At 62.5% G+C, this 57,671-nt stretch carries 51 protein-coding genes and 1 pseudogene (1 of these 52 running past the window's edge); 21 read left to right on the top strand and 31 right to left on the bottom strand.

Going from position 1 to position 57,671, the window contains the following annotated elements:
• The 3 genes from NCR40_RS29750 to NCR40_RS29740 form a co-directional block, all read right to left on the bottom strand.
• Positions 1-875, bottom strand: partial view of a sugar ABC transporter substrate-binding protein gene (locus NCR40_RS29750; protein WP_250511633.1) — the 5' portion only. Its footprint begins 205 nt before the window's first position; 875 of the gene's 1,080 nt are visible here — the first part of the coding sequence; its start codon is at positions 873-875; its stop codon lies off the left edge, out of view.
• Between the two features lie 81 nt (positions 876-956).
• Complete coding sequence (locus NCR40_RS29745; protein ID WP_250511632.1) at positions 957-2,630, bottom strand: GMC family oxidoreductase; 1,674 nt, start codon at positions 2,628-2,630, stop codon at positions 957-959.
• A gap of 84 nt (positions 2,631-2,714) precedes the next feature.
• On the bottom strand, positions 2,715-4,223 hold the full coding sequence (locus NCR40_RS29740; RefSeq protein ID WP_250511631.1) for an aldehyde dehydrogenase family protein: 1,509 nt from the start codon (positions 4,221-4,223) through the stop codon (positions 2,715-2,717).
• A gap of 193 nt (positions 4,224-4,416) precedes the next feature.
• On the opposite strand from NCR40_RS29740, the gene NCR40_RS29735 reads away from it, so the two are divergent.
• Positions 4,417-5,100 (top strand): TetR/AcrR family transcriptional regulator, encoded by a 684-nt coding sequence (locus tag NCR40_RS29735; protein WP_250511630.1) that lies wholly within the window; start codon positions 4,417-4,419, stop codon positions 5,098-5,100.
• A 40-nt stretch (positions 5,101-5,140) separates the two neighbouring features.
• Here NCR40_RS29735 and NCR40_RS29730 read toward each other — a convergent pair whose 3' ends face one another.
• Positions 5,141-6,673 (bottom strand): acyl CoA:acetate/3-ketoacid CoA transferase, encoded by a 1,533-nt coding sequence (locus NCR40_RS29730; protein WP_502801048.1) that lies wholly within the window; start codon positions 6,671-6,673, stop codon positions 5,141-5,143.
• Between the two features lie 202 nt (positions 6,674-6,875).
• On the opposite strand from NCR40_RS29730, the gene NCR40_RS29725 reads away from it, so the two are divergent.
• The 7 genes from NCR40_RS29725 to NCR40_RS29695 are packed head-to-tail and all read left to right on the top strand — an operon-like array spanning position 6,876 to position 12,591.
• Positions 6,876-8,021: an acyl-CoA dehydrogenase family protein gene (locus NCR40_RS29725; protein WP_244830549.1), complete on the top strand. Its 1,146-nt coding sequence runs from the start codon at positions 6,876-6,878 to the stop codon at positions 8,019-8,021.
• Positions 8,018-8,797 carry a 3-ketoacyl-ACP reductase gene (locus tag NCR40_RS29720; RefSeq protein WP_250511628.1) on the top strand — a complete coding sequence of 260 codons (780 nt, stop codon included), beginning with the start codon at positions 8,018-8,020 and terminating at the stop codon, positions 8,795-8,797. Before NCR40_RS29725 ends, NCR40_RS29720 begins: the two co-directional genes overlap by 4 nt.
• Positions 8,798-8,804: 7 nt before the next feature.
• Positions 8,805-9,974, top strand: coding sequence for a dihydrodipicolinate synthase family protein (locus NCR40_RS29715; RefSeq protein ID WP_250511627.1), 1,170 nt, complete (start codon positions 8,805-8,807; stop codon positions 9,972-9,974).
• 37 nt (positions 9,975-10,011) lie between these two features.
• Entirely contained in the window at positions 10,012-10,863 is an 852-nt protein-coding gene (locus NCR40_RS29710; RefSeq protein ID WP_250511626.1) for a sugar phosphate isomerase/epimerase family protein, read from the top strand.
• Between the two features lie 18 nt (positions 10,864-10,881).
• Positions 10,882-11,862, top strand: coding sequence for a Gfo/Idh/MocA family protein (locus NCR40_RS29705; protein WP_250511625.1), 981 nt, complete (start codon positions 10,882-10,884; stop codon positions 11,860-11,862).
• Positions 11,849-12,127, top strand: a complete 279-nt coding sequence (locus tag NCR40_RS29700; protein ID WP_250469713.1) for a hypothetical protein — start codon at positions 11,849-11,851, stop codon at positions 12,125-12,127. Before NCR40_RS29705 ends, NCR40_RS29700 begins: the two co-directional genes overlap by 14 nt.
• Before the next feature lie 38 nt (positions 12,128-12,165).
• Positions 12,166-12,591, top strand: coding sequence for an acyl-CoA thioesterase (locus NCR40_RS29695; protein ID WP_250511624.1), 426 nt, complete (start codon positions 12,166-12,168; stop codon positions 12,589-12,591).
• A gap of 75 nt (positions 12,592-12,666) precedes the next feature.
• Here the strand turns inward: NCR40_RS29695 and NCR40_RS29690 are convergent, their stop codons facing one another.
• The 9 genes from NCR40_RS29690 to NCR40_RS29650 all read right to left on the bottom strand — a co-directional run bounded on the left by NCR40_RS29690 (position 12,667) and on the right by NCR40_RS29650 (position 22,876).
• A complete protein-coding gene (locus NCR40_RS29690) occupies positions 12,667-13,440 on the bottom strand; it encodes an SDR family NAD(P)-dependent oxidoreductase (protein WP_250511623.1) in 774 nt (257 codons plus the stop codon).
• A 22-nt stretch (positions 13,441-13,462) separates the two neighbouring features.
• Positions 13,463-14,224 carry an SDR family NAD(P)-dependent oxidoreductase gene (locus NCR40_RS29685; RefSeq protein ID WP_244830562.1) on the bottom strand — a complete coding sequence of 254 codons (762 nt, stop codon included), beginning with the start codon at positions 14,222-14,224 and terminating at the stop codon, positions 13,463-13,465.
• Between the two features lie 49 nt (positions 14,225-14,273).
• A complete protein-coding gene (locus NCR40_RS29680) occupies positions 14,274-15,272 on the bottom strand; it encodes an ABC transporter permease (RefSeq protein WP_244830564.1) in 999 nt (332 codons plus the stop codon).
• 16 nt (positions 15,273-15,288) lie between these two features.
• The gene (locus NCR40_RS29675; RefSeq protein WP_250511622.1) at positions 15,289-16,806 is read right to left on the bottom strand and encodes a sugar ABC transporter ATP-binding protein; all 1,518 of its coding nucleotides are present in this window, start codon (positions 16,804-16,806) and stop codon (positions 15,289-15,291) included.
• Positions 16,807-16,864: 58 nt separating this feature from the next.
• Positions 16,865-17,974: a sugar ABC transporter substrate-binding protein gene (locus tag NCR40_RS29670; RefSeq protein ID WP_244830568.1), complete on the bottom strand. Its 1,110-nt coding sequence runs from the start codon at positions 17,972-17,974 to the stop codon at positions 16,865-16,867.
• 29 nt (positions 17,975-18,003) lie between these two features.
• On the bottom strand, positions 18,004-19,290 hold the full coding sequence (locus tag NCR40_RS29665) for an acetoin dehydrogenase dihydrolipoyllysine-residue acetyltransferase subunit (protein WP_250511621.1): 1,287 nt from the start codon (positions 19,288-19,290) through the stop codon (positions 18,004-18,006).
• Positions 19,287-20,273 carry an alpha-ketoacid dehydrogenase subunit beta gene (locus NCR40_RS29660; protein WP_250494654.1) on the bottom strand — a complete coding sequence of 329 codons (987 nt, stop codon included), beginning with the start codon at positions 20,271-20,273 and terminating at the stop codon, positions 19,287-19,289. The genes NCR40_RS29665 and NCR40_RS29660 overlap by 4 nt, the downstream gene beginning before the upstream one ends.
• Position 20,274: 1 nt before the next feature.
• Positions 20,275-21,297: a thiamine pyrophosphate-dependent dehydrogenase E1 component subunit alpha gene (locus NCR40_RS29655; protein ID WP_250511620.1), complete on the bottom strand. Its 1,023-nt coding sequence runs from the start codon at positions 21,295-21,297 to the stop codon at positions 20,275-20,277.
• Between the two features lie 76 nt (positions 21,298-21,373).
• Positions 21,374-22,876 carry an FGGY-family carbohydrate kinase gene (locus NCR40_RS29650; protein WP_250511619.1) on the bottom strand — a complete coding sequence of 501 codons (1,503 nt, stop codon included), beginning with the start codon at positions 22,874-22,876 and terminating at the stop codon, positions 21,374-21,376.
• A 124-nt stretch (positions 22,877-23,000) separates the two neighbouring features.
• Between NCR40_RS29650 and NCR40_RS29645 the strand changes: the two genes are divergently transcribed.
• From NCR40_RS29645 to NCR40_RS29635, 3 genes are all read left to right on the top strand, one after another.
• On the top strand, positions 23,001-24,017 hold the full coding sequence (locus NCR40_RS29645; protein WP_250511618.1) for a sugar-binding transcriptional regulator: 1,017 nt from the start codon (positions 23,001-23,003) through the stop codon (positions 24,015-24,017).
• Positions 24,018-24,130: 113 nt separating this feature from the next.
• Complete coding sequence (locus tag NCR40_RS29640) at positions 24,131-25,636, top strand: argininosuccinate lyase (RefSeq protein ID WP_250511617.1); 1,506 nt, start codon at positions 24,131-24,133, stop codon at positions 25,634-25,636.
• Between the two features lie 323 nt (positions 25,637-25,959).
• The gene (locus tag NCR40_RS29635) at positions 25,960-27,108 is read left to right on the top strand and encodes a porin (RefSeq protein ID WP_250511616.1); all 1,149 of its coding nucleotides are present in this window, start codon (positions 25,960-25,962) and stop codon (positions 27,106-27,108) included.
• 48 nt (positions 27,109-27,156) lie between these two features.
• On the opposite strand, the gene NCR40_RS29630 is transcribed toward NCR40_RS29635, so the two are convergent.
• From NCR40_RS29630 to NCR40_RS29610, 5 genes are all read right to left on the bottom strand, one after another.
• On the bottom strand, positions 27,157-28,323 hold the full coding sequence (locus tag NCR40_RS29630; protein WP_244830580.1) for an MFS transporter: 1,167 nt from the start codon (positions 28,321-28,323) through the stop codon (positions 27,157-27,159).
• Positions 28,320-29,138, bottom strand: coding sequence for a DeoR/GlpR family DNA-binding transcription regulator (locus NCR40_RS29625; protein ID WP_250469703.1), 819 nt, complete (start codon positions 29,136-29,138; stop codon positions 28,320-28,322). The genes NCR40_RS29630 and NCR40_RS29625 overlap by 4 nt, the downstream gene beginning before the upstream one ends.
• Before the next feature lie 21 nt (positions 29,139-29,159).
• Positions 29,160-30,515 carry an MFS transporter gene (locus tag NCR40_RS29620; protein ID WP_255784903.1) on the bottom strand — a complete coding sequence of 452 codons (1,356 nt, stop codon included), beginning with the start codon at positions 30,513-30,515 and terminating at the stop codon, positions 29,160-29,162.
• Between the two features lie 77 nt (positions 30,516-30,592).
• Positions 30,593-31,444: a sugar phosphate isomerase/epimerase family protein gene (locus NCR40_RS29615; protein ID WP_250469702.1), complete on the bottom strand. Its 852-nt coding sequence runs from the start codon at positions 31,442-31,444 to the stop codon at positions 30,593-30,595.
• Between the two features lie 23 nt (positions 31,445-31,467).
• Positions 31,468-32,436, bottom strand: coding sequence for a phytanoyl-CoA dioxygenase family protein (locus NCR40_RS29610; protein ID WP_250511615.1), 969 nt, complete (start codon positions 32,434-32,436; stop codon positions 31,468-31,470).
• A gap of 148 nt (positions 32,437-32,584) precedes the next feature.
• Here NCR40_RS29610 and NCR40_RS29605 point away from each other — a divergent pair, with 148 nt between their 5' ends.
• Positions 32,585-33,607 (top strand): LacI family DNA-binding transcriptional regulator, encoded by a 1,023-nt coding sequence (locus tag NCR40_RS29605; protein ID WP_250511614.1) that lies wholly within the window; start codon positions 32,585-32,587, stop codon positions 33,605-33,607.
• 25 nt (positions 33,608-33,632) lie between these two features.
• On the opposite strand, the gene NCR40_RS29600 is transcribed toward NCR40_RS29605, so the two are convergent.
• The 3 genes from NCR40_RS29600 to NCR40_RS29590 all read right to left on the bottom strand — a co-directional run bounded on the left by NCR40_RS29600 (position 33,633) and on the right by NCR40_RS29590 (position 36,893).
• Complete coding sequence (locus NCR40_RS29600; RefSeq protein WP_250511613.1) at positions 33,633-35,168, bottom strand: amino acid permease; 1,536 nt, start codon at positions 35,166-35,168, stop codon at positions 33,633-33,635.
• Between the two features lie 126 nt (positions 35,169-35,294).
• A complete protein-coding gene (locus NCR40_RS29595) occupies positions 35,295-36,074 on the bottom strand; it encodes an SDR family NAD(P)-dependent oxidoreductase (RefSeq protein ID WP_250511612.1) in 780 nt (259 codons plus the stop codon).
• Between the two features lie 177 nt (positions 36,075-36,251).
• The gene (locus tag NCR40_RS29590) at positions 36,252-36,893 is read right to left on the bottom strand and encodes a glutathione S-transferase family protein (RefSeq protein WP_250469697.1); all 642 of its coding nucleotides are present in this window, start codon (positions 36,891-36,893) and stop codon (positions 36,252-36,254) included.
• Positions 36,894-37,150: 257 nt separating this feature from the next.
• On the opposite strand from NCR40_RS29590, the gene NCR40_RS29585 reads away from it, so the two are divergent.
• Both NCR40_RS29585 and NCR40_RS29580 read left to right on the top strand, forming a co-directional pair.
• Positions 37,151-37,309: a hypothetical protein gene (locus NCR40_RS29585; RefSeq protein WP_244830596.1), complete on the top strand. Its 159-nt coding sequence runs from the start codon at positions 37,151-37,153 to the stop codon at positions 37,307-37,309.
• A gap of 33 nt (positions 37,310-37,342) precedes the next feature.
• Positions 37,343-39,616 carry a phosphocholine-specific phospholipase C gene (locus tag NCR40_RS29580; protein ID WP_244830598.1) on the top strand — a complete coding sequence of 758 codons (2,274 nt, stop codon included), beginning with the start codon at positions 37,343-37,345 and terminating at the stop codon, positions 39,614-39,616.
• Between the two features lie 54 nt (positions 39,617-39,670).
• Here the strand turns inward: NCR40_RS29580 and NCR40_RS29575 are convergent, their stop codons facing one another.
• The 4 genes from NCR40_RS29575 to NCR40_RS29560 all read right to left on the bottom strand — a co-directional run bounded on the left by NCR40_RS29575 (position 39,671) and on the right by NCR40_RS29560 (position 42,606).
• Positions 39,671-39,949: a DUF3253 domain-containing protein gene (locus tag NCR40_RS29575; protein WP_250511611.1), complete on the bottom strand. Its 279-nt coding sequence runs from the start codon at positions 39,947-39,949 to the stop codon at positions 39,671-39,673.
• Positions 39,949-40,920, bottom strand: a complete 972-nt coding sequence (locus NCR40_RS29570; RefSeq protein WP_250511610.1) for a shikimate dehydrogenase family protein — start codon at positions 40,918-40,920, stop codon at positions 39,949-39,951. The genes NCR40_RS29575 and NCR40_RS29570 overlap by 1 nt, the downstream gene beginning before the upstream one ends.
• Entirely contained in the window at positions 40,917-41,564 is a 648-nt protein-coding gene (locus tag NCR40_RS29565; RefSeq protein WP_250511609.1) for a glucose-6-phosphate isomerase, read from the bottom strand. Before NCR40_RS29565 ends, NCR40_RS29570 begins: the two co-directional genes overlap by 4 nt.
• Before the next feature lie 85 nt (positions 41,565-41,649).
• On the bottom strand, positions 41,650-42,606 hold the full coding sequence (locus NCR40_RS29560) for a helix-turn-helix domain-containing protein (RefSeq protein ID WP_250511608.1): 957 nt from the start codon (positions 42,604-42,606) through the stop codon (positions 41,650-41,652).
• Positions 42,607-42,701: 95 nt separating this feature from the next.
• Here NCR40_RS29560 and NCR40_RS29555 point away from each other — a divergent pair, with 95 nt between their 5' ends.
• Positions 42,702-43,946, top strand: a complete 1,245-nt coding sequence (locus NCR40_RS29555; protein ID WP_250511607.1) for a DUF1479 domain-containing protein — start codon at positions 42,702-42,704, stop codon at positions 43,944-43,946.
• Positions 43,947-44,007: 61 nt separating this feature from the next.
• Here the strand turns inward: NCR40_RS29555 and NCR40_RS29550 are convergent, their stop codons facing one another.
• Positions 44,008-45,129, bottom strand: coding sequence for a mandelate racemase/muconate lactonizing enzyme family protein (locus tag NCR40_RS29550; RefSeq protein ID WP_244830614.1), 1,122 nt, complete (start codon positions 45,127-45,129; stop codon positions 44,008-44,010).
• A 106-nt stretch (positions 45,130-45,235) separates the two neighbouring features.
• Here NCR40_RS29550 and NCR40_RS29545 point away from each other — a divergent pair, with 106 nt between their 5' ends.
• The 5 genes from NCR40_RS29545 (at position 45,236) to NCR40_RS29525 (ending at position 51,437) form a co-directional block, all read left to right on the top strand.
• Positions 45,236-46,138: a LysR family transcriptional regulator gene (locus NCR40_RS29545; protein WP_244830616.1), complete on the top strand. Its 903-nt coding sequence runs from the start codon at positions 45,236-45,238 to the stop codon at positions 46,136-46,138.
• Between the two features lie 108 nt (positions 46,139-46,246).
• Positions 46,247-48,007 (top strand): IlvD/Edd family dehydratase, encoded by a 1,761-nt coding sequence (locus tag NCR40_RS29540; protein WP_250511606.1) that lies wholly within the window; start codon positions 46,247-46,249, stop codon positions 48,005-48,007.
• 177 nt (positions 48,008-48,184) lie between these two features.
• The gene (locus tag NCR40_RS29535) at positions 48,185-49,132 is read left to right on the top strand and encodes a dihydrodipicolinate synthase family protein (protein ID WP_250511605.1); all 948 of its coding nucleotides are present in this window, start codon (positions 48,185-48,187) and stop codon (positions 49,130-49,132) included.
• A 39-nt stretch (positions 49,133-49,171) separates the two neighbouring features.
• Positions 49,172-50,479, top strand: coding sequence for an MFS transporter (locus NCR40_RS29530; RefSeq protein WP_250511604.1), 1,308 nt, complete (start codon positions 49,172-49,174; stop codon positions 50,477-50,479).
• Positions 50,480-50,489: 10 nt separating this feature from the next.
• A complete protein-coding gene (locus tag NCR40_RS29525) occupies positions 50,490-51,437 on the top strand; it encodes a 2-hydroxyacid dehydrogenase (protein WP_250511603.1) in 948 nt (315 codons plus the stop codon).
• On the opposite strand, the gene NCR40_RS29520 is transcribed toward NCR40_RS29525, so the two are convergent.
• From NCR40_RS29520 to NCR40_RS29505, 4 genes are all read right to left on the bottom strand, one after another.
• Positions 51,438-52,409: an amidohydrolase family protein gene (locus NCR40_RS29520; protein WP_250511602.1), complete on the bottom strand. Its 972-nt coding sequence runs from the start codon at positions 52,407-52,409 to the stop codon at positions 51,438-51,440.
• 37 nt (positions 52,410-52,446) lie between these two features.
• The gene (locus tag NCR40_RS29515) at positions 52,447-53,253 is read right to left on the bottom strand and encodes an NAD-dependent epimerase/dehydratase family protein (protein ID WP_250511601.1); all 807 of its coding nucleotides are present in this window, start codon (positions 53,251-53,253) and stop codon (positions 52,447-52,449) included.
• 17 nt (positions 53,254-53,270) lie between these two features.
• Positions 53,271-54,563, bottom strand: a complete 1,293-nt coding sequence (locus NCR40_RS29510; RefSeq protein ID WP_250511600.1) for an MFS transporter — start codon at positions 54,561-54,563, stop codon at positions 53,271-53,273.
• Positions 54,564-54,658: 95 nt separating this feature from the next.
• Positions 54,659-56,206, bottom strand: coding sequence for a UxaA family hydrolase (locus NCR40_RS29505; RefSeq protein ID WP_250469464.1), 1,548 nt, complete (start codon positions 56,204-56,206; stop codon positions 54,659-54,661).
• Positions 56,207-56,425: 219 nt separating this feature from the next.
• Here NCR40_RS29505 and NCR40_RS29500 point away from each other — a divergent pair, with 219 nt between their 5' ends.
• The gene (locus tag NCR40_RS29500; RefSeq protein WP_250469463.1) at positions 56,426-57,364 is read left to right on the top strand and encodes an SMP-30/gluconolactonase/LRE family protein; all 939 of its coding nucleotides are present in this window, start codon (positions 56,426-56,428) and stop codon (positions 57,362-57,364) included.
• Between the two features lie 22 nt (positions 57,365-57,386).
• Here the strand turns inward: NCR40_RS29500 and NCR40_RS29495 are convergent.
• Positions 57,387-57,671: pseudogene (locus NCR40_RS29495) on the bottom strand (methyl-accepting chemotaxis protein); the annotation flags it as partial.

The raw sequence follows: 57,671 nt of genomic DNA, 5'->3' as shown, positions 1-57,671 counted from the left end.
CCGAGCCAGTAAGGGTCCCAGTCCACCGACGCGATCAGTTCGCCCGCCTTGATCGCGGCGAGTCCGGGCGGCGTGCCGTCCATGCCCGTCACCGGCATCTGGCCCGCGAGCCCTTCGGCGCGCAACGCTTCGATGGCGCCGAGCGCCATGTCGTCGTTCGCGGCCCATACGCCCTTGATCTTCGAGTTGAAGCGCGTCATCCACGCCTGCATGATCGGAAACGCCTTTTGCGAGTTCCAGTCGGCCACCTGGAAGTCGAGCAACTGGATGTCGGGGAACTTCTTTAGCGCCGCTTCGAGACCGGCCTTGCGCTCGATTGCCGGCACATTGCTGAAGATGCCGCCGAGCGCGACGACGCCGCCCTTGCCGCCCATCGCCTTGAAAAGTTGCGTCGCCGCTTCCTCGCCGTACGCGACGCCATCGTAAGAAAGATGCGCCACGTAGTTCGGGTTGTTGTCCCACGGATGCAAGTCCTTCGGCTTGTTCCAGATCGTCGTCACGAACGCGCCCGCCTTCGAGCAGGCTTCGACGATCACGCGGGCATCGGCGGAGTCGTTGGGATCGACGTTGAGGACGAGGTTGCCGTTGGTACGTTGCAGGAGCGCGCGAATGTCGGCAATGCCTTTCTCGGAGCTGCCTTCGGTCGTCAGCGGTACATAAGGCAGGCCGGCGCTCGCGGCAAAGCCCTGCGCGCCCTTGTTGAATGCCGCGTGATAGGGATTGGTGAGCGAGCGGAACGAACAGGCGAGCGTCGTCTTGTCCGCGCCGAGCGACAGGCTCGAAAAGCCGCCGCCCGCCACCGCGAATGCGGCTCCGGCGCCCAGCCTCATGAAGTCCCGGCGCGAGAAAGCCGTGCGTTGATGTTGTTCAGACATGATGTCTCCCACGAATGTAATAAATAGACGGATAGTTATTTATGGCTCGAAGAATCCGATGCTGCCGAACCCTTCAGGCGCCTACGCCACGCTCACGGTGGCGTCGTGCAGCGAGCGGCCCGCGTGCGCCGCCAGTTGGCCCGTCGCGGGCGCCTTCGCCGCAACGAGTCCGCGAATCAGGTCCGAGGCTTTCTCCGCGATCATCAGCGTCGGCGCATTCGTGTTCGAACTGACGATACGCGGCATCACCGATGAATCCGCCACGCGCAGCCCTTCGATGCCATGCACGCGCAACTGCGGATCGACCACGGACATTTCGTCGATACCCATCTTGCAGGTGCCGACCGGGTGATAGCCCGTGCGTCCGTATTGCTTCGCGTATGCCTCGTATTGGGCCTGCGTGCGTACCGAGCCGCCCGGAAAGTGCTCGCTCTTGATGTACTTGGCGAGCGCGTTCTGACTCATGATTTCGCGGCTTTGGCGAATGCCCTCCACGGCCACCTTGAGATCGTGGGGGTCGCGAATGTAGGCAGGATCGATGACCGGTGCATCGGCGGGATCGGCGCTGTGAAGCGTGACGTTTCCACGGCTCCTCGGACGCAGGAAATACGAGTTCAGCGTGCAGCCCGAACCGGACGGCACCGGCGGCACGCCCGCTTCCACGCCCGCGCCCGGCAGAAAATGGAACTGCAGGTCGGGCGTCGGCACGTCGCTGGCCGAATACCAGAAGGCGCCGCCTTCCGCGATATTCGATGTCACCGGTCCCTTGTTGAAGATTTTGTATTCGAGACCGGCGAGCAGCATCATGTGCTTCTTCGCATACTTGTCGAGACTGTACGGACCGTTCAGCTCATAGACGATGTCGATGTCGAAGTGATCCTGCAGATTGGCGCCGACGCCGTCGAGCGCATGCAGCGGTTCGATGCCGACGCGTTCGAGATCCGCCGCGCGGCCGATGCCCGAGAGCATCAGGATCTTGGGCGAACCGATTGCACCCGCCGTCACGATCACCTCGCGCTCGGCGCGCGCCACGATCACATTCGAGCGCGCGTTTTGATCGGCATATTCGACGCCCACCGCGCGACCGTTTTCGATCACGATGCGCGACACGAGACAGTTCGTCTTCACGGTGAGGTTGCCGCGCGAGCGCGCCTGTTGCAGATAGCCGACCGCCGCGCTGCAACGCCTGCCGCCGCGCTGCGTGACCTGATACACGCCGACGCCTTCCTGCTGCGCGCCGTTGAAGTCGCTGTTGTACGGCAGGCCCGCTTCCTGACCCGCCAGCACGAAGGCCTTGGTCAGTTCGTTGACGCTGATGAGATCGGACACGCCGAGCGGCCCGCCCACGCCGTGATACTCGTTGCACAAGCGCTCGTTGTCTTCCATGCGCCGAAGGTAAGGCAGGACGCCATCGCGGAAACCCCAGCCCGTGCAGCCTTCGCGTTCCCATGCGTCGTAGTCGGCGGGTTGGCCGCGCGTGTAGACCATCGCGTTGATGGAACCGCCGCCGCCGAGCACGCGGCCTTGCGCGAACGGAATTTGCCGCCGTTGCGTTTCCGCCGCCGCGACCGTGCGATAGCCCCAGGTCAGCGGGCCGCTCGTCATCTTGAAGAAGCCGACCGGCATATGGATGTACGGGTCGGTATCGGCGGGACCGGCTTCGAGCAGCAGCACACGGCTGCTCGCGTCTTCGCTCAGACGCGCCGCGAGCGCACAACCCGCCGCGCCTCCGCCAACGATCACAAAGTCATACATTGCTGTCTCCGATTCTTTGTTCGCCACGAGTCGCGCGTGGCCGTCCGCGCGGCTCTCGAAGGCCGCTCTCGTGAACCACTCGCGCTATGCGATCCAGCGCGGCCGATTGCCAAGCTGCACATGCACGGACTTGATCTCCGTGTATTCCTCGACGCCGTAGCGTCCCGTCTCGCGGCCGATACCCGACTGCTTGAATCCGCCGATGGGCATTTCCGGTCCGCCGGTAATCGTGCAATTGACCCAGATGCGTCCGGCTTGCACATCGCGCAGACTCTTGAACGCGCCTTGCAGGTCGCGCGTCCAGATGCTCGCCGCGAGACCGTACGGCACGCCGTTCGCGAGTTGGATAGCCTCCTCGAAACCGTCGAACGGCGTCACTGAAAGAACCGGCCCGAAGATTTCGTCCTGCGCGAGCGAACTGCCCGGCTGTACGTTGCGAAACACCGTCGGCTGGATGAAGAAGCGCTCGCCATCGCTGCTGGCGTTACCGCCGCAAACGAGTTGCGCGCCGTCGTGCGTGCCTGCATCGATAAAGCCGCGAATCTTGTCGAACTGCCGCGCCTCGACGATTGCACCGACATGATTCGACGCGTCGAGCGGATCGCCCATGCGCACCTTGGCAAGCACCGCGCCGATACGTTCGACGAGCTCCGCTTCGACCGAGCGATGCACCACGAGCCGGCTGCCCGACACGCAGCACTGTCCTGCGTTGAACGCGATGCCGAAGGCGATGGCGTCGGCGGAGTCGTCGAGATCGGCATCGGCGAACACGATCTGCGGATTCTTGCCGCCGAGCTCAAGCCCGACCTTCTTCATGTTGCCGCCCGCCGCCGCGAGCACCGAACGGCCCACTTGCGTCGAACCGGTGAACGAGATCATGTCGACTTCCATGTGTTCGGCAAGCGCCTGCCCGACCACCGGACCGAGACCGGTCACGACGTTGACCACGCCGTCCGGCAGACCCGCTTCGGTGAGCAACGCGGCGAGCTTGAGCGTCGTGGTCGATGTCAGTTCGGACGGCTTGACGACCACCGTGCATCCCGCAGCCAGCGCGAAGGGCAGACGCTCCGAAAGAATGAAGAACGGAAAATTCCACGGCGTGACGATGCCGACGACTCCCACCGGCTGACGCATGACCAGCCCGAACATGTCGGCCCCGAGCGTGTCGTGCGAGTCGCCATGGACCACGCGTGCAAGGCCCGCCGCATATTCCCAGATGCCCGCGGCCGCCGTGACTTCGCCGCGCGACTGGCCGACAGGCTTGCCGCTTTCGAGCGTTTCGAGATACGCCAGCGTCTCGACGTTGTCGCGAATCAGGCGCGCGGCTTTCAAAAGGACCGTTGCGCGTTGCTCGCCGGATAAGCGCGACCAGCGGCCATCGTCGAAAGCGCGGCGGGCAGCGGCAACCGCTGTATCGAGATCGCCGGATGACGCACGCAGCGTCGCGGTGACGCCCACGCCGTGCCCCGGACTCTTGCGCGTCACCCATTCGGCGGATGAGCCCGCAAGACTTTTTCCGTCGATGTACATCGGCGTGCGCAGCGGCTCGTCGGGAAGATGCAGCGAGGCTGCGAGTTCGCTCAAATCACTCATATCCGTCTCCATTCAACATTTCCGCGGTGCGCCCGGCATTCGCTGCAAGCGTGAGAACAAGGTCACTGCCTCACGTCAACGGAACCCGTTCTGCACCATCCGGTTACTTCCGTACAAGCCGATTTTTGGTTTATAGTCGCTGACATACCGAGTGCCTTCCGGCATCCCGACCGCTCATCCTTCGACCACGCACATGACCCTCACCCCCGCTACGCCGAGAAGCGCATCCAAGTCCGCCGAAGCCGTCGCCACCCGTCAACCCAGACAGCGGGACCCCGAAGTAACGAAGGCCCGGATTCTCGATGCCGCGAAAAAAGAGTTCGCCAAGCTCGGCATGGCGGGCGCACGAGTGGAAGCCATCGCCACGCGCGCCAAGGCCAACAAGCGGATGATCTATCACTACTTCGGCAGCAAGGAGGAGTTGTTCGTCGCGGTGCTCGAAGACGTGTATGCCGACATCCGCTTCGCCGAACTCAAGCTCGACCTCGACCATCTCTCGCCCGAGGAAGCTATCGTCGCGCTCACCACGCATACCTGGAACTACTACCTGAAAAACCCGGAGTTCATGACGCTCGTGAACAGCGAGAACCTGCATCGCGCGCGGCACGTCAAGAAGTCGCAGCGCTTCAAGGAATTGCACCAGGGCTTCATTTCGATGCTGCAACGTATCCTCGATCGCGGCGTCGAAGCGGGCGTGTTTCGTAGTGGCGTCGATGCGCGGCAACTGCATATCACCATGGCCGCCATCGGCTATTACTACCTCACGAATCGCTTCACGAGCGGCGTGATCTTCGACATCGACTTCATGGACAAGGCGGCACTCAAGAGCCGTCTCGACTTCAATATCGACACCATCCTGAGGCTCGTGCGGCCTTGAAAACGGCACGGCGAGCATCTTGGGCAGCGGCGTTGCCATGTCACGCCACCTTCTCTTGCGCCGCCGACATACGCGCGAGCAACGCTGCATCGACGAGCGGACGAAACGCCATGCGCGCCAGCACGTCGCGCTCTATATCCACGCCGTCCGCAACCTCGATCAGCCGCACGCCTTCGGCTTCCAGCCGGAACACCGCCCGCTCGGTCACGTAAAGCACTTCCTGCGCGCTGCGCAATGCCTGCTCGCCGCTGAACGTGATGTGCTGCACGCGTTCGACGAGCTTCGGCACGCTGCCCGGCGACACGATCTTCAAGCGCGTTCCCGCCTGCTCGACATCCAGCCCTTTCGCCTCGAAACTCCCGCAAAACACGATTTTGCGTGCGCCTTGCGTGATGTCGATGAAGCCACCCGGTCCGACGACCGTCGACCCGAGCTTCGACACGTTGATGTTGCCTGCGCCATCCATTTCGCCCATGCCGAGAAAGGAGACATCGACGCCGCCGCCGCTGTAGAAATCGAATTGATCGACACTCGACAGAATGGCGTGCGCATTGCGCGCGGTGCCGAACATGGGGCCGTCGAGCATCGCGCCGTTGTGAATGCCCTGCTCGACCGATCCCCAGAACGTGCCGAGACGCCCTTGCTCCGCGAGCAGCGCGGGAATGCCGCCCGGAATGCCGAAGCCGAAGTTGGCCGATTGTCCTTCGTGCAGTTCGAGCGCCGCGCGTGCCGCGATGATGCGGCGAATGCCCGTCGGCACTTCGTAGAAGCCTTCGCCGATGGTACACAGCGCTTCACCGCTCAAGGCCGAGTCGTAGTCCGAAACCACGCATTGCACTTGCTCCGGTGTCTCCACGAGCGTGTCGACGAGAATGCCCGGAATGCGCACGAGCCGCGCCGGCACGTAGCCTTCCGGGGCGCGCTCCTTCACCTGCACGATCACGCGGCCGTCGCTGTTATGCGCGGCGAGCGCGGCGGCGTAGACATCGAGGTCGGCCGGTTCGCGGCGCAGCGTGACATTGCCGCTCTCATCCGCCGATGAACCGCGCACGATGGCGAAGTCCACCTTGAACGGCTTGTAGCGCAGGAATTCGCGGCCATCGAGTTCGATCAGCTCGACGAGGTCTTCGCTTGCGCGCTCGTTGATCTTCCCGCCATCGATACGCGGATCGACGAAGGTGCGCAGTCCCACATGCGTGACGAGTCCGGGCCGCCCCGCGCCAATCTCGCGCAGCAACGTGCTGATGGCGCCGGCGGGAAAGCTGTATGCCTCGAAGGCGTTGTCGCGAGCGAGCTTCTGCATGGCGGGCGCCCAGCTCCAGTGTCCGCCGATCACGCGTTTGACCATGCCCTCATGCGCAAATCGGCCGAGGCCGCTGCCCTTTGCGTCACCGATGCCGAGCGCGTGGACGATGGTCAGATCGCGCGGATGTCCCGTCTCGAGAAAGCGCTTTTCGAGTTGGGCAAGCACGGCGTCGGCTTCGAGCAGCCCGCCGCCGGAACCCGCGAGTGCGATGGTCGCGCCATCGAAAATCTGCCCGACCGCAGCGGCAGCATCCGTCCACTTGTTCACTGAAAGCTCCTTTGGGAAGCAGCCGCAAAAGCCATTGACAGCGGCCATTCGTTGGTCTTAAATAACCCACCAGATGGTTACTTGCTGCGAATGTTGGCACACGAAACCTCTGAATTCAAGCGGTATTTCGACTGGCTGCGGGTAAACCTTCAACGCAAGTCCTGCCGCAAATATCTGATCTGACGATATGCATGGAGACAACATGAGACTCTCGGAAACGCACGAGCAAATTCGCGACACGACGCGGCGGTTTGCGCAGGAAGTCATCCGGCCGCTGGCCGAGGAACTGGATCGCGAAGAGCGTTTTCCAGCGGAGATCTACAAGCAGATGGGCGAACTGGGACTCTTCGGCATCACCGTGCCGGAGCAGTTCGGCGGCGCGGGAATGGACGTCACGGCTTACGCGCTCGTGATGGAAGAGTTGTCGCGCGGCTATGCGTCGGTGGCGGATCAATGCGGCCTGCTCGAACTCGTCGGCACGTTGTTGAGCGCGCATGGCAGCGACGCGCAACGTGCGAAGTACCTGGAGTCTTTGCTGCGCGCCGAGTTGCGTCCGGCCTACTGCATTACCGAATCCGACGCGGGAACGGACGTTTCCGGCATCCGCACCACGGCCACGCGCACCGCCGACGGCTGGGAACTCAGCGGCGCGAAACTGTGGATTCATAACGCGCCCGTCGCCGACCTTGCCTTCGTGCTCGCGCGTACCGACCCGGCTGCGGGCAAGCGCGGCATGAGCATCTTTATCGTCGATTGCCACTTGGCGGGCGTATCGAAGGGGCCGAAGGAACACAAGATGGGACAGCGCGCATCGCAGGTGGGCGAGCTTCATTTCGACCGCGTGAAGCTTGCCGAAGACGCGCTCCTCGGACAAGAAGGACGCGGCTTTCACATGATGATGAGCGCACTCGACAAGGGCCGCGTGGGCATCGCCGCGCTCGCGGTCGGCATTGCGCAGGCGGGTCTCGAAGCGGCGCTCGAATACGCGCAGACGCGCAAGCAGTTCGGCACGCATATCGCCGAATTCCAGGGCATTCAGTGGATGCTCGCCGACATGGCGAAGGACATTCAGGCCGCGCGCCTGCTCGTGCACGATGCCGCCGCGCGCCTCGAGTCCGGCGAGCGCGCGAGCATCGCCTGCTCGATGGCCAAGTGCTTCGCGGGCGACACGGCCGTCAAGCACAGCGCCAACGCCGTGCAGATATTCGGCGGCAGCGGCTACATTCGCGGCTACGAAGTGGAGCGGCTTTATCGCGACGCGAAGATCACGCAGATCTACGAAGGCACGAACCAGATTCAGCGCACGATCATTGCGCGCGATCTGATTGCGAACGGAGCATCGTTATGAGCGCGCGTCCTGTTGCGCTCGTCACGGGCAGCCGGCGCGGCATCGGCCATGCGATTGCCGTCGAACTGGGCCGCGCGGGCTTCGATATCGCGCTGACCGACGCCGTGGCTTCCGACGAACTCGATCGAGCCGTCGCCGATGTCGAAGAGACCGGCGCGCGTGCCATTGCCGTCGTATCCGATCTGGCGGATATCGCCTCGCATCACGCCACGCTGCACGATATCGAAGCGCGGCTCGACGCTCCTATAGATTGCCTCGTGAACAACGCGGGCGTGTCGGTCATGTCGCGCGGCGATCTGCTCGATGTAACGCCCGAGAGCTTCGACCGGTGCATGGCCATCAACACACGCGGCACGTTCTTTCTCACGCAGGCTTTTGCGCGGCACTTTCTGTCTCGCATACGCAAGAGCATGGCGGCGCATCCGAGCGTCATCACGATCACCTCGTCGAATGCCGTCGCAGCGTCTCCCTTGCGCGGCGAATATTGCGTGTCGAAGGCGGGATCGTCGATGGCCACGACGTTGTTTTCCCTGCGCCTGGCCGAACACGGAATCGCCGTCTACGAAGTGCAGCCCGGCCTGATCGAGACCGAGATGACAGCGCCTTCCCGCGCGCGCTACGACGCGCAAATGGAGCAAGGGCTCACCGCCATCAAACGCTGGGGCACGCCGCGGGAAGTGGCGACGGCCGTGCGCTCGCTCGCGACCGGCGGCTTGCCGTACAGCGTCGGACAGGCCATCCGTGTCGATGGCGGCTTACTCGTCAACAAATACTGAACCGCATATGAACTCAACGCTCAAGCTGCCGACCTCGCTCGGCACGATAGAAAGCTACCGTCTGCAAGGCACACCGCTCGATGTGCGTACGCCCACGCGGCCGTTCAATCGCATCGCGTATTCGGCGGCGCATGTCGTGGCCGATCCGCTGCGCGCGGGTGAACTGAACGCGCCACCCGCCATCGACTGGGAACGCACGCTCGACTATCGGCGCTACCTCATCAAGCAAGGCCTTGGCATTGCCGAAGCAATGGACACCGCGCAACGCGGCATGGGCCTGACGTGGAACAGCGCCCTCGAACTCATCACGCGTACCGTGGAAGGCACGCGCGATATTCCCGGCGCGTCGATCGCATCGGGCTGCGGCACCGATCACGTCTCGCCCGGTTCGATCACCAACTGCGATCAGGTCATTCGCGCCTACGCCGAGCAACTCGAAGCCGTGCAGCGCGTCGGCGGACGCGTCATCCTCATGGCAAGCCGCGCGCTGGCGCGAGTCGCGCGCTCGACCGACGACTATCGGCGCGTCTATCGCGAAGTGCTCGCTATGTGTAACGAGCCCGTGATTCTGCACTGGCTCGGCGAGATGTTCGATCCGGAACTCGCCGGCTACTGGGGCGAATCGTCGTATGAGCGCGCGGCGCAAGTGTGCCTCGATGTGATCGGCGACAGCGTCGATCATGTCGATGGCATCAAGATTTCCCTGCTCGACGACGCCAAGGAAATTTCCTTCCGCCGCCAGTTGCCGCCCAAGGTGAAGATGTACACCGGCGACGACTTCAATTATCCAAGTCTGATTGCGGGCGATGAACGAGGCTTCTCGCATGCGCTGCTCGGCATCTTCGATGCGATTGCCCCAGCCGCTTCGCAGGCGCTCGCCGCGCTCGCCAACGACGACCTCCATACATTCCACACGCTGCTCGCGCCGACCGTGCCGCTGTCACGCCATATCTTTCGTGCGCCGACGCAGTATTACAAGACGGGCGTCGTATTCCTCGCGTATCTGAACGGCTTTCAGGACCACTTCTTCATGCTTGGCGGCCACCACGGCATGCGTCCGCCCGCCTATCTCGCCGAGGTCTTTCGTCTCGCCGATCAGGCCGGCCTGCTGCGCAATCCCGACGACGCCATCGGCCGACTGCGGAAGGTCATGGCAGCGCTCGGTTGCGCAGAGTAATCGCGGCGGATCGCCTTCGACATCACACGGGATCAACATGAGAAACCTGCAGGGAAGACTCGATCTGTGCTCGATCAACACGGCGACGCTTGGCCATCGCGAGGCGTTGAGCGTCACGATCGACCGCATCGCCGCAGCGGGATTTGGCGGCATTGCGCCGTGGCGTCACGAGGTGGAGAACGCGAACGTCGCCGACATCGCGCGGCAGATCAGGGCGCTCGGGTTGAGCGTCACGGGCTATTGCCGTTCGACATATGTGCCGGCGGCGAATCACGCGCAATTCAAGGCGAATATCGAAGCGAACAAGGCAGCCCTGCGCGATGCCGCGACACTCGGCGCACGCTGCTTCGTGATGGTCGTCGGTGGTTTGCCCGAGGGCAGTCGCGATCTGAATGGCGCACGCGCGCAGGTGATCGAAGGCATCGCCGAATTGCTGGATACGGCGCGCGAGTGCGGCGTGCCGCTCGCGCTCGAACCGCTTCATCCGATGTACGCGGCGGATCGCGCCGTGCTCAACACGCTCGCGCAGGCGCTCGATATCTGCGCTCAGGTCGATCCCGGACATGGCGGCTTTCTCGGCGTTGCCGTCGATGTCTATCACTGTTGGTGGGACCCGGCGCTTCAGGCATCGATCGGGCGGGCGGGACAAGACGATCGCCTGCTCGCGTTTCATGTATGCGACTGGTTGCGCGAGACACGCGATCTGTTGCTCGATCGCGGCATGATGGGCGATGGCGGCATCGACCTGGCGGCCGTGCGCAGTAACGTCGAGCAAGCCGGATATGACGGACTCGTCGAAGTCGAGATTTTCTCGAAAGAAAACTGGTGGCGGCGCGATCCGGACGAAGTGCTGCGCATCTGCGCGGATCGCCTGCAAACAGTGTGCTGACTGCGAGGGACAATCATCATGCAAGAGACAGTTCGTTGGGGCGTGCTCGGCGCCGCGAAAATCGCCGACAAGTTCGTGGTGCCCGCCATTCAGCGGTCGTCCAATGGCCGCGTGGTGTGCGTGGCGGCACGCGATCGCGAGCGCGCGGCCGCTTTCGCTGCACGACACGACATCGCAAACGCATATGCAAGTTACGACGAAGTTCTCGCCAGCGATCAGGTCGATGCCATCTACATTCCGCTGCCAACGGCGAGTCACTTCGAGTGGTGCAAAAAAGCGCTTCTCGCCGGCAAGCATGTGCTGTGCGAAAAGCCCATCGCCATGACGGCTTCGCAAGTTCGGGAGTTGATCGCGCTGCGCGATTCGACGGGTCTCGTCTGTGGCGAGGCGTTCATGGTGGCGCACCATCCGCAATGGGCGTTCGTGCAGGAGTGCATCGCGCGCGGGACGCTTGGCGAACTGCGGCTCGTGGAAGGCTCCTTCACGTATTTCAACGACGATCCCCATGCACTCAAAAACGATCTCGCATTGGGCGGCGGCGGTGTGCGTGATATCGGCGTCTATCCGGTCGTCACCACGCGCATGGCGACTGGTCTCGAGCCGCTTGCGATCGGCGCGGACATCACCATCGATCCGCGTTATGGCACCGACAAGCTCGCGGTCTGCGACCTCACGTTTTCTGGCTTCGATCTACACTTTTACTGCGGCACTCAACTCGCGCGCCGCCAGCATATGATCTTTCATGGATCGAAAGGCTGGCTCTCGCTCGATGCGCCGTTCAACCCTGGCGTGTACGACGATGCGAAGGTTCATATCCGTCTGGATGGAACGGGCAAAGCGGAGACCGTCGAGTTCGGCGATGTCGATCAATATCAGTCGATGGTCGAAAACTTCGGCGCGGCGGTGCTTCGGCCGGGCGAACCGCTTGCATTCACGCTCGAAAATTCGCTCGGCAACCAGCTTGTGATCGACGAGGTGCTGTCTCATGCCAACCGCTAGCACGACCATGACCAAGAAAGCGACGTCGATGATCGACGTTCAGCAACTTCGCGAAACGCGCGCGCTGGCGGCCGCGTGCGCCAATGCGGACGACGCTTCCCTGTGGCGCTGGTTTTCGGCGCTGATGGACAGCGGAAAGATTCGCTGGTGCCTTGCCTCGGAGGGCTGGCTCGTGAGTGTGAACCATCGGCACGTGGCGACGGCTGCATCGTTCGATGAAGCCATCCGCATTGCCAAGGATAGCTCCAGTTTTTCTCTCATGTGATGATGTCGCCGACATCTACTTTCGACCGGAGCCGCGACATGACGACAGACAGGACCTTTCATTGCGACAAGCTCGTGCGGTTTCAGCACTGCGATCCTGCCGGCATCGTGTTCTATCCGCAATACTTCGTCCTGTTCCATGAGGTGCTCGAGGACTGGTTCAATGACGGACTGGGCGTGGATTACGCGTATTTCATCGGCACGCAAAGACTCGGCATTCCCACGGTGCATATTCAGGCGGATTTCGTCGCGCCGAGCAAGCATGGACAGACGCTTCGGTGCTCCCTGAAGGTCCGCGATCTGGGCAGAACTTCGATCAAACTCAGTCTTGAAGCTGCGGTCGAAGATGAGTTGCGCGCGAAAATCGAGCAGACCGTCGTGCTGTTTTCGTTCGACGATCAGACTTCGGTCGCGCTGCCGGAAGACTTGAGGCAGCGCATGATGCAGTTCGCGGCGCAGGATTGACCTTGAAAATCCACGCCGCGCGCATCCGCCAAGGCTTGATGCGCCGGAGCGTTACCTGAAGACAGCGACCGCATCTCACCAGCAAAGATAACCGCCGTCCGCCACGACGATGGACCCAGTCATCAAACTCGCGGCGTCGCTGGCAAGGAACAGAATGACGGACGCGATTTCGTCCACGCGTCCGAGGCGGCCCATCGGTGTGCCGCCTACCCAATACTGTCGCAAGTTCGGGTCCATCGATACCTTCCTGACGAGATCGGTATCGATATACGTCGGCGCAACCGCGTTGACCCGCACACCGCGCGATGCCCATTCCACCGCGAGCGAGCGCGTCAGATGATGCACCGCCGCCTTCGACGCGTTGTAGTTCGCCTGCTCCTGCGGTCGCGTCGCGATGAACCCCGCCATCGAACCGACGTTCACGATTGCCCCGCTGCCGCGTTCGAGCATCGATCTACCGAACGCGCGGCAACAGCGAAACAAGCCATTCAGATTCACGTCGAGGACCTTGTTCCACACCTCATCCGACATCGTCTCCGCCGGCTCGTTTGAGATGGCGATGCCCGCGTTGTTGACGAGAATGTCGATCGCGCCGATACGCGCGGCAATGTCATCGTGAATGCGCTGCGGCGCGGCCGGATCGGTCACGTCGAAGGGCACGCCGTGAGCCGCGAAGCCCTTCGTGTTCAAAGCATCGACGGCGGCAGCGAGCGCGCCGGGATCGAGATCGGTGAGCACGACTTCGGCGCCTGCTTCGGCCAGCGCTTCGGCTGTCGCCTGGCCGATGCCGCGTGCCGCGCCCGTTACGACCGCGTGCTTGCCATCGAGTCTGAATTTGTCGAGATACATGGAATCTGCCTTGAGAAACGAGTCAACTCAGCACGATCCCGCCGCACACGTTGAGCGATTGTCCGGTCACGAAAGCGGAGGCATCGGAGGCAAAGAAGCACACCGGCCCGGCCACGTCTTCGGGTTGTCCGAGCCGCGCGAGCGCGGTCTTGTCGACCCACTGCTTCGCGATTGCAGGGTCCTCGAGATTCGTGCGCCCCATGTCCGTCACGATAATGCCCGGACACACCGCGTTGGCCGTGATGCCGAACGGGCCTATCTCCTGCGCGAGCACGCGTGTGAAGCCCATGACCGCCGCCTTCGATGCCGAGTAATGCGCTTGCAGCGGCGCGCCATGCTTGCCGCCAATCGACGCGATATTCACGATGCGTCCGTACCCGCGCGCCTTCATGTGCGGCAACAAGGCTTGCGTCACGAGGAACGTGCCTTTCGCGTTGACATCGAGCACCGCGTCCCATTCGTGCTCGGCGAGTTCATCCACCGACCGTGCGATCAGAATGCCCGCGTTATTGACGACGGCGTCGACCTGACCCGCCTGAGCGATGGCCGCCGCGATCATGTCCGTTACCTGCTGTTTGTCGCTGACATCGGCATAGAGCGCGAACGCGCGCCGCGACTTGCCGCGAATCTCTTTTGCCACGCCTTCGAGCGCATCGCGCTGCCGTTCGATATCGTTGACGACGACATCGAAGCCATCGTCGGCTAGTCCCAACGCCAGCGCCCGGCCAATGCCCCTGCTCGCGCCCGTCACCAGCGCCACCCGTCCATTCGATGCTTTGCTCATGATGATGTCCGACTCCTTGTTTCGTGAGGTATTCGTGCACGTGAGGCGATTAGCGGAAGAAGCGAATCTCGCCGCGTAAGACCGCCAGCCCGACAGCCGCGATCATCACGATGCCGCGCACGATGTTCTGCAAATAGAACGGCGCGCCGATCAGATTCAGGCCGTTATCCAGCATGCCGATGATGACGACGCCGACCAACGTGCCCTGAATGGTCGCGCGTCCCGGCTTGAATGCGGTCATGCCGAGGAACACGGCGGTGAGGCTGTCCATGAGGTAAGCATCGCCCGCACCGGATTGACCCGTGCCGAGTCGTGCGGTCAGCATCACGCCGCCGAGCGCCGCGCCCGCCGCCGACAGCACGAGCGCCGTGACACGCGCGCGGTTCACCTTGATGCCCGACAGACGCGCCGCCTGAATGTTCGCGCCCGTCGCGATGACGCTGCGCCCGAGCCGCGTTCGATTGAGCAGCACGTAAAAGACGAACACGGTAACGAGCGCAATGACGATAGGCATCGGGATCACGCCGAACACCGTGCCCTTGGCAATGGCGTAGAAGCTGTCGGGCATCTGCGCATAGATCGAATCGCCGCCCGTGTACGCGTAATTGACACCGAGCGCGATGGGTCCCATCGCGAGCGTCGCGATCAGCGAGGGAATGCGCAGCATGGTCACGAGCAGGCCGTTGACGAGCCCGATCACGACGCCCGAAACGATTGCCACCGCAATGGCAAGCGGCACTGGCAAGTGCGCCAGCACGAGCATGCCGGCGACGAGTACGCCCGCGAGACTCGCTGCCTGACCGATAGACAAGTCGAATTCGCCGCTTGCCACTGCCACGGTCAGCCCCGACGAGATGACCATCAGCACGGAGATCTGCACGAGCACATTGCTGATGTTGTCGATCGACACGAAGCGGTCGGTGCCGAGCGCGAACGCGATGAAAATGATCACCGCCGCCGCGACCGTGCCCCAGCGGCTCGCGAGATGACTGAAGTCGAAGCTGCGTGGCGCGTGAGCGGCGGGGTCTTCGGATCTTTTGGCGGCCAAGGTCTGTCCTTTCATTTCAGTTCACCTCGAGCAAGAGTCTTGCTTCGGAAAATTCGGTGCGGTCGAGACATTCGCCCACCACGCCATCGGCGATGCAGTAAATGCGGTCGCATAGCTTGAGCATTTCCTCGAACTCGGCGCTCGCAATCAGCACGCTCGCGCCCGCCTTGACCAGTTCGTGAATCAGCGCATAGATTTCCGCCTTGCTGCCGACATCCACGCCCTCGGTCGGATTGTCGAGCAGCAGCAGCGGCTGCTTCGCCGCGTGACTTCGGCCCATGCGAATCAGCCAGCGGCCGAACGCGACTTTCTGCTGATTGCCGCCGGATAGCTGAAGCACGTCCTGCCCGATGCCGCTGCACTTGATACCCAGTTGCTTCACGGTGTCGTGCGCGAGCCCGCGCATGAGCGTGTGCTGCATGAAGCCGCCGCGGCTCGTTTGTTCGAGCGTGCCGGTCATCAGATTCTCTTCGACGGTCAATCCCGGAAAGAGCGCCTTGCGCAAGCGCTCATCGGCGACCAGATACACGCCACGGCCGATCGCATCGGCGACATCGCGCGGCAATCCGCGTTTGCCATTGACGATGCATTCGCCCGTGACCTTCGCGCTCATCGATCCCGCGAGCGCTTCCAGCACGCCGGTCTGCCCGCCGCCCATCACGCCTGCAATGCCGACGATCTCGCCCGCATGCACGACGAGATCGGGCACATCGAGATTGCCGATGCGCGCGTCTTGAATGCGCGTCGTGACAGTGTCGCGAGACGCGGAAGACGACCAGTTCTGATCCTCGATCCTGCGTCCGACCATCAGATGCACCACTTCCTGCAGCGTCGTTTCGGCGACGACGCCATCGTGCACTTTTGCGCCGTCCTTGAGCACGGCCACGCGATCGCACTGCTCGAAAATCTCGTTCAGGTGATGCGAGATGAAAAGAATCGACAAGCCGTGCGACTTGAGATCGCGCAGAAAGCTGAAGAGCTTGCGGCTTTCGTTGAGCGTGAGCGAGGCGGTCGGTTCATCGAGAATCAGAATGGCGGGCTCGCTCACCAGCGCCTTCAGGATGTCGAGAATCTTGTTCTCGCCGAGCGTGAGATCGCCGCATTCCCGGTCGAGATCGATATCGATGCCAAAGCGCTGCGCGAAGCGGCTCGCTTCGACTCGCAAGGCGCGCGAGCGGATCAGGCCGCCGCTCAACGGTTCGCGTCCGAGCATGATGTTCTCGGCGGCGGTCAGCGTCGAGATGACCGCGATCTGCTGATGCGCCACCGCGATGCCCGAGGCGAGCGCGTCGCCGACGCTCTTCATCGAGACCGGCTTGCCGTCGATAGAGAGCGTGCCTGCATCGGCTTGCTGCGCGCCGCAAATGATCTTGACCAGCGTGGATTTGCCCGCGCCGTTCGCGCCGACGAGCGCGAGCATTTCGCCGCCCCACAAGTCGAGATCGACGCCGCGCAGCGCCGGATTGCCGTGGAAGCTCTTTTCCACGCCACGGGCGCTCAGGCGAGGGGTTCCCTTCGCCAGAATGTCATTCATGTGTCTGTCTCCTGACACGGCGGGCCGGCGTGGATACGCGCGGCCGTCCCGCCGCCCATCACATGCCGGCCACGGCGCGGTCGCGATAGATGTAGTACAGATCTTTCGCGTTATAGGTCGGCTCGTTCGGCCCGGGGATATTCACGCCGCGCACCAAGAGAGGCGCGGGGAATTCAACGGTTGGAACCGGCACGAGCTTCTTCGCGTCGCCACCCTTCGCCACGATCTCGTTGATGAGCCAGCCGGTGTAGGCGCCCCAGACTTCGAAGGCCTGCGCCGTCGTGCAGATCAACGGATAGTTCGGCTTGCGCATGCGGTCGAGTGCCGTGGGATGCCCGTCGTGGCCGATCACCATGATCTTGTCCTGCATGCCGCGCGACATGACGACTTCTGCCGCCGCCATGGCCGGTTCGTCCCACGGGCACCAGATCACATCGAGATCCTTGCCGTAGGTCGTGAGCCAGTCGTTGACGGTGTTCTGCGTCGCCTCGTAGAAACCGGAGTACTGGATCACGCGTTCGTTCTTGAGCGAAATCCATTCGTTTTCCGTGAGGGCCGTCTTCATCACCTTGCCGCGCTTGCGCGTGCCGTGGTGAAAGTTGGCAATGATCGCGCACATGTTGGCCTTGGTCTTGCCCTGGGCCAATAACGTATCGATCATGAACTGCGAGGTCTGCGCGCTCATTGCGTAGTTGTTGCTGGTGATGTCCGCAATGGCGGGCGCCTGCCATCCCGAGTCGAGACTGAAGAACGGAATCTTCGATGCCGTGAGGTGATCGAGCGCGCTCTTCGCCGCGGTCAACGTGCCGTACAGCACGAGAATGGCATCGGACTTCGCGGTGATCGCATCCTCGATCTGGCTCACGAGCTGACCCGGATCGCCCTTTGCATCGGTCTGCTTGATCTGCCAGGTCTTGTCGAGACCCGACTTCTTGAGCCACTGCTGCAGGCCGTTCCACGAGCGCTGGTCGGATTGCGCGGACATCTGCTGCGCCACCACCGCGATCTTCAGCGGCTTGCCGCCTTGCGGCGACGATGCCGGCGTTTGCGCGTGGGCGCTCGTCGCCCCGAACAGCATCTGGGCGAACTGCGTACCGCCGACGGCGGCCGCCATGCCGAGCAGACGGCGGCGCGAGAACTCCGGTTCCTGGCTGTTGCTGTCTTCCATGTTTGTCTCCTGTTCTATTCGACTGCGTGTTATATGAAGAGCGCCGCCACCTTCTGCGGTTGATCCCAATGCGGCATGTGACCCGCCTGGGGGATGAAGTGCACGGGAATGTCCGGCCCTGCGCGGCTCGCGTGCTGCCATGGGATGATCTGATCGTCGAGCCCCCAGATCACGCGGGAAGGCGCGGCGAGCGCGGACAGTTCGGAGCGGATATCGATCTGCTGACGCCCGCTGCTGACGAGATTGCCCGCGAGCGCCGCCAGCGCGCCGCGCTTGCTGATGGCGCCCGCCATCTGATCGAGTTGTTGCGCGGACAGAAGCGGCGGATTGAGCGCGGAGCGGCGCAGCAGATGCACGAGCCCGCCGCCTTTTTGCACGTGCGCCATGCCGTCGATGAAGTCGTCGTCGATCTCCGTGCCGAATCCGGCGGGCGCGATCAAGGTCAGGCGCCGCACTTTCGACTTGAGCGCCGTTGCGACTTTCGTGGCGACCGCCGCGCCCAGCGAATGCCCGGCGAGTTCGATGCCGCCGAGCCCCAAGTCCTCGATCAGCGCGACGATCGCGGCAGCCATGCCATCCACGTCGGCGCTGTCGAAATCGGTGGCGCCGTGAGAAGGCAAGTCCGGTGCGATGACGTGCTTGCCACGCCGCTGCAACTGGCTTGCGAGCGCGGACCATACTTGCGCGTCGCCGGAGAAACCGTGCAGCAGCACGAGCGGGGCGCCGCTCGCGTTCGGCGCGCGCCATTCGCGATACGCCACGCGACCGCGCGGCAGATTGCGATAGAGCACGCCTTCTGCCGAGACTTCGCGCGCCTGATTTGCGTCGCCGACGTAGCCCGTGCCGTTCACGCGCGCTTCGACATCGTGGCGTTCTATGCGCCCGCGTCGTCCCGTTCCGGCGATGTCGTCGAGCGCGATACCGCCTTGCCGCGCCACGCGTCGTGCGGCAGGCGTGGCGCGCAAGCCGGTCGTGACGTCCTGGCGGGTGCTCGCTGCCTGCGAACGCATTTCAGGCGCAGGGGCAGCGGCAGGCGCGGCGGCGGCGGCCTCCTCGGGCACGGCGCTGCTCTCTTCGCCGATCACGTCGTATTCGCCGAGCATGCCGCCGACATCGACGTCCTCGCCCACTTCGGCGACGATCTTGCGCAACACGCCATCGGCGAGCGCGGGCATCTCCACGACCGTCTTGTCCGTTTCGATTTCGACGAGCGTCTCGCCGCGCGTGAAAGACTCGCCCGGCTTCTTGAACCACTCGACCACGCGCCCCTGCTCCATCGTTTCGCCCAGGCGCGGCAGCAACAGGGACTTGCTCATGCCGGCACCATGTTCGAGATCATGTCGACGATGAGTTGCGCCGTCGGAATACTCGCGCTTTCGAGCGCGGGCGACACCGAGATCGGCACGTCTTCGCCCGCGAGCCTGAGCACCGGATCCTCGAGGAAGTCGAAGCACTCCTCCGAGATGCGCGCCGCGATCTCGGAGGCGACGCCGCACGTCGAAGCCGACTCGGTGACGACGACCGCGCGCCCCGTGCGATTCACCGACGCCACCACGGTTTCCATATCGAGCGGATTGAGCGTGCGCAAGTCGATCACTTCGACATCGACGCCATTGCGCGCCAGCGCCTCGGCGGCTTCGAGCGCGACATACACCATGCGCGAATAGGTGACGAGCGTGACGTCCTTGCCGTTGCGCCGCACCGCTGCCTTGCCCCATGGCGCGATGGGCGTGGTCAGGTCCGCGTCTTCCTTGCGTGCATAGAGCGCCTTGTGCTCGATGAACACGACGGGGTCCGGCAAGGTTAGGCTGTGACGCAACAGATGGTAGGCATCGGAAGCCGTGGCGGGCATGGCAAGGCGCAAGCCGGGCGTGTGCATGGCGAGCGCTTCGAGACTCTGCGAATGCTGCGCGCCTGCCGACCGGCCCGTGCCGCCTTGCGTGCGCAAGACCATCGGCACGCCGATCTGTCCGCCAAACATATAGCGGATTTTCGCGGCCTGATTGCCGACCTGATCCATCGTCATGCCGAGAAAGTCCACGTACATCAGTTCCGCGACCGGTCGCAGGCCGGTCATCGCCGCGCCCACGGCCGCACCGACGATGGCGGGCTCGCTGATCGGCGTATCGATCAAACGCGCGGCGCCGAATTCCTTGATGAGGTCTTTCGTGACGCCATACGCGCCGCCGTACACGCCGACTTCCTCGCCGATCACGACGACGGTGTCATCGGCCTGCATGGCGTCGCGCAGCGCCTGGCGCAGCGCGTCGCGGTAAGTGATTCTGGTCAGACTGGACATATCAGCTCCTTGCCAGCACGCGTTCCAGACGCGAGCGAACGGATTCCGGTTGCGGCTCGCCGACGCCGTAGACATCCTCGAACATGGTGTCGAGCGCGGGCGCGGCGGAGTTCGCGGTGAAGTCGATCGCGTCGCTCATCTCGCGGCTGATCTCGGCATCGAGTGCGTCGATCTCGGCGGCGGTCACCGCGTGGCGCTCGATCAGCGTGCCGCGCGCACGGACGATCGGGTCGCGCTTGCGTCCCACTTCTTCTTCATCGGGCGTGCGGTACGGACTCTTGTCCATGCGGCCATGACCGAAGAAGCGGAAGCACGAGATCGCCATGAAGCCGGGCTTGCCAGCGCGCGCGCCCGAGACCAGGTCTTCCGCCACCTCGAGCACGGCTTCGACATCCTCGCCATCCACCATGCCGGTGCGCAGGCCGAACGCCTCGGCGCGCTTGTCGAAGGCGGTGGAGCGTGTCGCCTTGTCGATCCGCGTGCCCATGCCATATTGATTGTTGATGCACACGAAAAGCACCGGCAGATCCCACAGCGCCGCCATGTTCATGCTCTCGTAGAGAATGCCTTGCTGCATGGCGCCATCGCCGAAAAACGCCACCGATATCGCGTCTTTCTTCAGGAGCTTGTAGCTCAGGCCCGCGCCGACCACATGCGAGATGCCGCCGCCGACGATCGCATTCGCGCCGAGGTGACCCAACGCCATGTCGGCGATATGCATCGAGCCGCCCTTTCCACGGCAGTACCCGGAAGCCTTGCCGCCGATTTCCGCCATCATCCGGTTGGGCTCGGCGCCGCGCGCGAGAAAGATGCCGTGGCCGCGATGGTGCGTCGTGAAGCTGTCCTGCGGCTGCAACGCGCCGACGACACCCGCCGCCGCGCCCTCTTCGCCGATGGACAGATGCAGCATCGACCCCGCCGACAGCTCGCGCGCATACAGCTCGGCGACATGTTCCTCGAAGGTTCTGATGCGGCGCATCGTGCGATAAAGGTCTAGCAATGGAGGCTTGGATTGCGAAAGCATGGTTTCGACTCTGATGGAGGGTTCTCGATGAATGCGCGGACCGGTATCTCGGCGTGCGGGCTTCGACCGGCCTCGCTTACGCGGAAGGTCGCTCGCTAAAGCCGCGCAGGGCCGGATAAAGCTTCTGATACCGTTCGTAAATCTCGTCGTAGCGGGCGGCTTCGGCTGCTCTCGGTTCTATGCGGCGGCCCGGTTTCACCATGGCCGAAATACCTTCGTCGATGGAGCCGAAATGGCCGACGCCCGTCGCGGCAAGAATGGCCGCGCCGAGCGACGGCGCTTCGCTCGCCTTGGGCACGCTCACCGGCAAGCCCGCGATATCGGCATGGAGTTGCAGCCACAGGTCGGACGCGACCACGCCACCGCCGATGGTGATTTCACTCGCGGGAAAGCCCGCCTGCGCCATGCGCTCGAAGATCAGGCGCGAGCCGAAGCAGATGCCTTCGATGGTCGCGCGAAACAGATGCGGCATGCCGTGCGCGAGCGTCAGTCCGACGAAGGCGCCGCGCGAGAGCGCATCGACATGAGGTGTGCGGTTGCCCTGAAAATGATCTAGCGCGAGCAGACCGTCGCAGCCCGGCGCGATCTCGCGGGCTTCGTCGTTGAGCGCCTTGAGATCGAGATTGCCGCCCGCGAGCCGCCGCAACCAGTTGACGATGGAGCCCGTCGATGTCTGTCCGCCTTCGATGATGTGCCGGCCGGGATAGACGGCATCGGCATACGTGCCCCACAGGCCCTTGGCGGCGGCCGAGCGGTCGGAGACGCCGAACATCAGATGCGACGACCCGGTGATGAGCGCCACTTGTCCCGGCTTCGCAACACCGATTCCGATCATGCCGATGAGCGCATCCGCGCCGCCTTGCACGACCTTGACGCCCTGCGGCAACTGCAAATGTTCGGCGGCACGCGCGCTCAACGTGCCGACCACTTCGCCTGGCGCAATAACGGCGTCGGGCCACTTGTCGAGCAGCGAATCGAGCTTCAGCGCCGCGAGCAGACTCTTCGCGTAACCTCCGCGCTCGGTCGAGTAATGCCAGCGGATCGACGCGTTATCGAGGCTCGCGCAACGCCGGCCCGTGAGCCGCAAGTTCATGAAGTCCTGATACTCGCAGATGGTCGCCGCACGCTCGTATAACTCGGGCTCGTGACGCGCGATCCACAATGCTTTCGGGATCATCCATTCCGCCGATACCGGACCTTCGCCCGCGCCGTTGACGACGAGCGCCGGATCGCCGGTGGCGAGCACGTCGGCGGCTTCGGCTTCGGCGCGTACATCCATCCAGATGATGGCCGGACGCAGCGCCGCGCCTTGCGCGTCGAGTGCGACGACGCTGCAACTCGTGGTGGCTAGCGCCATGGCATCGATGTCGGCGGGCGCGATACCCGCTTCCTTCACGGCCTGCCGAACCGCCGTGCCCATGGCATTCCACCAGTCTTCCGGATTCTGCTCGGCGCGCGCGCCCGCCGAAAACTGCGTGGCGTACGGCTGCGCGGCCGATCCAAGACAGGAGCCGGTCAAATCGAACACGCGTGCACGAATGCTTTCCGTTCCACCATCGACGCCGATTACGTGGCTCATGCTGTCTCCGTGTCTCCAGCCATCGTTTTGCACATTTGTCGTCATGCGCGACATTTGTGATGAGTTTGATTTTCGGGGTGGGCTTTGTCAAGATGGTGTGCATAAACAGAGGGGAAACACCTAAATGCTGGAGCTGAACCTTGCGCACGAGTCCGACGACGCGCTGATCGTCCGCGCTGCGTGGCTGTATTACGTCGGTGGTTTGAATCAGGAGCAGACGGCCTCGCGGCTCGGTCTGCATCGCAGCCGCGTGAATCGCCTGCTGTCCGAGGCGCGCGATCGCGGGCTCATCAACGTGACGATCAACCACGAATCCGCGCGCGATATCGAAGTCGAACAGGCCATTGCGCGTTGCTTCGGCCTCGACTTCTGCATTGCCACGCCAGCCTTGGGATTCGCCGACGGGCCCGCCGATCCCAAAGCGGATCGCATTCGCGCGGCCATCAGCCGGCGCGCGGTCGGCGCGGCGGGCGCGAGCTTTCTGAAGGGCAAGCTGCTGGACGGGCCCATTACCGTGGGCGTGAGCTGGGGACGCACGATAGAACAAGTGGCGACGCAGCTTGCGGGCGTGCGCAATCCGCAGGCGCGATTCGTCTCGCTGCTCGGGTCGCTCAAGCGGAACTCGACATCGAACCCGTTCGAAGTCGTGCAGTTCTTCGCGGCGCGGACCGGCGGCGAGGTGCACTTTTTGCCCGTTCCGTTCATCGCCAATTCGGTGGCGGACCGGAAGGTCTTTTTCGAGCAGCGCATCGTGCAGGACGCAATGCATCTCGCGCAGAATGCCGATCTTTATCTCATCAGCGTGGGCGAACTCGAGGAAACGTCGGTGCTGCGGACACAGGACATCATGACGGCGGACGAGCTGCGAAATATCCAGGAAAGCGGCGCCGTCTGCGATTCGCTCGGCAAGCTGTTCGATATCGACGGCCGCGAGATCAAGCATCCGCTCAGCGAACGGACGGTCGCCATCGCCACGGACGAATTACGCGGTCGCAATGTCGTGCTTCTGACGGGCGGTCTGGAAAAAGTACGCGCGACGATTGCGTTGTTGCGCAGTGGCATCGTCAAGGGGCTCGTTATCGACGGCGACACGGCGCTCGCGCTGGCGAAGTCGATGCAGTTGACTGACGGATTGGCATGACGCGTGAATTGGGCGCTCGGGGAAGGCAGAACAAATCCGTCCAGGCCGGGCGCCCAGCAGACAAAGCGGTTGCGCTCCTATAATCGCGACTTCTCAATCCGCGAATTCCTACCATGAGATTGCTTGGACGCGCATCGATTGCGGCTGTCGTGTTTGCCATGTTTGCCGTGTTGCCGGCGTTTGCGCAGCAGGTTCCACCTCACGATGAATTCTTCTGGCTCGGCGAGATCAACAAGGCGACCGTCGTCATCAACACGAGCGAAGGCTTGCTCGACAAATCGATGGCGCCGCGCCTGGCCGCTGGCGTCGCCAAGGTGATCGCCGACGGCGACCAGCCTGGCGCGAAGCGACCGCGAACCGTCATTACCTTCGAGCCGCTTCTGATCAAGGCAGCGGGCGAAGACATCACGCTACTGCACGCCGGACGTTCCAGTCAGGACATGCACGCGACTTACCGTTCCGCGATCCTGCGCGACGACCTGCTCAATCTCGCCGATCAGCTCAACACCACGACCGCCACCATCGTGCGCCTCGCCGACAAATACAAGAGCGTGGTCGTGCCGAACTACACGAACGGCGTGGCCGCGCAGCCCAACAGCTATGGCCATTACTTGCTAGGCTTTGCCGCCGGCCTCGACCGCGACGCGCAGCGAATTCGCGAGACATACAAGCGCGTGGACCGTTCGTCGATGGGAACGACAGTGCTGAACGGTACGAGTTGGCCGCTGGATCGCGAGCGCATGGCGCAGTATCTCGGCTTCAATGCGCTCGTCGACAACGCGTACGACGCGTCGCAGATTTCTTCCGTCGATGAACCCGTGGAGGCTGGTGCGGTCGTCACGAGCGTGGCGCTGCATACCGGCGCCTTCATTCAGGACGTGATGACGCAATACGCCGAATCGCGCCCTTGGATTCTCTTGCAGGAAGGCGGCGCCAATACGTACGTATCGAGCGCCATGCCGCAAAAGCGTAACCCGGGGCTTTTGATTCGCACGCGCTCGGACGCATCGACGGCAATCTCGCAGGCGGAAGGCGTCGTGATGCAAGCGCATAACCTGCCGCCGGGCATGAGCGATCCGAAGGACGTGAAGGCCAACAACGAGATGGTCGAAAGCGGCATTGCAGCGCTCAAGGGCTTCGACGAGGTGCTGAACTCGCTCGTCATCGACCCGAACCGCGCACTCGAAGAGCTTAATAGCGACTGGACGGCATCGCAGGAAGTGGCCGATGTCCTCATGCGCAAGTACAAACTGCCGTTCCGGGTCGGCCATCATTTTGCGTCGAACGTGGTGGAATATGCGCGGCAGAAGGACATCAAGCCGCTCGACTTTCCTTACGCCGATGCGCAGCGCATCTACAGGCAAACGGTCGAAGGCACGCCCTACGCCGGCGATTTTCCGATGAGCGAAGCCGAGTTCCGCTCGACGCTGGACCCGGTGGCGATCGTGAACGATCGCGCGACCGTGGGCGGCCCGCAGCCTTCGGAAATGACGCGCATGCTGAAAGATGCGAATGCGCGTATCGCCGAGCAGGACAAGTGGATCAAGAGCAATCGCGCGCATATCGCGAGTTCGCTGGCGCGGCTCGACAATGACTTCGGCAAGATGATTGGGCATTGAAGCTGCGCACATGCTCGAGCGTATCGCGCTGATGAGGCTTGTCGATTTGCCGGTGACAATCCTTCTTTTCGGAGCGCTCTGCTACGGCTTCGCCAATCCGAACATCTGATGAATGCGGTAAATGCGCTTGAACCCGCGTTTGCCCAATACGCGCGAAAACGATAGTCCGCCAATATTTCGTCATTACGACAGCGCGCTCGACAGCGAGCCGAATCGGCGATATCGCAACATCTTCATCATGTGTTCAAGCGGCTATTTTGCATTTGACGATTCGGTCGCTAACCTCTCGACAGAGTCCCCGTCAACTCGTCCGGAGTGCAGGCATGAAAAAATCGCGAATCGCATGGATGCTGCCATTGCTGTTGATCGGCGCTAACGCACGGGCGCAGAGCTCGGTCACGCTGTACGGCTTGATTGATGCCGGCCTGATGTACACGAATAACGTCGCCAAAGGGGGCTCGCAAGGCTCGCTTTGGCAGGCCACGAGCGGCAATATCAACGGCAGCCGCTGGGGACTGCGTGGCTCGGAAGATCTCGGCGGTGGATTGAAGGCCATCTTCGTGCTCGAGAACGGCTTCAACCTGCAGACCGGCCGCCTGGGCCAGAACGGACGCGAGTTCGGCCGTCAGGCATATGCGGGCCTTGCATCGAGCGACTATGGCGCGCTGACGCTGGGACGTCAGTACGATTCGCTCGTCGATTTCGTCGCGCCGCTGTCCGCAACCGCAGGCTCGTTCGGCGACACGGGCTTCGCGCATCCGTTCGATAACGACAACCTCAATCACTCGGTCCGCATGAGCAACGCGGTCAAGTACATGAGCAGTTCGTACGCCGGACTCAAATTCGGCGCGCTGTACGCGTTCTCCAACAGCACCGACTTTTCGATGAACCGCGCCTACAGCGCGGGCGGCAGTTACAGCTACGGACCGTTCAACGTCGCGGTCGGCTATCTGCAGATCAATGGCTCGAACGGCGCGAACACGGCCGGTGCCATCGATGTCGCCGAATCGACCGCCAATGGCACCGGCGGCTTCGTGGTCGGTGCATCGCGCGAATGGGTGCTCGGCGCCGGCGCGAACTATGCGTACGGTCCGGCGCTCATCGGCTTCGTGTTCACGCGCAGCGTCTATCAAGGCACGACATCGTTCAACTCGGTGAACGGCGCGATGAGCTTCTATAACTACGAAGTGAACGCGAAGTATGCGCTGACGCCCGCGATCAGTCTCGGTATAGCCGATACTTATACCGACGGCCACGCCGCCAACAGCCGCACTTTCGGCGACGATCCGAAATACAACCAGGTCAATCTGCAAGCCATCTACTCGTTCTCCAAGCGCACGGACGTGTACGCCGAAGCGATGTATCAGCACGCAATCGGCGCGCAATACGTGGCCTTCATCAATACCTCGGGCGGCGCTTCGTCCACGGCCAACCAGGTGGTCGGAACGGTTGGGCTGCGGCATCGGTTCTGATTGGTTCGAGCGCTCGTCGGGATGCAGCCACGATAGCTGGCTGCATCTTCATCGAGCGTCGCTTTGCTTGGCCGTCACGGTCCGCGCGCATAACGGCACGAGACACAGCAAAACGACGACGACCCAGAAGGCGCCGGGAAGGCCCACTTGTCCCGCTATGAAGCCGATTCCCGCAGGCCCTGACAGAATCCCGGCGTAACCCACTATCGTCACCGCGGCTACCGCAAGCGCGGGTGGCATGAGCCGCTGCGTTCCGCTTCGACGATAAAGAATCGGCACCGTGTTCGATGCTCCAAGCCCCACTAGCACGAAGCCGCCCAGCGCAACGAAGGCGATGGGAACCGTGAGCAGAAGCACGAAGCCTACGATGGTCAGCACGCCGCCCCAGAACATGACCGCGCGCTCGCCGAGCCGCTTGATGACGGCATCGCCGCATAAACGCCCGCCTGTCATTGCAATCGAAAAGAGGACGTATCCGAGCCCCGCTTCGTTCTTGCCGACGAGACCCGTGTCCGAGACGAGCAGCGCGCTCCAGTCGAGCACCGCGCCCTCGGCGAGGAACGTGATGGCAGCGAGAATGGCGAGCAACAGCACGATGCCGCGCGGCACGGCAAAGATAGGCCCGCCTTCGCTCTTTGCATAAGGCAGAAGTCTGGGCGTTGCGAGGACCAACGTTCCGAGCACGAGTGCCGAGCAAAGGAGGGTGCCCGCCAGCGTGCCGACATGCATCGACAGCAGGAACGTCATGAGACTCGATCCGGCGAACCCACCTACGCTGAACAGGGCATGGAACCCCGACATGAGCGGCCGTCCCGCGTCACGTTCGACTTCGACGGCATGAACGTTCATTGCCACTTCGAGCGAGCCTAGCGATGCACCGAACAAAAAAAGCGCTATGCCTAATTCAGCCGGCGTATTGACGACCGTGAGAAACGGCAAGGTCAGGACGAGACCCACGCCTCCCGCCACGATCACCGGCTTGCTGCCGTAGCGCGCGGTGAGCATGCCCGCGAGAAGCATCGCCAGGACCGAGCCTAAGCCGATGCACAAAAGCAGCAGGCCGAGTGTGGTGTCGTCGACACCGAGCCTGCTCTTCGTGAACGGCACGAGAGGCGCCCACGACGCAATGCTGAAGCCGGCCACGAGAAACGCAAGACGTGTGGCAAGACGCGTTCCAGAGCGATTGGACGATACTCCCAGATTGGCCTCGCTCATGATTTTTCCACCGCAGTCATCACCGTTGGGCCGGACTTCGACAGCGCCGCGAGCACATCACCCGGTGCATCTTCCTCAATGATAAGGAAGTCGATTTCCTTCATGTTCGCCACGCTATAAGGCGCGCGCGCATGAAGTTTCGCGGTCGTGGCGAGCACGACCTTCTGCGCGCTTGCAGCGACGACCGCGCGTTTGAACGCAGCGTCGCTCAAGCCGAATGCGCCGATGCCGCGTGACGTCGATACCGCGCACGCGCCGATGAAGCACATATCGAAGCTCATGCGCCTGACGAACTCCACCGAAGTGGGATCGACGCTGCCGCCTACGTGTTGATCGACCAAGCCGCCGGTCATGACGAGTTGCAGGTCCGTTCGTCGCAACACCGCAGCAGCGATATCGACGGAGTTCGTGACCACCGTGAGCTCGAATTCCGCAGGCAGGATGTTCGCAAGCGCGAGGTTGGTGCTGCCGCTGTCGAGGAACAGGAACTGGCCCGGCTGAATGAGGGACGCGGCCGTTTGCGCGAGGATGCGCTTGCGGTCGGCGTCCATGTCGATGCGCGCCGCCATGGGAAGCGCAGCCGGCAAAACCGGCAGCGCGCCGCCGTAGACGCGACGGCATTTGCCTTCGGACGCCAGCGCCCGAAGATCGCGGCGGATGGCGTCTTCCGATACGGCGAATTCGACGGCGAGATTAGCGGCGACGAGCGACTGGCCGGAAGATAGACGGCTGGCCAGTTCGTCGCGACGGGCGAGTGGGAGATCGGGGTTCATGCGCGCAGCATAACGTGCACGAACAAGAATGTAAACGTGCATGAACGTGCATCACCCAACTCTTTATCTTGTAGCAAGCACCTCCGCAGCAACCTCTCGATGCGGCCGCGCGCAGAGTATCAGCACGCCGCCGAGCGCCCCGAAACACGCCAGGACCGAGAACGGATACTGAAAGTCACTGCCCTTCCCCGCGAGCATTCCGACGAGCGTAGGCCCGACGAAACCCCCGACGAGATTGCCGAACGCACCGATGACGGCAGTCGCGACGATCGCATCGGCGGCCGACAAAAGCTCGGTCACGTACGTGAAGATGAGCGGAAGGAACATTTCGAGGAAGAAGCCCATGGCGGTGAACAACGACATTCTCAACACGAGCGATGTCGCCGGCACGTTGGCAGCCGCGAGCAACAACACACTCGCAAGGATGATCGGCACGCCCGCATGCAGCCGCCGCTCCTGACGCGCATCCGAACTGCGCGTCGCCACCAGAATGCCGACGATGCACGCCGCCCACGGGCACGCCGAAAGCAAGCCGACTTCCACCGACCCCAGGTTCGGCGCCGCCGCGGCAATCGAACTCGGCAGCCACAGCATGAAGCCATAGACCACGAGGTTGATCATCGCGAAGCCGAATCCGAGGAACCACGTCGCCTTCAGCCCCAGGACACGACGGATGCCCGATTGCGATGAGACATCCACAAATTCGGCCTGCTCGTCGGCGAGCACGCGCGAAAGTCCGGCCTTTTGCTCGTTGGTGAGCCACTTGGCGGCCGTGATGTTCTTCGGAATGCTCGACCACCAGACCACTGCCCAAATCCACGCGGGCAAGCCTTCGATGATCATCATCGCGCGCCAGTCGTGATGCGCGAGCAGAAAGCCCGAGATCGGTCCGGCAAGCAGCGCGCCGAGCGGCGAACTGACAGTCCAGAAGCCGAAAGCCTTGCCCCGTTCGCGGCGCGTGAACCACGACGCCGTGAGACTCGAAGCGGATGCCCACACCGGCCCTTCCGCCACACCGAGCACGAGCCGCACCGCCATCAACTCGTTCATCGTGCGCACGAGCCCGGTGGCCATCGCCGCCGCGCCCCAGCAGATGAGACACACGAGCACGACCTTGCGTGCGCCGAAGCGCGATACGAGCCATCCGCCCGCCAGAAAAGTGATGACGTAGCCCCAGAAAAAGATGCCGCCGACAAGTCCGGCGTGGGTCGCATCCATGCCGAGATCGCGCCGGATCAACGGCAGCGCGAGGCCGATGTTGGTCCGGTCGAAATAAGAAATGGTGTACATGAGAAAGATCACGAGCGTGATCCTGATCCAGCGAGCTGAACCCGATGACTCGGCTCTCTCGAGGGCTGCATCCTTCATCGCTTGTCTCCTTCGTCTCGTGTCTTCGAGACTTCTTCGGCTGCTTGTGATTGGGGCGGGCTTCTCTGCTGTCCTCGATGCGTTCGGGCATGACGCACTTCATCGCTTTCCTTCGTTCAAACTTTTGCTTATACCGGCGTTGCTTCCTCTCTTTCGAGCCGTGTCCACATGTCCGCGACCAGGCCCTTGAGCAATTGCGCTTCTTCCCAACGATCCGATAACTCATAGCCATTTCTATCGGTCATCGCGTATTCCTTCGGGCCGAGTTCGCAGAGAAACGTGAGCACGGCATCGCTTCCAGCACGCTTTCGCCAGCTGCGAAAACCGTATTCCCACCAGCCGAGGAATAGATCGAGCCATTCCTTGTGATGCGCAAAGCTGATCTGCACCTGTATCTGCTCGCGGCTTGCCACGCGTCCATGAAAGCCCCAGCAGTTGTCCAGAATGCGATGCATGAGCCGATGGTTGTCATCCGATACCGGCCACGCGAACTCCCGGCCTACGAGGTAATGCGAGATGTCGCCGGTCAGACGCAGGTCAGGAAAGCAATCGAGCAGACGCAGCGTGAATAGCAAATCCGTCGTCATGCGGTCGCGATGCGTTTCGATATGAACCGCGATGCCCGCATCGTGCGCAAGCCGGCGCCACCCTTCGATAAGCGGAATGCACTCCTCGATCGAGTACGGCCGCACGTCCGGCTGAAGATTGATGTGATCGGCACCGAGCGCCTGCACGTGCTCGATGATCGGCTTCAGGTCATCCACGGTTTGCGGATAACACTGCGCCTGCCACGTCATGCCGTATTCCTTCAGCGTGTGCGTGACGCGGCTCGCATACGCGTAATCGAAGAAGCGCACGCCCACGCCGTCGAAGCCGGCATCGCGGATCATGCGCAACTGCTCGTCGAGCGGCCACTCATGTCCGTCCGGGCGGCGTCGTTCCATGGCCCATAGCGACTGATACACCTTGAGTTGCTGCATGGGGTTTCCTTTCCGACGCCGCGCTACATCGCCTCTGCTGTCGTGGCGAAAAAGCGATTCTTGAGCGATGTCTGGTTCTCGTAGATCGAGCCTTGCTTCGGCGCGGGCGGCAGCGGCAGGATGACCGGAACGTTCTCCATGCGCGGCACGATAGTCGGCTCGCCAGCGATGATCCGCTCGTTGAACTCCGCGAGACTCTTGTCCTGCGTGGGACCACCGATAAGCGGCCAGGCATCGACGGCGGCAATCTCATACAGCAACAAGCGGCGCGGCCGGTTCGACGTGTTTTCCGCGGAACCGTGAATGGCGCGCGCATGATGAATCGAGAACGATCCCGCCTTGCCCGTGCACGGCACCGCCTTGCTGAAGTCGACATTGGATGTCGTCGGGTCCATCGCGCCGCAAAAATAGCCGTCCGTGTGATGACTATGAATCTCGCTCTGGTGGCTATCCGGAATGATCAGCAGCGGGCCGTTTTCCAGTTCGCAATCGTCGAGCATCACGCCGACAGCGAGCACGTCCTGATTCGTGTGCGGGTAAAACGCCCAGTCCTGATGCCATTCAACCGGGTCGCCGACATGCGCTTCCTTCAGGTTCAGCTTGGTGTTGCGCACGCGCAGATTCGGCCCTAGAAGACTCGTTAGCGCGGCGATCAGCTTGGGATGCTTGAGCGCTTCCATGAACACCGGATCGACCTTGATCGGGTCCTTGATGCGCCGCACGCGCGGCTTTTGCGCGGTATGCGAGGGTGCGAGATCGAATACATCGTTCGATGCCGTGAGCGCGCGAGACTGCTCGACGAGTTCATCCGTGACGCGGCGCATGCGCTCCACGAGGTCATCGCTGAAAACGTCGGTGACGACTACGTATCCTTCCTTGGCGTACTGCTCTACTTGCTCGTTCGTAAGCACTTTCATCTCCTGAAAGAACGGACCTGCCTTTTGGGAGCGCTCCCATTCGTTGGCGCCGACGCGGCGCTTTGGCAACGTCATTGCACTGCATCATGCTCGGTTCGCACCCAGCTATGTGCGCGCTCCCATTCAAGGTAAAGTGGAACCGTCGGAGTGTCAAGCAGCGGTCTTCCCTGATCGACCCTTTGCGCACGAAACACAGATCACCAACGAAACGAAACGAAGCACTATGAAAACAAGCGCCACCGCGTCCGAACCCACCTTGCCCCGGCCCACCATGGAAGACGTCGCTCGCGAGGCGAAGGTCGGGCGCATGACCGTTTCGCGCGCGTTGAATCAGCCCGAGCTCGTATCGCCCGAATCGTTGGCGGCGGTGCAGGCCGCCATCGAAAGACTCGGTTACGTGCAGAACCTGAATGCAGGAAGCCTGGCGTCGAACCGGTCGAAGATCATCGGCGCGGTCATTCCGACTATCGAGAACGCGTTCTTTTCGGACACCATCAGCGGGCTGTCGCAAGCGCTGGCCGACAAGGGCTATCAGTTGCTGCTCGGTCAATGCCGTTACGACGCAGCCGAGGAAATGCGGCTCATCGATGCCTTCGTCGGGCGCCGCGTCGACGGCATCATGCTCATACGCACATCGACGCCGGCGGAAGTGGACAAGCGCATTCGCCGTTGCGGCGTTCCGGTGATCGAGGCATGGGACACGTCCAACGATCAGATCGACATGCGTATCGGTTTCTCGCATCGCGATGCCGGTGCTGCGGTGGCGCGCTATCTCGCAAGCAAGGGACGACGCAATCTCGGTTTTCTCGGCAGCATGGATGTCCGTTCGACCGGCCGCTTGCAAGGCTTTCGGGCGGGCGCGAAACAGTCGGGGCTTCACAAGATCGAGGCCATCACGCTCGACCGGCCAATGGGCATCAACGACGCGCCCGAGATCTTCGACAGGCTGCTCGAACGCTGCTCGGACCTCGACGCCGTGTTCTGTTCCAGCGACATGCTCGCCGCTGGCGTGCTGTTCGAGTGTCAGCGGCGCGGCATACGCGTGCCGGAAGACGTCGGCATCATGGGCTTCGTGGACTTGCCCATCGCGGCGGCGACGCATCCGGGCATCACGACGATCCGCGTTCCATCGCTTGAAATCGGCAAACTGGCGGGCGACATGCTGCTCGATTATCTCGAAGGCAAGCGCCCCGCGAATCCGCGTATCGACCTGGGCTTTACCATTGTCGAGCGAGGCAGCGCATGAAGCGGGACATGACGGGCATGCAGCACTATCGCACTGCCTGATCGACCTCGGCTTCGAGCTTGCCGATGCGCGCCATATCCGCATCCGACTTCATCGACGGCGGACCGGCAAAGGTCTTGCGCACCCCGAAGCCGTACCAGATGACGAGCAACGCGATCACGAATCCAACGAGCACGTACAGCACTTTTTCGTTCGGCGGCTGAATGCCGACATACGCGAGCACGCACGCGCCAACCGTCGCCAGCAACGCGAGCGGCTTGGACCAGAGGCCGAGCTGGAACGGTCCCTTCTCGGTCCAGCCATGGCCTTCGGCGAACATGCCGAGCGCAATCGGCATCGCGTAGGAAATGTACAGGAAGACCGCGCTGCCGGCGCTGAGCACGGAGAAGGCATCGCCATACAGCGTGATGAGAATGGCGAGTATGGCGCAAGTCCAGATCGCCGCGCCCGGCGTGCGATGCTTCGGGCTCACGTGACGCAAAAACTTCGAGCCGGGCAGCCCGCCATCGCGCGCGAACGCGTACATCATGCGCGAGGTGGACATGATGGCCGCAAGCCCGCAGACATAGTTGATGAAGAACATCGCGAGTTCGAGACACACGCGCAACGTCGTCGGAATCGGCGCGAGAATGGCTTCGAAGAAACCGGTGCCCTGTTTCATGCCCGCCGTGAGATCCGGCATGACGAGCACGAAGGTGCAGACCATGACGTAGCCAAAGACCGCCGACCAGAACACCGAGCCGATGATCCCTTTCGGCACGTTGCGCGCGGCATCGTGCGTTTCCTCGGACGTGTGCGCGGAAGCGTCGAAGCCGGTGATGGTGTACGTCACGAGCAGCAGGCCCGCGAGAAACGCGAGCGGCGTCGATTGCTTCGGCCACGCGCCGCCATCGACGCCCGTGAAGTTGGTGAACGTGACGAGCCGATGCAGATCGAGCGGCACGGACGAGTAATAGAGCAGCGCCACGACCAGAACGATGGTGACGACGAAGATGAGATAGCCCGAGAGATCGGTGATCTTGCTGGCGATCTTGATCCCGCGTGCATTGAGCAGCGCCTGCGACAACGTGATGATCGCGAGGAACGCGGTCTGGTGCCACCACGTCAGGCTTTCGGGCGCAACGCCGAACATCGGCGCGATCAGCGTCTTGAAGAACGGATCGTAGGTGCCGAAGTTGATCGCGCTGATGACGAAGATCAGACCAATCAGGTTGAGCCATGCCGTGAGCCATCCCAACTGCTTGCCGCCGAGGATCGAGCCCCAGTGATACAGCCCGCCCGCTGTGGGAAACGCGGACGCGATCTGCGCCATCGACACCGCGACGATCAACGCGAACAACGCGCCAAGCGGCCACCCGAGCCCGACGGACGCGCCGCCCGTCGCCGAAAGCGCCAGCTGGAAAGCGGTGATGCCGCCCGACAGGATGCAGATGATCGAGAACGAGACCGCGAAGTTCGAGAAGCCGTTCATGCGCCGGGACAACTCCTGCGCATAACCCATCTTGTGCAACAGGCTCACGTCGCTGTCGCTGCTTGCTTCAGACTGGTGCTTTGCGTTCATATTCACTCCGTCACGAATGCCTGCCGGGAAGGAACCAGAATTCGACGTCCGTATTGCCTGTCACGCTAACGCGCGACGCGCAACAGGCACGGTAAGTAGCCAAATTTCGAAGCGCTACCTGATTCTTTACACGGCGGAGAAGCCGTTATCCACGAAGAGATGCGTTCCGTTGACGAAGCTCGCTTCGTCGGATGCCAGAAACAGCGCCGCAGCAGCGACTTCGGACGGCTCGCACAGCCTGCCCTGCTGAAGCGCGATGGCGGCCTCAGTGGCATCGACACCCATTGCCTGCAGGTCGCGAAGCTCGCGCATGCCGTGCGGCGTGCGAATGAATCCAGGCGCCACGGCGTTGCAGCGAATGCCCCGATCGCGGTATTCGACGGCTATCGCGCGGGCGAACATGTGGCATGCGCCCTTGGTGGCGTCGTAGAGCACTTCGCCGGGCGTGGCGTAGACCGCCGAGATCGACGAGGTGCACACAATGCTGCCCTTGCCCTTTTCGAGCATCTGCGGCAGGACCGCCTGCGTCATGAGGAACATGCTTTTGACGTTCACGCCCATCAGCCAGTCCCATTCCGATTCCTCTATTTCGAGGAACGGTTTGACGATCAGCGTGCCGGCGTGATTGAAGAGGATGTCCGCGTTGCCATATTGCTCTTTCGCGGCTGCGACGGCTTTCCGGACATTGGCTTGACGCGAGACGTCCGCACCCAGACCTAGCGCTTCGAATCCCGCTTCGTTGAGCCGGGAGGCGAGCGCAATGGCGGCATCCACGTCCCGGTCGATGATGGCGACCTTCGCGCCCTGTTGCGCGAACAGTTCCGATGCCGCCGCGCCGCATCCACCCGCGCCGCCGCTGATGATCGCCACCTTGCCGGCGAGGCGGCCGTCGTTTCTGGAAACCATATCGTTGTCCTCGGTAACGTTGAGCTGCGTCCGACAGAGGGTCGCTCCGTGCATCGACGTTACTGCGCCAAAATGCGATCTACTACAAATTTTCGGCGTAGCGGGCTTTGGGCGAGACCGCGCAACGAGGAACGACAACGCCGGAACCGGCCTGCGCCCGGCGTTTCATCGATGTCCCTAGGTAAGCATCGGCGTCAGGTCGGGATCGCCCTTCTTCATCGCTCGCCGATACGCCGGGCGTTCGCCGATTCGCTGCAGATAAGCCCGTATGTTGGGATACGGCGAAAGGTCCAGCGGCTGAAAAATACGCATGGTAGTCAACGAAAATACGCTCATGATGTCGGCGGCCGTGAAGTCGCTGCCCGCAAGATAGTCCGCCTGCCCCAGCCGATCTTCGATGAGCGCCAGCACTTTATCGAGCCGTCCCTGCACGGCGGTTTGCACCGGATGATCCACCGGCAAACCGGCGCGGCCGATCATCATCGAGCGTCCCATAACCGGCTGCAGGTTGCCGTTCGCGAAGTGAAACCAGTAGAGATAGGACGCGAAGTCGGGATGATCCGGCGCGTGCTGCAATCTGCCGTCGCCATGGCGCGCGAGAATGAACTCGACGATAGCCGCGGACTCGGCGAGCAACATGCCATCGACTTCGATGAGCGGCGCCGCGCCCAGCGGATGCAACGCGACGAGTTCGGGCGGTGACAACATGGTGCGTGCATCGCGCGTGTACTTGACGAGCTCGTATGGAACATCGAGTTCCTCGCACAGCCAGACGATACGCTCGGATTGCGAGTGCCCGAGGTGATGGATTTTCAGCATGAGTCAGTTTCCTTGAGTACGAGTGAAGTCGAAGCGCGATGAACCTGGCGTGCAGCGCAAGCAGCGAGCCTGGCGCCCGCCGTCCGAAAGGCATCAAGCCTACCGAATTTCGAACGACTTTCTTGAACCTTCATATTTCTGCCAAAAATTACCTTTACATTTCCGTCAGAAATTAGGCGCCTGCTTACGAACATGGAATGTCCGGCCGGAAAATTCCATCCAGTTTCTCACTCGTTCTTTTTCTGATGACGACAACCATGCCCCACCTGACTGCGCTCGGCAGACCGTCGCTGGCAAGCGCGCTGATTTGCATCGCGCTTACGCTCGCCGCTTGCGGAGGCGACGACAAGTCGGCAACGCCCGCCTCGACCAACGCGTCGTCCTGCAAGATCAGCCACTGCGCGCCGGCTCCCTGAGTCGCATTCCCACATCAAAAACTCATCAATGGCATGACATTCAGTCCATCTAAACGAAGCTTCATCAAGACGTCGCTTGGCACCGCCGCTTCCGCCGCCGTGCTTTCGACGTTCCCGCCTGCTATTCGGCGCGCGCTCGCCATCGACGCGAACAATGTCACGGGCACGATCAGGGACGTTCAGCACGTCGTGTTGCTGATGCTGGAAAACCGTTCGTTCGACAGCTATTTCGGCACTTTCAAGGGCGTGCGCGGTTATGGCGACCGCTTTGCCATTCCCTCGCCGAACGGCGCAAACGTCTTCTATCAGAACTACACGAGTTCCGGCTCGACGAGCACGCTGATTCCCTATCATCTCGACGAGTCGAAAGGCAACGCACTGCGCGCGGGCAGCACACCGCATACGTGGTCCGACTCGCAGGCCGCATGGGACAACGGCCGCATGGCCGCATGGCCGACCGCGAAGAAGCCCTTGTCGATGGGCTATTACGAAACGGTCGAAGTGCCCTTTCATCGCGCGCTCGCGGACGCCTTCACGCTGTGCGATTCGTATCACTGCGGCATGCACACCGGCACGATTGCAAACCGTCTCTTCTACTGGACCGGCACGAACGGTCCCAACGGTTTGAGTCCGTCGACCAACGCGCCGGTCAAGGTGGCCGCATTGAACAACGAGTTCAATGGCGGCAATGACATTGGCTCGTCGTCCACCGGCTGGACCTGGACGACCTATGCCGACCGTCTGCAAAACGCGGGCGTGAGCTGGAAGGTGTATCAAAGCCTCATCGACAATTTCGGCTGCAACGAGATGATGAGCTTTCGCCACTGGCGCACCGCAATCGAGCAGATGCCCGCCGCACGGCGACCGGTGTACGTGGCGAATACGGACATCACGCAACCCGTGACGGCGGCGGGCGCGTTCTACGATTCATCGATCGACGACGCCCTGAGTCCGCTCGCGAAAGGCTTCGGCAACACCATGCCGCAGGGCTTTCTCGAAACGTTTCGCGACGACATCCAGAAGGGCACGCTGCCTGCCGTATCGTGGATCATCCCGCCGTCCGTGTATAGCGAGCATCCCGGTCCGTCGAGTCCCACGCAAGGCGGCTGGTACGTGCAGGAAGTGCTCGATGCGCTGACCGCGAACCCGGATGTGTGGAGCAAGACCGTGCTGCTCGTCAATTACGACGAGAACGATGGCTTCTTCGATCACCTTCCGCCGCCGAGCGCGCCGTCGCACGCAAGCGATGGCACGCTCGCGGGTGCGAGCACCTTGTCCGACACCGACATGGCGGTGGAATATCACAACTTCGCGCCGGCAACGAGCAATCAGCCGAAGACCGACGGACGACCATACGGCCCCGGCCCGCGCGTGCCGATGTGGGTGATCTCGCCGTGGAGCCGTGGCGGCTTTGTGAACTCGCAAGTCTTCGATCACACCTCGACGCTCATGTTCCTCGAAAAGCGCTTCGGCGTGACCGAACCGCAGATCAGCAGCTATCGGCGTGCGATTTGCGGCGACCTGACCTCGTGCTTCAACTTCGTCAATCCGAACGATGCCGCGCTGCCGACGCTCTCCGGGCGCACGACGAAGGACTCGGCCGATGCGCTCGCCAAGTCGCAGGCGGCGGCATCCGCGATCCAGGCGCAGTCCGTGACGGCGAGTTCGCCGTTGCCCGCGCAGGCTACCGGTACACGTCCGTCGCGCGCCTTGCCTTACGAGCTGCACACGACCGCGCATGTGAACGCCAACGCAAGCACGGTCGCGCTCGAATTCGCGAATGGCAGCACGAACAACGCGGGCGCGGTGTTTCATGTGTACGACAGAAACCATCTCGAACTCGTGCCGCGCCGCTTCGTCGTCGAGGCGGGCAAGTCGCTGACGGGAACGTGGACCGTGCCTGCCAGCGATGCGGGGCGATACGACCTGTGGGTGCTTGGACCCAATGGTTACCACCGCGAGTTTGCGGGCAATCTGAAGGAAGTGAGCGCATCCGCGAATGCCGAGATTCAGGTTTGCTATCAGCCGTGCGATACGTCGCTCGTCAGCGTGAAGCTCTACAACCGCGGCAATCAGTCGTGCACGTTCACGACGGCAGCGCTGGCCTATCTCACGAATGGTCCGTGGGTCACGACGGTGGCTGCGAATTCGGTCGTCGAAGTGACCTGGCCAATTGCCGATAGCGGCAACTGGTACGACTTCATGGTCACGTGCAGCGGTCTGAACGCGTTCAAGCGACGCTTCGCGGGACGTGTGGAGAATGGCAAGGACCTCGTTTCCGATCCGGCCATGGGGATGGCTTCTTAACGTGCATGAACCGGTCCGCGTCGGCTCGACGATGACGCGGACCGCTTACGCTCTTTATGCCGATGCCGGAAAAGCCGGCCCGCGCCGCAAGCGAATGGGCCCATGACTCATTGCATCGGGGTCCAGCGTCACGTCCCCTTGTGTGATCAGCACTTTGCCTTCACGCGCCATTTGCGCGGCTACGTCCCTGACCAAAGGCATCAGCGCGCGCCATCCATCTTCGTCGCTCACTAGATTGCGTGCCACATCCGATGGACAAATGGAAGAAGTCGCGGCACGTCCGCCAAGCAAATCCAGCGCGCAATTTTCGATGTCCCGCGTAGATACGCTCATCACGCAACCGGGCGCGCAGGCGCCGGCTTGCCCGCTTCCGCCGCGATCCGGCATAGCTCATCGAACGCGGGTCCACGCGACGGAATCTCGACATGGAACACTTCGGCCATCACGCGGGTCCAGCCGTAGATGAAGTAAGTCCACCCGTCTTCTATCTGCAATTGCTTTTGAAGCGCCTGCGCACGCGCCTGTTCGAGAAAGACCAGATCGCCGCGATAATTCAGCTCCCAAACCACGGCGCGTTCCGGGAACACGGCTGCGTCGCTGAGCGGCGAACCTGGCGCGTCCTTGCCCAGTCCCGTCGCATTGATCACCAACGCGCCCGGCGACAATCGCGCGAGCACCGCGTCATTGTCCTTTGCGTCCTGCACGAGCACGTACTCGCATGCAACGCCAGCGCCGACCTCTCGATGAATCCGCTCGATCTCCTCGAGCCGCGCCGCGGAACGGTCCGATACGATCACCTTCGACGGCCGATTCGCGCCACGGCCTGGTTGCATCAGATGCCATGTCATCGCAATGGTCGAGCCGCCCGCGCCCATAGAGAACGCTTCCGCGCCCGTCGTTGCGAAATGCTGTTCGGGCAGGAAGCCATCGAGCGCGAAGCCGGAAGTGATCGGGTCCTTGGCGTGACAGACGAACTTGCCATTGCGCTTGGAGAGGCAACTCGTTTCGCTCATCATGAGCGCGTGAGGATCGATCTCATCGAAAAGATCGCGGCATGCAGCGTACAAGTCGATCTTGTGCGTGGTGACGAGCGCGCCAACCGACAAGGGATCGTCACGCAAGAACTCGACGGCTTCGCGATACGCATTCGCCGGCGAATGCGGCTCGAAATCGATACCCTTCATCTCGACATTGCCGAGCCCGAGATGTCTTGCCCATGCGGGAAACACGCGCATGATCGAACTTTGCGCGGTCGTCACGCCGATGAAGTAAAACGTCGGCCGTTGCGCGGCTTGGTAACTCATCGCGCCGCTCCTTCGGCACGCGCGCCGCGCGCGATCAGCGCTTCCACGTCGGCCTGCGAACGCTCGCGATACGCAGTATTCGCTTCGCTGCGCCAGCCGCCCTGACCGTCATCGACGATACGCAAGCGCATGCCGCCCGCTTGTTCGATGATCGCGTAGTCCTGCCCCGAATCCGCCGGATAGCAGAACAGCATCACGAAGTCTTCCGCGCCCGTGTTGACGGAACGATGAATCCAGCGCGGCGGCACGTAGCACACGGTATGCGCGTGTATTTCGACGATGCGTGTCTCTCCGTCCGGCGACTCCATCGACATGAGCCCGTCGCCCTTCAGACCGAAATACAACTCCGGCCGGTCGATGTTCGCGTGAATATGCCCGCGCGTCATGAAGTATTCGCGGCCGACCTTCCCTGGCGACATGCGCGTGACGCCGGTGATGAGGTCGCCCGGCTGATCGCTTGGGCGATGATCGGTCACGTCGTACACGACATCCTTGCCGCGAGCGGAAGCCAGCGCGTCGAAGGCGGATGCATCGGCGTACAAGCCGGCGAGATCGTCGAGGCGCTTCTGGTAGCGCGTGCCCGTGCCTTCCATCAGCCCGGTATTCAGGTTCACATCGAATGAGCGCGGTTCAGGCCATTGCATGAGCCATCTCCAAGGAAGGTTGCAAAAACGGAAGGGTCAATGCTAACTTAAGTGGCGTCATGCGTGACCGTGACGCATGACGCCGTCACGCAATCGACTTCGGCATGCGCGGATTGCGCTGCAACGAAGGCGAGCGCTCGGTGATACGCGGCCCGGCGTGCGCCTCGGCAACATCACCGGCCGCGAATTGTCTTCGATAAGCGACGGGCGTGAGGTCCTTCATCGCCTTGAATTGCCGGTTGAAGTTGGCGACATTCGGAAACCCGGAGCGCGCCGCGACGACGGACACCGGCGCGGACGTATGCGCGAGCATGCGGCAGGCATGTCCGATTCTGACCCGCGTGATGTATCGTCCCACGCTCTCGCCCATGTGCTGCTCGAAGTAGCGCGCAAGCGAACGTTCCGACACGTTGGCCGCCTCGCAAAGCTCGGAAAGGCGCAGCGGTTCGGCAAAGCGCGAGTCGATCATCGAGAGCACGCGGTTGATGCGTTCCGGTTCGTGACCCGAAGGACCCTCCGTACGCTCACTGAACGCAGCAGGCGATGCAAGCGGTCGACCAGGCGCTTCCGCCAGCGAGCAAAGCACGTTCAGCGCGGCGCCCAGGCGTTCGCGGGGCGCGTCGCAAAGCAGCTTGTCGAGTTGCGTGCGCATCGCGTCGCCGACTTCCTCACCGAACGCCAGTCCGCACGCGGCTCGGCGCAAGAGGTCGCGCAAGGGTGTGTATTCGGGGCAGACATCCGCGAGCCGCCGCGCCCATTCGCCACTGAACCAGATCACGATGGCGACCTGAGGCACGCTCGAATCGATCGAACGGTTCGACGCCCACGTATGCGGGAGATTCGGCGGCACGAGCACCAGATCCGCGTCGGCGTAACCCTCGATCGAATCGCCGATATAACGCTTGCCGTGGCTGTTGAGCGTGAGCGTCAACTCGTATTCGGGATGATGGTGCCATTCGAAAGGAATGCGCGGCAGACGCCGGTGGTAAACCCTCACCGAACATTCATCACCGAATTCGACGTGTTCGTATGCGGGTTTCATGGCAGAAAGCGCGAAGAAGTTGTCCGGATGGTATCACTTCTGCAGGCGTGATCGGCCTATTCTGCCGGTATGGCAAAACCCATACGGAGACAACCATGGCACTTGAAATTGACGATTTGCCGGCAACCATCCGGCAGGCCAAACGAGCGCTTCGCGAGCGGCTGCCGAACTATCGCGAAGTCTTCGCCGAAGTGGAAGAAGCAATCCACGCCGAGGCCAGCGAGATTGCCGAGCGACGTAATCGCGGCGAGAACGTCATCCCTGAAATCCAGTTCTCCGAGATCGCGCAGCAGCGTGTGAGCGCGGAGCAGATCGCACTCATCAAGTCGCGTGGTGCGTGCGTGATCCGCAATGTGTTCGAAGCATCGCGCGTCGAACAATGGGACCGCGATATCGCGGAGTATGTCGAGCGCAACGACCTCGATACGCGACTGCAGAACCGCGCCGAGGACAAATACTTCGGCCAGCTCGCCTCGAGCAAGCCGCAGATTTACGGCGTGTACTGGTCGAAGCCGCAGGTGCTGGCACGGCAGGCGCCTTCCTTGACTGCGGCGCGCGTGTTCCTCAACCGCTTGTGGCGCGTCGAGAGCGAAGGCCGCGTTCATTTCGATCCCGAGCGCGTGCCGGTGTATGCCGACCGCATGCGTCGACGTCCGCCCGGCTCCGAGTCGTTGGGTCTGTCCGCGCATTGCGACGGCGGCTCGGTCGAACGGTGGATCGAAGCAAATTTCCGCAAGGTGTACCGGCATGTGTTCGACGGCAACTGGCGTCAATATGACCCATTCGACGCCGCGTTCCGGCCGGATGTCGAGGAGATCGCGTCGCCCGCGGTGTGCTCCATGTTCCGCACGTTTCAAGGATGGACCGCGCTCACGCCGCAAGGTCCGGGCGACGGCACGTTGCAGCTCGTGCCGATTGCGAACTCGATGGCGTATATCCTGTTGCGCGCCCTTCAGGACGATGTCGCCGACGACGACCTGTGCGGCGCCTTGCCCGGCCGCGCGCTTTCCATCAAGCCCGAATTTCATGCACCGCTTTTCGAAGCGTTGTCTTCGATCCCGCACATGCGGGCGGGCGACACCGTCTTCTGGCACAGCGACGTGATCCACGCTGTGGAAGACGCGCATCGCGGCGCGGGCTACAGCAACGTGATGTATATCGCTTCGGCGCCTGCGTGCGCCAAGAACGACGAATATCTCAAACGCCAGTTGCCCGCTTTCCTCGAAGGCAGAAGCCCGCCCGACTTTCCCGCCGATCACTTCGAGGTCGACTTCGTCGGACGCGCCACGATGCAAGACCTGACGCCGCTCGGCAAAGCGCAACTCGGGTTCGATCTTTAAAGCTCATGAGTCGTCGATAAAACGGGCGCACGCCATCGCAACCAGGACCGAATAAAAGCCTTCAAATCCGCTTCCACTGCCCGTACTTCGCTACCTGCGATTCATCGAAGGAGAAACCGAGACCCGGCGCGTCGTGCAGCTTGACGCGCCCATTCTCATGCGACAACTGGCGGTCCACCAGACGGCGGAAGTTGAGCACCTGATCGTCCCAGAAGTATTCGACGTAGCGCGCGTTCGGCGTGGCAGCAACGAGCGGCGCATGCAGGTCGTGGAACCAGTGCGGACACATCACGACACCATGACTTGCCGCCGTCGCCGCGATCTTGCGCCATTCAGTAATGCCGCCGCACACGGCCGCATCTGATTGCAGAATCGCGGCCGCGCCCTGGTCGAGCAATTCCTTGTGATACCAGCGGCCATAGCCGATCTCGCCCGTCGCCACCGGAATGCGCGTGGCCTTCGCAAGCCTCGCGTGATTGTCGACATCGTCTGGCGAAAAGGGCTCTTCGATGAAGTACGGATCGTATTGCTCGATGCGGCGCACATGCTGCAAGGCCTGCGTGAGATCGGTCCAGCCGTTGTTCATGTCGATCATCAGTTCGACGTCGGGCCCGACGGCTTCGCGTGCCGCCTTCACGCGCCGCTCCTCTTCCTGCGGCGACAAACGCCCGCCTTTCATCTTCACCGCCCGAAAACCCATCTCCACGTAGCCGGCCATTTCCTCGCCGAGCTTTTCAGGTGTCTTGCCGTCGAGATAGTAGCCACCGCTCGCGTAGGCCGGCACGCTTTCGAGCTCGTTCGCGCCGAGATACTTGTGCAAGGCCACGCCATGCGTGCGCGCGTTGAGATCCCACAGCGCGACATCGAGAATGGACAGCGCACGCATCACGGTGCCCGCGCGTCCTTGCAACAGCGCTTCGTTATACATCGTCTGCCAGAGTCCTTCCACAGCGTACGAGTCGCGGCCGATCAGCACCGGCGCGAGCAACTGCTCCACCGCCACGGTCAGCAATTCGCCCGCCGCGCTGCCGATATAGCAAAAGCCGATGCCTTCGACGCCATCGGTCGAGCGCACCTTGACGAGGCCGTAATGACGCGTGGACACCGTGCGCGTCGAAAAGGACGTGACGCGATCGAGCGGCACCGCGGCCGCGCATACGGCGATGGATTCGATGATAGGCATGGCTGTCTCCCTGTATTGTCGTCAAGAACCGCAAGAACGAGTCTGATGACATGCGCGCCGCAGAAGAAGTATCCTTTGGCTTCTTCAAACCCAAAATTTTTTATCGATGGACTCGCGCTATCTGCAGAGCTTCGTGTTCGTCGTCGAACTGGGTTCGATCGCGGAAGCCGCGCGCAGGCTCGATCTGACGCCCGCCGCCGTCGCGCAACGCGTCAAGATGCTCGAAGCCGAACTCGGCGCCACGCTCGTGCGTCGCTCGGGCCGCACGGTGGGCGCGACGGAAGCCGGCGAGCGCATTCTCGCGCGGGCGCGAGCGGTGCTGCACGACATTCGCGACTTGCGTTCGGACATCGAGGACACGGATCAATTAGGCGGTCAACTGCGTCTTGGCGGCATGGCGACGATGATGGGCAGCCTCATTCCCGACGCGCTCGCGGTGCTGCTCGGTCATCATCCGCAGATGGACTTCTATCTGGAGCCGGGCACGTCGCTCGATCTTTATCGCAAGGTGACGGCAGGCGATCTCGATGCCGCCGTGATCGCGCAACCGCTTTTCAATCTCCCGAAAAGCTGCGACTGGCATACGTTTCGCACGGAGCCGCTCGTGCTTCTGACGCCCGCCGCGATGAACGTCAACGACGTCCACGCGACCTTGCTTTCAGAACCCTTCATTCGATACGACCGTAACGTGGTCGGCGGCCAACTCGCGGATGCGTATTTACGGCAGCAAGGCATCAAGCCGAATCAGCGCTGCGAACTCGATGGCCTCGCGGCCATCGCCACGCTGGTCGATCGCGGGCTGGGCGTCTCGCTCGTGCCGGACTGGGCGCCGCACGAGTATCCGGGCATTTCCGTGCGCAAGTGGGCGCTCCCCAACGCGGCGCCCAAGCGTCTCGTCGGCTTGTTATGGGGACGTTCATGCGCGCGCATCCGGCTCGTGCAGGCGTTTCTCGGCGCGGCGGACTCTATCGAACGGACGCGGCACGGGTCGGGCAAACCGAAGCAATAGTCACGTCCGGAAGCAAGAAGTTCTATGGTTTGAAGCAAGCGCGAGCGTGTCGCGGCAACGCAAGCCAGCCGCGATAATGCGGACACACCTACAGGAGACGCCAGCAACATGAGCGACACATTCAAGAAAAAGTCCGGCGCTGAACAAGACCCGCAACCCGGCGGCCTGCGCAAATCGCTGACGAGCTATGGCGACAGCGGCTTCTCGCTCTTTCTGCGCAAGGCTTTCATCAAGGGCGCGGGCTATACGGACAGCGCGCTCGACCGGCCGGTGATCGGCATCGTCAACACGGGCAGCGCGTATAACCCGTGTCATGGCAACGCGCCGCAGCTGATCGAGGCCGTCAAGCGCGGCGTCATGCTCGCGGGTGGCCTGCCAATGGACTTCCCGACCATCTCCATTGCCGAATCGTTCTCGCAGCCGACCAGCATGTATCTGCGCAACCTCATGTCGATCGACACCGAGGAGATGATTCGCGCGCAGCCCATGGACGCCGTCGTGCTGATCGGCGGATGCGACAAGACCGTGCCCGCGCAACTGATGGGTGCGGCATCGGCGAATATCCCGGCGATCCAGCTCATCACCGGTTCCATGCTGACGGGCGCGCATCGCGGCGAGCGCGTGGGCGCATGCACCGATTGCCGGCGCTATTGGGGACGTTTTCGCGCGGAGGAGATCGACGAGACGGAAATCGCGGCGGTCAACAACCAGCTCGTCGCGAGCGTGGGCACGTGTTCGGTGATGGGCACGGCAAGCACCATGGCGTGTATTGCCGAAGCGCTCGGCATGACCGTTCCGGGCGGCGCCGCGCCGCCCGCGGTGACATCGGACCGCATGCGCGTCGCCGAAATGACAGGCACGCAAGCCGTGCGGATGGCGAAGGACGACCTCACCATCGACAAGATCCTCACCGCCGATGCCTTCGAGAACGCCATGCGCGTGCTGCTGGCTATCGGCGGTTCGACCAATGGCATCGTGCATCTGACCGCCATTGCCGGACGCATGGGCTACGACGTCGATCTGAAAGCGCTCGACCGCATGGGCCGAGAGACGCCCGTGCTGCTCGATCTGAAGCCGTCCGGCTCGCATTACATGGAGGATTTTCATAAGGCGGGCGGCATGGCCACGCTGCTGCGCGAACTCAAGCCGCTTCTCAATCTGAACGCGCTGACCGTCACGGGCCGCACGCTCGGCGAGGAGATCGAAGCGGCGGGTCCGGCCTTCGTGCAGGATGTCGTGCGCTCGTTCGACAACCCGATCTATCCGCAAGGCGGTATTGCCGTCCTAGAAGGCAATCTCGCGCCGGGCGGCGCGATCATCAAGCAATCGGCGGCGAACGCCGAACTCATGGAGCACGAGGGCCGCGCGGTGGTGTTCGAGAACGGCGCGGACTTGGCCACGCGCATCGATTCCGCCGATCTCGACGTCAACGCCGATGACATTCTGGTGCTCAAGAACATCGGTCCGAAGGGCGCGCCCGGCATGCCGGAAGCCGGGTACATTCCGATCCCGCGCAAGCTCGCGACGGCGGGCGTCAAGGACATGGTGCGCATCTCCGATGGCCGCATGAGCGGCACCGCATTCGGCACGATCGTGCTGCACGTGACGCCCGAATCGGCGATCGGCGGGCCGCTTGCGCACGTGCAGACGGGCGACCGCATTCGCCTGTCCGTGTCTAAGCGCGAGATCAGCCTGCTCATCAGCGACGAGGAACTCGCTGCGCGTGCGGCCCGACATCCCGTGACGATACCGACAGCGGAGCGTGGATACCGCAAGCTGTTTCTCGATACGGTGACGCAAGCGGATAAAGGCGTCGACTTCGATTTCTTGCGCGCGACGGAGAAGCGCGGCACGACGCCAAGAAGCTAGACGCGTCATGCTGAAGCACGCCAGGGCCGCTTTCGAGCGGCCTTTTTTGCGTTCACGGGAAACGTCCGCATAAGACACAAGAAATTTTTGTCTTTGAAGCAAGCGCACCCTTGTTCTTCGATATCCAACCCACGGCGATACTGGCGCGACCCTCGAACGACACCGGAGACGCTTGCCATGACTACATCAAAGACCTTTCAGGGCGCGCTGTCGCCCGTTCTCACGCCATTCGACGATAACGGCGCGCCATCGGCCGAGCGTCTGATTCGCCACTGCCGCGCGTTGCTCGACGACGATGTCGGGCTGGCCGTGTTCGGCACGAATTCCGAGGCCAACTCCATGTCCGTCGCGGAGAAGCGCGGACTGCTCGATGCGCTCATCGGCGCAGGCCTGCCCGCTGCACGCATGATGCCTGGCACCGGCGCGTGTGCGTTGCCGGACACCATCGAACTCACGCGTCATGCGGTAGCGAACGGCTGTGGCGGCGTGCTGATGCTGCCGCCGTTCTACTACAAGGGCGTAAGCGACGAAGGACTGTTCCGCGCATACGCCACCGTGATAGACGCTGTCGCCGATGCGCGTCTGAAGATTTATCTCTATCACATTCCTCCGGTCGCGCAGGTGCCGTTGAGCCTTGCACTCATCGAACGCTTGCTGAAGGCGTATCCGGGCACCATTGCGGGCATCAAGGACAGCTCGGGCGACTGGAACAACACGTCGGCCGTGATCGATGCTTTCGCGTCCACGGGCTTCGAAGTCTTCGCGGGCAGCGAGACGTTCCTGTTGCGCACGTTGCAAGCGGGCGGCGCGGGTTGCATCACCGCGACGGGCAACGTGAATGCGGTAGCCATCGGCAAGCTCGCGCGCGAATGGCGCGCCGTCGATGCGCCCGCACAGCAACGCCGCCTAGACGAAACGCGCGCGGTGTTCCAGCGCTTCCCGATGATCGCCGCGATGAAAGCGGCCATTGCATGGCAATCCGGCGATGAAGGCTGGGCGAATTTGCGCCCGCCGCTCGTCGAACTCGATGGCAAGCAACGCGTGCAGCTTGAAAACGCGCTGGACGCCATCGGCTTTTCCATTCCGCATGCCGATCAGCTCGGCGTTCGCGAACCCGCGCACTGAACCGCCGTACAACCATACGAATAAAAACGGAGACAAATCTTGTACGACAGCCCTTCACTTCCCGCCTCGATAGCAACCGACAACGCCGATTCCATCTTTCGCCGCGTTGCGCTGCGCTTCATGCCACTCTTGTTCGTCGGCTACGTGGTCGCTTATCTGGATCGCGTCAACGTCGGCTTCGCCAAGCTGCAGATGTTGAACTCGTTGCATCTGAGCGAAGCCGTGTACGGCCTCGGTGCGGGGTTGTTTTTCGTTGGTTACTTTTTTTTCGAGGTACCGAGCAACCTTCTGCTGCATCGCATCGGCGCGCGGCGCTGGATCGCGCGGATCATGATTACCTGGGCCGCGTTATCGATGGCCACTGCCTGGGTCTCCACGCCCATGCAGTTCTACGCCGTGCGGTTTCTGCTCGGTGTCGCGGAAGCGGGCTTCTTTCCGGGCATGGTGCTGTATCTGACGTACTGGTTCCCGTCGCATCGGCGCGGCAAGATGATTGCGCTCCTGATGGCGGGCAATCCGGTGTCGGGGCTTATCGGCGGACCGGCGTCCGGCTGGATCATGCATTCGATGAGCGGCGTGGGTGGCTTCGAAGGCTGGCAGTGGCTCTTCATCATCGAAGCGGTGCCGTCCATCGTACTCGGCTTCGTGATCCTGAAGCATCTCGATGACCGCGTCGCCGACGCCACCTGGCTCTCCGAACCCGAAAAGCGCGTGATCCTCGATGAAATCGCCGCCGATACCGCCACGCAAACGCACGGCTCGGTGCGCGCGGTGTTCACGTCGGCGCGCGTGTATTTAATGTGTCTGATCCTCTTCGGCATTGTCATGGGTTCGTACGCAATCGGCTTCTGGCAGCCGACCATCCTGCGTTCGACGGGTATAGAAGACGCGTTCATCATCGGCCTTTTGACGATGATTCCCTACTCCGTCGCCCTCATCGCGATGATCCTCACCGGCAAGCACGCCGACCGCACACGCGAGCGGCGCTGGCACGTCGCGCTGCCCGCGCTCATTGCCGGAGCGGGCTTCGTGCTGTGCGCGCTCTTCGGCGCGTCATCGGCGATCTCGGTGGCCGGCCTCACGCTCGCGACTGCGGGCGTCATCACCGCGCTGCCGATGTTCTGGGCGCTGCCCACGGCGTTTCTCGGCGGCACGGGCGCGGCGGCGGGCATCGCGCTCATCAACTGCACGGGCAATCTTGCCGGATTCGTAAGCCCGGCCGTGATCGGCTGGCTCAAATCGATCACGCATTCGCTTTCGTCGGGACTGTTCGTGGTTGCGGCTTCGCTTGCGTTGTCGGCGTTGCTGATTTTCGTCTTCGTGCCGGCGAAGCTCGTCAACAAGTAAGGATTCGACGATGACCGCCAACGACACGAATGTGCCACCCGTTTTGCGGATAGGCGAGTTTCCTGCCATTGCCGAGGCCTTGCTGAAAGAGCGCCTCGCTCTACACACGCTCGCCGAGATCGGCGCTGACGACGCGCTCCGCGCGCGCATCGGCGCTATCGTCACACGGTCCAACTACGACATCGACATCGCGCTCATCGAACGATTACCCGCGCTGCGCATCATTGCGACGAGCGGCGTCGGCTTTGACCGCATTCCGGTCGAGTTTGCGCGCGAACGCGGCATCGTCGTGACCAACACGCCCGATCTGCTCAACGCGGCCGTCGCCGAACTGACGATAGGACTCGTGCTCGCGATGCTAAGGCAACTGCCGCGCGCCGACCGCTTCGTACGCGAAGGCGCGTGGTCAAACGGCGTACTGCCGCTCGGCTCGAACCTGGCGGGCAAGCGCGTCGGGATTGTCGGCATGGGGCGCGTCGGCAAGGAGATCGCGCGAAGACTCGCGCCGTTCCATGTCGAGATCGCGTACTTCGGGCGCACGCGTCAGGCGCTGCCGTTCGAATGGTTCGAGACGCCCGTTCAGCTTGCGCGCTGGTCGGACATTCTGATCGCGAGTTGTCCGGGCGGCAGCGCGACGCGTCATCTGATCGATGCTACCGTGCTCGACGCGCTTGGGTCCAAGGGCATGCTCGTGAACATTGCGCGCGGTTCCGTCGTGGATGAAGCGGCGCTGATTGCAGCGCTGGAACGCCAGGCGCTCGCGGGCGCCGCGCTCGATGTCTTCGAGCACGAACCGCTCAACGATTCGCCTTTGCGACAGTTGGACAATGTCGTGCTGAGCCCGCATATCGGCAGCGCGACGCATGAGACGCGGCTTGCAATGGCCAAACTCACCGCCGACAACGTCGTCTCGTTCTTCACGACAGGACGGGCATTGACGCCTGTCCATATCGAATGATTAGAACTGATACAGCGTGGCGGGCGTATCGACGAGAATGCGCTTGCGCGTCGCTTCATCCGGCACGACGTTGGCGAAAAGGTCCGCGAGCAAGGCATCATCGGGAATGCGGTTCAACGGCTGCTCCGTCGGATGCGGCCAGTCGCTTCCCCACAGCACGCGCTCCGGCGCGACCCGAGCAAAGCCCGCCGCGAGCGCGACGCTATCCGCATACGAAGGCGGCCCGACCTGCGTCTCGTTGTAGAAGCCGATCAGCTTCACGTACGCCTTCCCGCTCGTCAGCAACTCGGAGACCATCTGAAAAGAAGCCTGATGCACGGCATCGGGTTCCGGCACGTGCGCAAGATGATCGAATACGACCGGACACGGCAAGTCGTACCACGTGCTTCGCGCCTGCATCAAAAACGCAGCGGGTGCGTTCACCTGCACATGCCACCCCATTGGCGCAATACGAGCCGCAAGCGGCTTCACCATATCGAGCGTGGTCGTTCCCGGTGGCGCGAGATTGAAGCGGATACCGCGTACGCCAGCGCGATTCAAGGCTTCGAGTTCCGTCTGAGTCACGCTCGTATTGACGACCGCGATGCCGCGTGCGCGTCCGTTGAAACGCGCGATGGATTCGACGAGCAGACGGTTATCGACGCCATAACTCGACGGCTGGATGATGACATTGCGCGTCGTGCCGATGCGCTTTTGCAGTTGCCGATAATCGTCGACAGTTGCATCGCCGGGCTTGAGCGTCGCTTCGGGTGCCCACGGATAGCGATGATCGTAGATGTGATGATGGCAGTCGGTCGCATCGGGCGGCATCACGAGCTTCGTGCGCTCGGTGCCGATGGACCATTTCACTTGCTGCGCGTCACTCTGTACTCGCGTTTCTGCGCATCCGCTCAATGCCAAACCACCCGCGGATGCAACGAGCGCACTCAGCGCCTTCAGCGTCTCGCGACGCTTTCCATTCCACTTCGACAAGGCTGTCTCCTGTTTTATTCGAATGTGCCTGCACGTATTAATCGATGCGCTGCGTGTCTCCCTCGAACTCGCGAAGACAACCGAAGCCGCCATGAAACTGCGCCTCGGTCGCGTCTTCCGCTTCGCGCGATGAGGAGATTTCCAGCGCATGCGTCTGCGCGTCGTCCGCCGGTCGATAGCCGAGCGCACGCGCATTCGCATTGCTCCAGCGATTGCGCGCATTGTCGGACACGCCATAAACGATGACGAAGTGATAGTCCGGCGCATCGATAGCACAACGCGTCAATTGCACCATGTCGCGATGGCTGATCCACGAATAAAGGTGGCGCGGCTCGGTAGGCTTGTCGTCGGGACGAAACGAACCGATGCGCAAACACGCCACCGACATGCCGTACTTGTCGGCATACAAACGCCCGAGCGCTTCGCCGAACGCCTTCGACACACCATAGCGGCTGTCGGGACGAACCATGACCGTGTCGTCGATCATCCTGTCGCGCCGATGAAAGCCCACCGCATGATTCGAACTCGCGAACACCACGCGTTTCACGCCCGCCTCGCGCGCCGCCTCGAAGACGTTGTAGCAGCCGTCGATGTTCATGTCGCGGATCTTCTGCCACGTGTCCTCGTCGGGAATGCCCGCGAGATGCACGACCACATCGACGCCCTGCATGATCTCGCGCAAGCGCTCGGGACGCGTGATGTCGGCAGTGACGATCTCCTCATGCTCCCCCGCGCTCGCTTGCGGCGCGATGTCCGCAAGGCGTAGCGCGTAATGGCCCGCGAATCCGGCGCGTAGCACGCGGCCGATGAGTCCGGCCGCGCCCGTGATCAAAACCCGTTTCATGCGTTGTCTCTCCGTGTTTATCGCAAGGATTGGCTTGCGATGCCGAGTTCGGATGCGCGACGGTTATGCACGAAAAGCACCATGGCGATGACGCCGGTGAAGTCGATCAGCGCGCCGAACAAGAACGCGCTGTGATAGCCGCCGAAGTATTGGATGAGAACCCCTGTCAGCGCCGGTCCGATGATGCCCGACAGGTTGCTCAAGAAGTGGATGAAGCCACCCACGCCGCCCTGCCGATGCAGCGGCAGAATCTCGTGCTGAATTGCCCAGATGGCCTGGCACGAACCGGTGAGGAACAGGAGCGCCGCCGCGATGAGCGCGACCGCCGCCACGAGCGAAGTGGCCGACGTGATGCACAGCACGGCGACACCGGACAGCGCGAGCGGAATCGTCGCGACGAGCTTGCGCGCCTTCACGGGATCGTCCATGCGACGATAAATCCAGTCGCCTACCAGCCCGCCGCCAAAGTAACCAATGGCGCCGCAAATCCACGGAATGGACGTGATGATGCTCATCTGCTTGAGGTCGAGATGCATCACGTTGGTCAGATAACTCGGCAACCACGAGATGAACACGTACTGTGTGTAGTTCACGGCGAAGAGACCCGCGCCGAGCGCCAGCGTGCTCGGGCGGCGCAGATACGCGCCGAGCGTCATGCCGTCGTCCTCCACGTTCGCGGCTTCGGCAATGGAACGGCTCTCGTCGATCAGGCGACGTTCGTCATCGCGCACGCGCGCGTTTTGCGCGGGCTTGTCGGTCACGAAGATGCGCCACACCACGAGCCACAGAAAGCCGAGCACGGCGATCACGATGAACGACGTGCGCCAGTCGAACGCATACGCGATCAGACCGACCACCGGTCCCGCAATGGCATTGCCGAGTGTCTGTCCGGAGAACGTGAAACCGATCATCGTCGAGGTCTCGTGACGCGGAAACCAGTTCGAGATCGTGCGATTCGTATTGGAGCTCATCGGCCCTTCGCCAATGCCGAAGAACACGCGGCATACGAGCAGCGAGACGAATCCCGTCGCGGCCGCTGTGAGTCCGCAGAACAGCGACCAGATGCCCATGGCGTAAGTGAACACGCGCACGGTGCCCCACTTGTCGGAGAAATAGCCGCCGAGAAAGGAGAAGATGGAATAGCCGATGAAGAAGCTGCTGAAGATGATGCCGAGTTGCGAGGGCGAAAGATCGAGCGTCTTGCCAACGATGGGCGCGACGATGCCGAGCGCCGCGCGATCCATGTAGTTGATCGCGCCTGCCGTGAATAGCAGGCCCGCGACCACATAGCGGTATTTGCCGGTCTTCATATGTCTCCTTGACTGCTTTAGTTATGGAGCGGCCATGAAGCCCTCGGCCGCGAAGGTCCTGCCTTGCCGATGCTGTCGCGTCTAAATCCTCACTCTCAACTCATGATGCCGATCTGCCACGGCACGAATTCGTGATCGCCGAGGCCGAGCAGTTCGCTCTTGCTGCGCTCGCCCGAAGCGGTGGCGAGCAGCGCGTCGAAGATGACCTGCCCCATGCTTTCGATGCTCGCTTCGCCATCGAGAATGGCGCCGCAATTCAGGTCCATGTCCTCGGTGAGACGGCGATACATCGGCGTGTTGGTGGCGAGCTTGATCGATGGCACGGGCTTCGCGCCGAACATGGAACCTCGCCCTGTCGTGAACGCGATGAGGTTCGCGCCACCCGCGATCTGTCCGGTCGCGGAGACCGGATCGAAGCCCGGCGTATCCATGAAAACGAGGCCGTTTTGCGTCACGGGCTCGGCGTAGCGATACACCTCCATGAGCGGCGTGGTGCCGCCTTTCATCGACGACCCGATCGATTTCTCGAAGATGTTGGCGAGGCCGCCGACCTGATTGCCCGGACTCACCTTGCCGTTGATCTGCACATCGCGACCGACCGAATATTCTTCCTTCCACCAGCGGATGCGATCCACGAGTTTCTCGCCCACCGCGCGGCTCACGGCGCGGCGCGTCAGCGTATGTTCGACGCCATAGACCTCGGGCGTTTCCGACAGGATGGCGGTGCCGCCGTGGCGCACGAGAATGTCCATTGCGGCGCCGAGCGCGGGATTCGCGCTGATCGAGGAAAAGCCGTCCGAACCGCCGCATTGCAGGCCGATCTTCAGATGGCTCGCATCGACCGTGCTGCGCGTGACGTCGTTGGCGCGGGGCAGCAACGCCTTCACAGCTTCAATGCCCGCCTCGATGGTTTTGCGCGTGCCGCCGGTTTCCTGCATCGTGAAGATATGCAGTCGCGAACTTGCGCTCAAATGCTCCTGATCGAGCAGGCCTTGCAACTGATTGCGTTCGCAACCGAGTCCGACGATAAGTGCCGCCGCGAGATTCGCGTGGCGCGCGTAGCCGGCCATCGTGCGGCGCAGCAGTTGCATGGGCTCGCCGCTCATCTCCATGCCGCAGCCGATCGAATGGCTGAACGCCACCACGCCATCCACGTTCGGGTAATCCGCCAGTCGCTCGCGCGTGAACCATTCCGCGATCTTGTGCACGACCGTGGCCGAGCAATTCACGGTGGAGAGAATGCCGATGTAATTGCGCGTCGCCACGCTGCCATCCGCGCGCACGATGCCCTGAAACGTCGCGCGCTTCCCGACGGGCAACTGCTCGACCGCGCGATAGTCCTCGCCATAGGCGTAGTCGCGATCGAAGTCGCGGAACTCGACGTTGTGTCCGTGAACCAGCGTGCCCGGTGCGATATCGGCGGCGGCGAAACCGATCACCACGTTGTATTTGCGGATCGGCTCGCCTTGCCGGATGGCGCGGGCGGCGATCTTGTAGCCTGCCGTGACCTGGCTTCGGCTCACGAAGTCTTCGGCATCCACGCGCGTGCCCATCGCTACATCCGTGCGGGCAATCACGACGTTGTCATTGGAATGAAGACGGATCACCGGGCCGGCGACGCGCTTTTCGGACTGCTCGATCATGGGTTTCGTATAAGTTATGCGCCGCGAGTACGCGCCTGATGGACCGCTTCATGAAGTACTGGATGGACCACTCGCTGCGCCAATCATACGGATCGGGGATTTGCTATGGTTTGCTTGAGAAGCAAGAAATTTTTTAGTCCGGCGCGCTAATCTGCGGGCTGAGACACCGGGAGCGCCGGAACCGCCGCCGCGCCGACGCTGATAACAAGGAGACATGTCATGTGGCAACAGACCGAACGCTATCCCGACCCGCGCGTGATTTCGCTCGATCCATCCTTCGATCGCTATCGTGTGGCGTTCTCCGCGGTCGAGCGGCTTGCAACGGGCTTTCGGTTCACGGAAGGTCCGGTCTGGTTCGGCGATGGCCGCTTCCTCTTGTTCAGCGATATCCCGAGTAACCGCATGCTGCGCTGGGAGGAGGAAACGGGTGCGGTGAGCGTGTATCGCGCTGCATCGAACCATGCGAATGGCAACACGCGTGACCGGCAAGGACGGCTCATCACGTGTGAACACGGGCGACGCATCACGCGCACGGAATACGACGGCCGCATGACCGTGCTGATGGAATCGTTCGATGGCAAGCCGCTCAATTCGCCTAACGATGTCGTCGTCAAGTCCGACGGTTCGATCTGGTTCACCGATCCGCCCATGGGCATCTGGGGCCACTATGAAGGCAACAAGGCCGAGCCGGAACTGCCGCATTCGATCTATCGCATCGACGCAAAGACGCTCGAAGCGAGCCTCGTAACGGCGGATCTGAAAGGACCGAACGGTCTGTGTTTTTCGGCCGACGAGAAACTGCTTTACGTGACCGAATCGCGCGGCGTGCCGAACAAGCTCATCCACGTGTACGACGTGTCGGAGGACGGGCGCGGTATTGGCCGGGGACGCGTGTTTTACGACGCGGGCGTGGGAACGGTGGACGGCATACGCGTCGATGTCGACGGCAACTTGTGGTGCGGCTGGGGCATGGGCAGCGACGAACTCGACGGCGTGATGATTCTTTCGCCTGCGGGCAAGCCGATCGGACGCATCGCCCTGCCCGAGCGATGCGCCAATCTTTGCTTCGGCGGACCGAAGCGCAACCGTCTCTTCATGGCGGCGTCGCAGTCGATCTATTCGGTGTACGTGAACACGCAGGGCGTCGCGAACGTTTAGCGCGAGCGCCCTGTTTCATCGCTTAGAACGTGGCCCAGTCGCCGTCGCCGGCTGCGACCGCGGGTTCTGCGCGCTTCTTCGGCGCGGCAGGCTTAACGGCCTTCACGATCGACGCGGGCGCAGGACGGTGCACCGGCGCTGCGTTCGCACGGCTCGCGGCAACGACAGCCTGGCCCGTGCGAAACACGGCGACGGTCGTGCGCAATTGCTCGGCCTGATCTTCCAGCGACCCAGCCGCTGCCGCCGCTTCTTCGACGAGTGCCGCGTTCTGCTGCGTGACCTCGTCCATCTGCGAGATGGCCTGGTT

This window comes from Caballeronia sp. GACF4, assembly GCF_023631025.1.
Taxonomy (GTDB): domain Bacteria; phylum Pseudomonadota; class Gammaproteobacteria; order Burkholderiales; family Burkholderiaceae; genus Caballeronia.
Note: the sequence above shows the minus strand (reverse complement) of the source record. Positions and strands in the feature narration are given on the sequence as shown.

Coding starts and splice junctions, on each gene's coding strand:
- NCR40_RS29740 (WP_250511631.1), bottom strand. CDS start 4,223: ATGAGTGATTTGAGCGAACTCGCAGCCTCGCTGCATCTTCCCGACGAG.
- NCR40_RS29615 (WP_250469702.1), bottom strand. CDS start 31,444: ATGCAGCAACTCAAGGTGTATCAGTCGCTATGGGCCATGGAACGACGC.
- NCR40_RS29690 (WP_250511623.1), bottom strand. CDS start 13,440: ATGTATCTCGACAAATTCAGACTCGATGGCAAGCACGCGGTCGTAACG.
- NCR40_RS29635 (WP_250511616.1), top strand. CDS start 25,960: ATGAAAAAATCGCGAATCGCATGGATGCTGCCATTGCTGTTGATCGGC.
- NCR40_RS29650 (WP_250511619.1), bottom strand. CDS start 22,876: ATGAGCCACGTAATCGGCGTCGATGGTGGAACGGAAAGCATTCGTGCA.
- NCR40_RS29630 (WP_244830580.1), bottom strand. CDS start 28,323: ATGAGCGAGGCCAATCTGGGAGTATCGTCCAATCGCTCTGGAACGCGT.
- NCR40_RS29570 (WP_250511610.1), bottom strand. CDS start 40,920: ATGAGTTACCAAGCCGCGCAACGGCCGACGTTTTACTTCATCGGCGTG.
- NCR40_RS29670 (WP_244830568.1), bottom strand. CDS start 17,974: ATGGAAGACAGCAACAGCCAGGAACCGGAGTTCTCGCGCCGCCGTCTG.
- NCR40_RS29720 (WP_250511628.1), top strand. CDS start 8,018: ATGAGCGCGCGTCCTGTTGCGCTCGTCACGGGCAGCCGGCGCGGCATC.
- NCR40_RS29705 (WP_250511625.1), top strand. CDS start 10,882: ATGCAAGAGACAGTTCGTTGGGGCGTGCTCGGCGCCGCGAAAATCGCC.
- NCR40_RS29625 (WP_250469703.1), bottom strand. CDS start 29,138: ATGCACGTTTACATTCTTGTTCGTGCACGTTATGCTGCGCGCATGAAC.
- NCR40_RS29580 (WP_244830598.1), top strand. CDS start 37,343: ATGACATTCAGTCCATCTAAACGAAGCTTCATCAAGACGTCGCTTGGC.
- NCR40_RS29735 (WP_250511630.1), top strand. CDS start 4,417: ATGACCCTCACCCCCGCTACGCCGAGAAGCGCATCCAAGTCCGCCGAA.
- NCR40_RS29725 (WP_244830549.1), top strand. CDS start 6,876: ATGAGACTCTCGGAAACGCACGAGCAAATTCGCGACACGACGCGGCGG.
- NCR40_RS29685 (WP_244830562.1), bottom strand. CDS start 14,224: ATGAGCAAAGCATCGAATGGACGGGTGGCGCTGGTGACGGGCGCGAGC.
- NCR40_RS29600 (WP_250511613.1), bottom strand. CDS start 35,168: ATGAACGCAAAGCACCAGTCTGAAGCAAGCAGCGACAGCGACGTGAGC.
- NCR40_RS29525 (WP_250511603.1), top strand. CDS start 50,490: ATGACCGCCAACGACACGAATGTGCCACCCGTTTTGCGGATAGGCGAG.
- NCR40_RS29655 (WP_250511620.1), bottom strand. CDS start 21,297: ATGCTTTCGCAATCCAAGCCTCCATTGCTAGACCTTTATCGCACGATG.
- NCR40_RS29535 (WP_250511605.1), top strand. CDS start 48,185: ATGACTACATCAAAGACCTTTCAGGGCGCGCTGTCGCCCGTTCTCACG.
- NCR40_RS29715 (WP_250511627.1), top strand. CDS start 8,805: ATGAACTCAACGCTCAAGCTGCCGACCTCGCTCGGCACGATAGAAAGC.
- NCR40_RS29595 (WP_250511612.1), bottom strand. CDS start 36,074: ATGGTTTCCAGAAACGACGGCCGCCTCGCCGGCAAGGTGGCGATCATC.
- NCR40_RS29700 (WP_250469713.1), top strand. CDS start 11,849: ATGCCAACCGCTAGCACGACCATGACCAAGAAAGCGACGTCGATGATC.
- NCR40_RS29710 (WP_250511626.1), top strand. CDS start 10,012: ATGAGAAACCTGCAGGGAAGACTCGATCTGTGCTCGATCAACACGGCG.
- NCR40_RS29660 (WP_250494654.1), bottom strand. CDS start 20,273: ATGTCCAGTCTGACCAGAATCACTTACCGCGACGCGCTGCGCCAGGCG.
- NCR40_RS29665 (WP_250511621.1), bottom strand. CDS start 19,290: ATGAGCAAGTCCCTGTTGCTGCCGCGCCTGGGCGAAACGATGGAGCAG.
- NCR40_RS29555 (WP_250511607.1), top strand. CDS start 42,702: ATGGCACTTGAAATTGACGATTTGCCGGCAACCATCCGGCAGGCCAAA.
- NCR40_RS29605 (WP_250511614.1), top strand. CDS start 32,585: ATGAAAACAAGCGCCACCGCGTCCGAACCCACCTTGCCCCGGCCCACC.
- NCR40_RS29560 (WP_250511608.1), bottom strand. CDS start 42,606: ATGAAACCCGCATACGAACACGTCGAATTCGGTGATGAATGTTCGGTG.
- NCR40_RS29695 (WP_250511624.1), top strand. CDS start 12,166: ATGACGACAGACAGGACCTTTCATTGCGACAAGCTCGTGCGGTTTCAG.
- NCR40_RS29745 (WP_250511632.1), bottom strand. CDS start 2,630: ATGTATGACTTTGTGATCGTTGGCGGAGGCGCGGCGGGTTGTGCGCTC.
- NCR40_RS29540 (WP_250511606.1), top strand. CDS start 46,247: ATGAGCGACACATTCAAGAAAAAGTCCGGCGCTGAACAAGACCCGCAA.
- NCR40_RS29510 (WP_250511600.1), bottom strand. CDS start 54,563: ATGAAGACCGGCAAATACCGCTATGTGGTCGCGGGCCTGCTATTCACG.
- NCR40_RS29550 (WP_244830614.1), bottom strand. CDS start 45,129: ATGCCTATCATCGAATCCATCGCCGTATGCGCGGCCGCGGTGCCGCTC.
- NCR40_RS29645 (WP_250511618.1), top strand. CDS start 23,001: ATGCTGGAGCTGAACCTTGCGCACGAGTCCGACGACGCGCTGATCGTC.
- NCR40_RS29610 (WP_250511615.1), bottom strand. CDS start 32,436: ATGACGTTGCCAAAGCGCCGCGTCGGCGCCAACGAATGGGAGCGCTCC.
- NCR40_RS29505 (WP_250469464.1), bottom strand. CDS start 56,206: ATGATCGAGCAGTCCGAAAAGCGCGTCGCCGGCCCGGTGATCCGTCTT.
- NCR40_RS29545 (WP_244830616.1), top strand. CDS start 45,236: ATGGACTCGCGCTATCTGCAGAGCTTCGTGTTCGTCGTCGAACTGGGT.
- NCR40_RS29675 (WP_250511622.1), bottom strand. CDS start 16,806: ATGAATGACATTCTGGCGAAGGGAACCCCTCGCCTGAGCGCCCGTGGC.
- NCR40_RS29565 (WP_250511609.1), bottom strand. CDS start 41,564: ATGCAATGGCCTGAACCGCGCTCATTCGATGTGAACCTGAATACCGGG.
- NCR40_RS29515 (WP_250511601.1), bottom strand. CDS start 53,253: ATGAAACGGGTTTTGATCACGGGCGCGGCCGGACTCATCGGCCGCGTG.
- NCR40_RS29500 (WP_250469463.1), top strand. CDS start 56,426: ATGTGGCAACAGACCGAACGCTATCCCGACCCGCGCGTGATTTCGCTC.
- NCR40_RS29585 (WP_244830596.1), top strand. CDS start 37,151: ATGCCCCACCTGACTGCGCTCGGCAGACCGTCGCTGGCAAGCGCGCTG.
- NCR40_RS29640 (WP_250511617.1), top strand. CDS start 24,131: ATGAGATTGCTTGGACGCGCATCGATTGCGGCTGTCGTGTTTGCCATG.
- NCR40_RS29590 (WP_250469697.1), bottom strand. CDS start 36,893: ATGCTGAAAATCCATCACCTCGGGCACTCGCAATCCGAGCGTATCGTC.
- NCR40_RS29575 (WP_250511611.1), bottom strand. CDS start 39,949: ATGAGCGTATCTACGCGGGACATCGAAAATTGCGCGCTGGATTTGCTT.